The organism is Pseudomonas sp. BAY1663, assembly GCF_000582595.1.
Lineage (GTDB): Bacteria > Pseudomonadota > Gammaproteobacteria > Pseudomonadales > Pseudomonadaceae > Stutzerimonas > Stutzerimonas stutzeri_AF.
This window is the reverse complement of the sequence record NZ_AZSV01000036.1, coordinates 1-41,115: the sequence shown is the minus strand read 5'-3', so window position 1 is coordinate 41,115 and position 41,115 is coordinate 1. Positions and strand designations below refer to the sequence as shown.

Sequence of the window (41,115 nt, the reverse complement as noted above, 5' to 3'; positions counted from 1 at the left end):
ACGAAGGGCAAGGCGAAAAGCACGGCGATCAGCAGTTTGCGCATGGTTAATCTCCTTCAGTAGAACAGCGGGGCGAGCCACGGCACGGCCAATAGGCCGAGCAGCAGCACGCTGACGATCCAGAACACGAGTCGCTGTCGCACGAGCGTGCGCGGATCGGCGCAGGGTGTACCTGGCGTACAAACCTGTGGCACCAGGTAGAGCTTGCGGAATGCCAATCCCAGGAACAGTAGAGTCAACCCGATGAAGAGGGGGCGTAGTGGCTCCATCATGGTCAGAGCGCCCACCCACGTACCGCCGACACCGAGTGCCAACAGCACCAGTGGCCCGACACAGCACACCGACGCACCGATGGCGGTCAGCGAACTCGCGACCAGCGAGCCTTTCCCGGTGAGTTGCATCCCCATTCCCATCTCCTGAGCCTGATTGCCTAGGTGCTATTCTAAACTCCGTACCAAAGTACGGAATCAAGGAGAAAGTGATGGCCACAGAGCTGACCATTGGCAAGCTGGCAGACGCCGCCGGGGTGAACGTCGAGACGATCCGCTACTACCAGCGACGCGGGCTGCTGGATGAACCAGCCAAACCCTTGGGTGGCCATCGGCGCTATCCGGTGGACATGGTGAAGCGACTGCGTTTCATCAAGCGGGCTCAGGCGCTGGGTTTCACGCTCTCGGAAGTCGGTGGACTGCTGACGCTGGATGAGTCGTGCGCCTGTGCCGAAACGCGAGCACGGGCTGCACGCAAGCTCGCGTTGATCGAGCAGAAGATGGCCGACTTGGTCGTCATGCAGCAACTGTTAGGCGAACTGGTGCAGCAATGTGATGCGGGAGACGGCGGAACGATCTGCCCGATCATCGAGGCACTGATCAGAGAGTAATGCCTGGCGGGTGAGCTGGAGATCGGAAAGCCCCTTTACGGTGGGATTCAGAGCTTACGTTGGTTTTTGGTTCCATTGCTCCCCAAACCCCAACTGCCGCTTGATCACCCGAAACGGGTGCTCAACCTTGGCCCGTACCTGAGCCTTGGCTTTCTCGATCTTGCGTCTGGCTTTGTACAGCGCGCTGCTCTTGCCCAGCTTTTTGTAAGTGCTGCGCCGTGCTGCCACCTGCCAAATCACTTCGCGGCCATCATGCTCGGCACGCTTCTCGACGCCGGTATAACCCGCATCGGCGCAGACCACGTTTTCCTCGCCATGCAGCAACTTGTCGACCTGGGTGACGTCCGCCACGTTAGCCGCCGTACCTACCACGCTATGTACCAGGCCCGATTCGTCATCGACGCCGATGTGGGCCTTCATGCCAAAGTAATACTGGTTGCCCTTCTTGGTCTGGTGCATCTCTGGGTCGCGCTTGCCGTCTTTGTTCTTGGTCGAACTCGGCGCATTGATCAGCGTGGCATCGACGATGGTGCCTTGGCGCAGCGACAGGCCACGGTCACCCAGGTAGCCATTGATCACGGCCAGGATGCCAGCAGCCAGTTCGTGTTTCTCCAGCAGGCGACGGAAGTTGAGGATGGTGGTTTCGTCGGGGATACGCTCCAGGCTCAGCCCCGCGAACTGCCGCAGGATGGTGGTCTCGTACAGTGCCTCCTCCATCGCTGGATCGCTATAACCGAACCAGTTTTGCATTAGATGAACCCGCAGCATTGCCATCAACGGGTACGCCGGACGGCCACCTTCACCCTTGGGGTAATGCGGCTCGATCAGGGCAATCAACCCCTTCCACGGCACCACCCGATCCATCTCGATCAGGAACAGCTCTTTGCGGGTCTGCTTGCGCTTGCCGGCGTACTCGGCATCGGCGAAGGTCATCTGCTTCATCAGAAAACTCGGTGGGTGGCGTTCGGCTATTTTGCCAAAATCAGAAAGTCTTTTTCAGACTGTCCCTAGCATGTCTCTGGTCGATGACATAGCGGCAACGAGTGATGTCACAAGTTCACTCCGGTTGATATCGAGCTAACTGTCTAGCAACAGCGTTGAGCGCAAAGCAGGCTTATGCTTCGCTGCGATGACTGTCGGCCTGCCTGGTGTCGATACAAACACTGCCGTCTAGTTCCATTTCAAGTGTCGAGTGGCTGACTTTGAATTGCTCATGAAGTACTCGTTTTAAATCAGTCTTTACTCGTTCAATTTCGGGCAGGCTAGCCTTCTTGATGACAACGTGAGCTTCCAATGCAGTTGAATGTTCGGCAATTTCCCAGACATGTACGTGGTGAACACTCACAACGTCGTCCACTTGCTCCATGACATTGATTATATCAGTGATGGAAACTCCTTCTGGTGCGCCCTCCATTAACAAGTGAATGGTTTTAGGCAGCATGCTAAAGCCCTGCCAGAGCACGTACCCAGCAATCATCAGTGTCAGGACAGTATCCGTCCAGTACCAGCCATACAGAAGAATCAATGTTCCGGCAATAATAACCCCGACGGAGGCCAGCGCATCCGACACATTGTGCAGGAATGCCGCCTTTATATTCATGCTATTCTTAGACATTGTGTAGGTGAGCAAGGCCGTGACGACATCTACAATCAAGGCTATTCCCGCCACCACGACCACTGTCCATCCTTCAATGGGCTGTGGGGCAAAAAACCGACCTATAGCTTCGTAGATGAGGTAGAGACCAACGATAATCAGCGTGACCAAGTTAATCAAAGCCGCTATGGTTTCACTGCGTCGGTAGCCGAAGGTTTTAAAAGCATCTGGCGGTTTGCGACCGATTTTACGTGCGATGAGCGCAATAACCAGTGATGCGGCATCGCTCAAGTTATGTAGCGCGTCAGCTATGAGCGATAAACTGCCAGAAAGTATTCCTCCAACAACTTGTGCCAGAGTTAGCACAGTATTAACGCCAATGGCAGCGATTAAACGCTTATCGCCTATGGCTTCGGTGTTATGGTTATGTTCGTGAGCCATTGGTTTTTAACCGTCCTTAAATAACATAAGTCAAGGATAGGGAACCCAAAAAAAGTAATAGATAATACTAGCACCAATACCATCTGGCCTTCCAAACCACACTGACAGAAATGGGACCACTCTCAAGCGAGTTCGTGCATTATCGTCTGAAACTTGCCGATAACTGGCCGATCCCTCTCAAACGTTAAACGACGTTGCTCGCTAATGATAGATGATACGGCGTCAATCCGAGGATGACAAAATTGTAATCTTCCAATCATTCTTTTCGTAGGATAGGCCCTTGCAGATTGGTGCGCCTCGGTGCTGACATGACGAAGCAAGGCGCTCATGTCACCGCGCAATGGAAGCATTACATTTCAATAATGTAATGCTTGGCTCATGCTGCTGTTAGCTTCAATCACGCAAAATTCATTCGAACCTGCAGGGCTCAGCGAGAAAGCTCAGCAAGCCACCTTTGAATTTAGCGAGGACTGCCCTATGAATCTGTTGAAAGCTATTGTTGTTGGTTTGGTAATCTGCGGCTCCGCATTGTCTTATGCAGAAGATGGCTATGACCGCTCAATTAAATTTAATGAAAAATTCCGAGCAGATCAAAAACGAATTCACGGAACCGAATCCGCCAAACGAAAAATAGACGAATTACAGATTAAGGATACCCGCCAAGATCAGAACAATACGGAAAGCAAGAAAGAAACCAAAGCTGACTAACCGCTTCATATCTGAACGATATTCGCCTCCGGCAGCTTCCAAGCTCCTTTGGAAGCAGTTGCACTCTAAGCGCCTTCGGGGCGCTTTTTTGTTTCCATAACTTGCCCGCAACATCGCTACCAGCGAATCGCCCTTGATTTATAAAAGCCGTTTCGTTTAAGTCAGGCCGCCATCGCCTGATCTGTTGTTATTAGCCTTCGCAAGGAGCATATCGAGTGAGCTGAACAGACGCTGGTGGCCTACCCCGCATCCATGTCGGGGGTCGTCATCTCAGCGGTCTCGCGGTTCGTGCATGATTGAAGGTGTCAGCTCGGTCTTGTACAGCCTGCTGATCATTCCAGCCAGGGCGTTGTCGTAGCTATCGCCCCTTGCTGCCAACCAGGGCAGGTCAGCCGCTGCTCGCATAATCCTTCGTCAGCTCACCTTGGGTGAAAGCCATCAGGTCGAGGAGGCGTATGTAGCGCAGGTCATAGCACTTAGCGCGAGCAAGTTTCTTATTTACCGCTTAGATGCATCAGACCTGCGCCACCAAGGCTGTACTGCCCGCTGCGCCGCTAATGAACTTAGCGCTCCGATAATCAACACGCCCCGTTCTTGCTTGCTAGCAAGAACGGGGCGTTGTGTACCGCCATCCGATATCTAGCTCGTTCTGTCGGCGGCTAGCGCGATTTCTTGCTCCTCCAATTCGTCTTCGCGCCGATGAGCCATCTGGTAGAGCAACGGCAAAACTAATAGCGTTAGCACCGTTGAGGAGAGAATCCCCCCGATTACCACCGTCGCAAGGGGGCGCTGCACCTCTGCACCGGTACCCACATTCAAGGCCATTGGAACGAACCCGAGTGAAGCCACTAGGGCCGTCATCAATACCGGGCGTAGCCGGGTAAGAGCGCCCTCGCGGATCGCGGTGTCCAGAGGCAAACCTTGCTCCCGTAGGCTACGGATGAAGGAGATCATTACCAGGCCATTTAGAACTGCGACGCCTGACAGAGCAATAAAGCCAACACCTGCTGAAATGGACAATGGGATATCTCTGAGCCACAGCGCAACAATGCCTCCCGTGAGCGCAAATGGAATCCCGGTAAAGACCAACAAGCCGTCTTTGACATTGTTGAACATCATGAAAAGCAGAATGAAGACCAGGAGCAGCGCCACGGGGACGACAATCTGCAGCCGCTTCGTTGCCGATTCAAGCTGCTCAAAGGTACCGCCCCAATCGATCCAATAACCTGCCGGGATATCTACCTGAGCCTGGATTTTCTGTTCTGCCTCGGATACGAATGATCCAATGTCCCGACCACGGACGTTTGCACTGACAACAATTCGCCGTTTCCCTTCCTCTCTACTGATCTGATTCGGACCGGGGGCCAAATCCAGGGTGGCCACCTCGCCGAGGGGGATATAACTTATGGCGCTGTTTAATTCCCTTGGAAGGGCAATTGGAAGCCGCTCAATTGCGGCGAGATCGCTGCGTATCTCGTCCGGTAAACGAACTACGATATCGAAACGCCGGTCTCCTTGAAACAAGGTGCCTGCCTCTCGGCCCCCGATGGCTACTGCAACCGCTTGCTGTACGGTATCTAGACTCAGGCCGTATCGTGCGATTTGATCGCGATCGATATCGATCGTGAGCATAGGAAGACCAGTTGTTTGCTCGACCGTAACCTCTGAAGCGCCTGGTACTTGTCCTAGCACCTCGGACACTTCCGCCGCCGTGCTGTTAAGAACGTCCATGTCATCACCATAGATTTTCACGGCTACAGCGGCACGAACACCGGAAATCAATTCGTTGAAACGCAGTTGAATCGGCTGGGAAAACTCGTAGTTATTGCCCGGTAGCTCAGCGGCGGATGCTTGGACCTCGCTTAAGAGTTCATTGCGCGACTTGCCTGGATCCGGCCATTGTTCTTGAGGCTTCAGCATGACGTACCCGTCAGAGATATTTGGTGGCATGGCATCGGATGCCACCTCCGCAGTGCCTGTGCGCGCAAAAATCCGCTCGATCTCCGGAAACTCGTCCATAAGCTTTCGTTCCAGCTGCTGCTGCATCTCGACAGACTGACTAAGGCTGGTAGCCGGTACACGAAGGGCTTGGATAGCGAAGTCCCCCTCGTTGAGGCTAGGCACGAATTCACTGCCCATACGTGACCCTACGAGGCCGGAAAGTATGACTACAACTACGGCAAAGGTGAGAACCGCTGGCTTGTTGGCCATCACCGCATCGAGTGCAGGTGCGTAGGCCCGTTTAGCATTGCGGATTAGAAAGTTTTCCTTCTCCGTAACCCGCTTACCGATAAATAGCGCAACGGCTGCTGGGACGAACGTCACCGAGAGGATCATCGCCCCGAATAGCGCTGTCACTACGGTAAACGCCATGGGCGTGAACATCTTACCTTCGACCCCTGTAAGGGCGAATATCGGCAGATATACGATCATAATGATCAGCTGCCCATAGAGTAGAGGTCGACGCACTTCCTTTGCCGCAGCGAACACTTCATGAAGCCGTTCGGACAGCGTTAATGCCCGCCCGTGATGGGACTGAGCGTGAGCAAGTCGACGCACGCAGTTCTCAACAATCACCACGCACCATCGATAATGATGCCGAAATCCAATGCGCCTAAGCTCATCAGGTTGGCGCTGACCTCGTTGGCTACCATGCCGGTGAACGTAAAGAGCATCGCCAGCGGTATAACAAGTGCGGTTAGGATCGCCGCACGGATATTGCCCAAGAAGAGAAAAAGTATAACCACAACAAGAATGGCACCTTCAGTGAGGTTCTTCTTAACGGTGGATATAGCTTTGTCTACGAGCACAGTACGATCGTAGACAGTAATCGCCTTTACGCCCTCCGGAAGCGAAAGGTTTATCTCTTTCATTTTGTCATCGACAGCCCTAGAAACTACCCGGCTATTTTCACCGATAAGCATGAAAGCCGTACCTAGCACCACTTCGCGGCCATTCTCGGTGGCTGCGCCAGTGCGGAGCTCCTTTCCAACCTTGACCGTCGCAACGTCGCGGATACGCACTGGGGTACCGTCAACGTTGCTAATAAGGGTATCGCGGATGTCCTCCACAGACTGCATTTGCCCTGGCGCGCGAACAAGATACTGCTCGCCGCGCTTTTCAATATATCCGGCACCTAGATTGTTATTGTTTTGCTCAACCGCCTCGATCAAATCATGTAGTGTTAGTCCAAACGACCGCAAAGTGTCTGGGTTGGGGGCGATCTGATATTCCTTTGCATATCCTCCAATCGTATTGATCTCAGTAACACCAGGTACATTTCGGACTTGCGGTTTGATGATCCAATCTTGAATCTCACGCAAGTCAGCGGGGGTATACGGCGTACCGTCCGATTTGGTGGCACCTTCCTCAGCTTCAACCGTCCAAAAATAGATTTCGCCAAGCCCAGTGGAAATAGGTCCAAGTGTTGGAGTGACGCCATCTGGGAGCTGATCTTTGGCCCCTCCCAGGCGCTCGTTCACAAGTTGGCGGGCAAAATAGATGTCAGTGCCTTCCTCAAAAATAACTGTGATCTGAGAAAGTCCATATCGAGACAAGGATCGTGTCTGCTCGAGCTTGGGCAGCCCAGCCATTACCGTCTCGAGCGGGTAGGTAATACGCTGCTCCACTTCCAGCGGGGAATAACCTGGCGCCGCAGTGTTGATTTGCACCTGTACGTTGGTGATATCCGGGACAGCATCGATAGGCAGCTTTTGGTAGCTGTAAGCTCCTAACGCTGCCATGCCAAGCACGGCTAGCATAACCAACCAGCGATGCTCGATAGAAAAACGAATGATACGTTCGAACACGATTCTATAACTCCGTATCAGTGAGCATGCGAGGCGCTGGCTTTGCCAAGCTCGGACTTGATGATGAAGCTGTTATCCAAGGCATAGCGCGCTCCGGCCTGGAGGCCTTCCTTGATTTCGACCGCTTCACTATCGCTGCGGCCACTCACGATTGGCTGAGCAGCAAAGCCATGGTCGGTCCGTACAAACACCACCGGCTTTTCTTCCAATGTGTGGATCGCATCAGGACTTACTGCGACTGGCACGGATGCTTCGCCAGCGCCTACCTGCACTTTGACGAACAGGCCGGGGCGCCAAACCCCTTCAGGGTTGGGAAGTGTGACCCGGGCGGTAGCGGCGCGGCTTTGCTGACCAACAAGTGAGCCGACATAAGAAACGGTGCCATTGGCACTGGACTCGAATGCTGTGGCCTCGATAACGGCATTGCTGCCGACTCGTACCGCGCTGAGTGCATTGGCAGGAACGCTGATATCTGCCCAAACGGTAGAGAGATCGGAAATGATGAATATCTGGTCATCGGTATTGACTGACTCACCGAGCGTGATGTCCTTCTCAACGATCATCCCATCGAACGGCGCCCTGAGTTCGTAGCGGCTCAATGCGTCTGGCTTGCCAGCATCACTGCCAAGCGCTTGTAGCTGTGCGTTTGCATTCGCAACAGTCAGCTCTGCTTCCCGTAAAGCCTGTTGTGCCTGTAAATAATCCTGTTCCGCAGAAATACGCTCTTCCCATAGCTCCTTTTCGCGTCGATAGGTTTTTTGAGCCAATGCAAGACGTTTTTGCGCCGCGTAGAACTCGCTTCTACGTTCCGACAGGTCTGTACTCGCGATCACAGCAAGTACTTGCCCCTGTTTCACCTGTTCGCCCAAATCGACTTTGACCGCTTCAACGACACCTGAGAGACGAGGCACAACTTGCGCTGTGCGATCCTGGTTAAACGTAATTTCACCTGGCAGCTCGATTGCGCTTTGTATCTTTGCAGGCTGAGCGGTTGCCAGCGAGATGCCCGCGGCTAGGATTTGGGTCTCGGAGAGTTCAACCTCTGCTGCTTCGGCGTGCGCTGCTCCCTCAGGACCATCGTCATGCTCATCTTTCTCTGCCGCACCGACCTCGTGATCGCTATCGGCGCCTCCTTCATCATGGCCATGATCTCCTTCTGCTTCTGCTTCTGCATCCTCATCCGAATGCCCTTCATCCTCATGCTCCGATTCGTCACCATGCTCGCTATGTGCGTCGCCCGCATCGGGCACAGTTGGACTACTGCGAAGAAGCAATCCGCCAAGCATAAGTGCCACGCTTAATATGACGACGATCCAAAAAATCTGCTTCTTGTGACCAGCCAAGGAAGATGTATTCGATTTACTTTTCATATGGATTCCTTATGGCTGAGTGGCCGAGGTGATAACGGCCGACCCATCGCCGACAATTCGCGAGATTTCTGCCGCCGCCTGGTTAGCTTGTGATAGCGCAGACAGATACTGAGATCGGGCTTGGAAAAGCGTGCGTTGAGCATCCAGTACGTCAAGGAACGTGAATTTTCCAAGTTCGAACCCCTTGCTGGCAGCTTCATAAGCGCTTTGGGCACTGGGGAGCATATCGTTGCGCAACAGTTCAAACTGCTGGCGAGCAGTGCGCAGCCGCATGTGCGCTTGGGAAAGTTCGCTTTTCAGGCGTATATGGACGGCGTTGAGCTCGTCCTGCGCCTGGTAGGCCCGTTCCTGCGCTGCTCCGATGTTGCCTTGGTTTCGATCAAACAACGGCAGGGGCATCGAGATACTCACCAGTCCCAGCGTGCCGTTATATTCATCTGAGCGTTGGGCACCTACGCTAACCGTCACGTTAGAAAAGCGATTCGTCCTTTCCAGCTCCAACGCAGCCCGACGTCTTTCAGCCTCCCGACGCGCGCGGGTTAGTTGGGCGGAATCGTTCAAACGGCTGTAAAGCTCAGCTAGCTCTGGAAGAGGAGGCACTGCCTCTGCCGGCTCTTCTACTCGCTCAAAGCGTGGCTGTGGATTTCCCCAGTTGGCCGCCAGCCGAGTGCGCGCAGCTTCGAGTTCAGCTGTGGCCTGGGCAAGCTCTACTTGCACGCCAGTAGCCGCAACCTGCGCCCGGGTTTCCTCTACGGGAGAGACCATGCCGGCCCTCACACGTCGATTGGCCACGTTCACTGCTCGCTTCGCAAGATCTGAAGCAGCCTGGGCGAGTTCCAGCCGTTCTTGAGCAGTAAGCACATCGTAATATGCGCCCATCACTGCCCCCCTCAGTCGAGCTTGAGCGTCCTGTAGGTCAGCGGCCGCTACGTCCATGGCGCGTTGCGCTGCCTCAATACGAGCCGAACGTTTACCGCCCAGCTCTATTTCTTGGCTCAGCTCAAGCGTCGTCTCCGGAGCATCGCCCCGGATTCCCTCCTGGCTAGCGGACAATATTGGATTCGGACGTGCTCCGGCTTGGCTAATTAATGCGCGAGAAGCAGCCAGCTCACGTCTTGCAACAGCCAGTTCAGGGCTTGCAGAGCTAGCGAGTTCCAAGGCGCGTAGAAAGCTTATGGAATCGACAGACTCAACGGGGAATGTATTTGACACACCGACAGGTAAGGTCTGTGTGAAGGTCGGCAACTCTAAAGGCTGCGCAAAGGCAAGGTTGCACGACAATGTCGCCAACCCCAGCGGTAGAAGAACTTTTCGCACCGAAATCTCCTAAAAAAGGGAAGGTTCGGTGAGACGTAAGATACAGATAAATGGCGCTTACTGGTTACTTTGGCGTCCCACCGGTTTTGTACTGATGCGCCAATTAGGTTTCTCAGGACGCCCCGCTTCAGCCGATGCGTAGCTAGCAGAAAGAAACGGTTTCAAGCTCATTGATAATACCGAACCAGTACAGATCCCTTTCGTTATAAGCGGCTTGATATGGTCACCATGGAAAACACAATCTCTATCCAGACTGATTTTTTTTGCGGCTTTTGACGATCCATCCTCGTCCGTACCTAGAGATTCATGCGCATGTTCATGATGTCCAAGATGGTTTGATGCCGAACCATATTCATGACTGCAACTCGTGCTTACAACTGCCCATGATGATTGCAATGGGAAAAGGGCTAGCAACAACAGCAGAACTGTTTTTCTCATCCAAGGCAAAAAGATGACTTCCTGGTTTAAATATCGAATCCAATCATAGAACTACCCCGCCAAGACGCTGAATACATGCACCTCTACTGCGATAGTGATTCGCCCTGAATTTAGTAGACAAATACACGAAAGCGTTTTTATCAGCCTTGCCAAGCCGGCGAGATAGCTGATGGCTATGGGGTGGTGACTTTAAATAAGTGTGGATAACGACCTGGTGACCGCAACATTACAAATCTGTAATCGAAGGAGTGCGCGATTGGGCTTCCTCAGATTACAAAATAGTCATTTGCCGCTAATCCTGCCGTCATCTCTAGGGGAAGAACATGGCCAAGCGCTAAAAAACAAAAAGGCGAAAGGCGTCATTCGAGCACTGACCTGCCGTACATAAGGAGCATCATCATGAGCAAAAAGGCCGTTTTTTCGCTGACAGCCCTTTCACTGGCATTGGGCAGCGCCCCGGTCTTTGCCCAATCGGAAACAGCCGAGGGCTTCATCGAAGGCAGCACGCTATCGCTGATAAATCGCAACTTCTATTTCAATCGGGATTTTCGCGACGGTGAGAGTGCCGCCGGCAATGGCTACTCCGAGGAATGGGCCCACGGATTGATGGCCTTCTTCGAGTCCGGATATACCCAAGGCTCGGTAGGGATTGGCTTCGACGCTTTCGCCATGCTCGGCCTCAAGCTCGACTCCGGTTCGGGGCGCTCCGGTGTGGGCGGCAGCATCGACCTGCTTCCCCACGACAGCGCTGGCGATCCTGAGGATGACTTCACACGGGTGGGGGCGCGGTGAAAGCACGCTTGCTGGACACCGAGATCAAGGCCGGCGATGTATTTCCCACTACACCTGTCGTGCACTTCGGCGACTCTCGGCTGCTGCCGGAGTCTTTCAAGGGTGTCACCGTTGTGAACAACTCGCTGGACGACCTCACCCTTCAGGGAGGCCGCTTGCACGCGATGAGCCAGCCCAACACCAGTAACATGAACGAAGACTTCGTCACCTTCTACGGCGGGGGCGTAGACGCGCCTTGGCTCGGCTACGCAGGCGGTGACTACAGCGTGAATGAAAATATCAGTCTTAGCCTGTACACCAGCCGCCTCAAAGATGCCTGGAACCAGCATTACTTCGGTGCGTCGGCCACCTATCCGCTCTCCGATATCGTCGCGCTGCTGGCCAGCTTCAACTATTACAAGGCAACCGACGAAGGCCGTGAGTTGCTGGGCGAGTTCAACAACAACATCTGGAGCTCCAGCCTGGGTGTCGCCTTCGGCGCGCACACCGTCACGGCGTCGTATCAGCGAAACAACGGTAACAACGACTTTGACTACTTGCGCCAGGCGGACTCGATCTACCTGAACAACTCCATTCAGTACAGTGATTTCAACTCACCTAAAGAGCAGTCCTGGATGCTGCGCTACGACCTGAACATGGCGGAGTACGGCATACCCGGGCTTACTTTCATGACCCGCTACGCCCGCGGTTGGGGCGCCGATTACAGCAACGCGAACGAGGTGTACATGCGCCAAGACGATAACGGTGCGCCGCTGACGGGACAGAACCGCTGGGAACGCGACGTCGAAGCCCGCTACGTTGTACAGACTGGCTCTCTCAAGGATTTGTCTCTGCGGGTGCGCCAGGCTACCACGCGGGCGACTGCTTTCGAGTCCGACCTCGATGAGGTCCGATTCATCGCCGAGTACCCTCTCTCGATCTTGTGAAACACCATGAGCAACACCACATCTTCTTTAGTTTTGCTCCCTTGGTTTGAAGATGTGTTTCAGGCGCCCATCAGGGCGCCTTTTTTCGTTTGGTGCACCCGCTCGCGCTGCGGGTCAACCAAATGACCGGTAGATTACAAATTCGCAAGATAGCCCTCACAGGGCTTTTACCGCGTTAAAGTGCTTCCCGCTTCCCTGGCAGATCTTTTCGCCTCTGCCTTTCACGCTAGAGCCAAGCCGCTTTCGTCTTGACCTAGTTACTACATGGATTTTTTTGGTTCCGCTTACCGCGCACCTCCTTGCCGAGTTACCTGAAAACATGCGCATCCTGGTTGTCGAAGAGAGATCAAAGCTGCGGAATACTTGCAGCAGGGTCTTATCGAATGTGGTTACTTGGTCGATTGCGTAAGTGATGGCCTCGATGGGTTTCACCTGGCACTGCAGAACGACTATGACATCGTGCTGCTAGATGTGAATCTGCCAACCATGGATGGGTGGGAGGTTCTCGAACTCATCAGGCGGCGTAAGCAGACACGCGTCATCATGCTGACTGCCAATGGCCGCTTAGAGCAAAAAGTCCGCGGCTTGGAATCGGGCGCCGACGACTATCTGGTCAAGCCGTTCCAGTTCCCCGAGCTGCTTGCCCGTATCCGGACACTGTTGCGGCGAGGCGAGGCAGTCACACTTCCGAGCAACCTGCGTGTAGCCGACCTCGAACTGGACCCGGCCCGGCATAGGGCTTACCGGAGCGGTCAGCGTATCGACCTCACCAGCAAAGAATTTGCGTTATTGCATCTGCTCATGCGCCGGACTGGCGAAGTCCTCACGCGTACGGAAATAACTGCCATGGTGTGGGACATCAATTTCGACTGCGATACCAATGTGGTGGATGTTGCGATTCGTCGCCTGCGGATGAAAGTGGACGAACCCTTCGGCGATCGCCTGATACACACCATCCGGGGTGTGGGCTACGTGCTGGAGGCGCGGCCTTGAAGCCACTCAGCCTCGCATCGCGTCTCGCGCTTCAAATCACACTGACCGGCGCCGCTTTGGTCGCGCTGCTGATTGCACTGAGCTACTGGGTACTGGTGCGCCAACTGGAACTGCGCGCCCAGGAGGAAGTGACGGCCAAGCTCTCTCAGATCGATCATGGACTCCTCGAAGACACCAAAGCCCGTATGGGCCGCTCCTGGCAACACGCATTGAGCGATACCGTACTCGGCCATGACAACCTTTCGATTACGGTCATCGGCGATACAGCGAAATCACCCATTTTCAGTATCGGCCGATTCGCCAATGCGCCGCAGCAGCTGGATCTCGTGAGCAGGGACGGCGACTATCTTGGCTGGACAACGAAAGATGGCGTGCAGATGCTAACCGGGCGCAAGCAAATCCAAGTCCCGGGACTGGCTTCAATGACGCTTTTACTTTCGCAAGATCGCAGTGCCGATCAACGGCTGGTGGCTGCATTCCTGCGCTCGGCCTTAGTGACCGTGCCGATGCTACTGATATTGATCGGATTGGCTGGATGGCTAATCGCCCAAAATGGCTTGCGGCCGCTTCGCAAGTTCCGGGCCTTGGCGACTAAGGTATCTACACAGGATCTATCACCTCGAATCCGCACCGATCGGCTTCCGCAAGAGCTCCAGGCATTGGCGCACAGCCTCAACGTAATGCTTCATCGACTCGATGACGGCGTTCAGCAACTGTCACAATTCTCGGACGATGTGGCTCATGAGTTAAAAACTCCGCTGAACAACCTGATAGGCAAGGCGCAGGTGACTTTGGTGCGTGAGCGAAGCAAGGAGCATTATCGGGAGGTGATCGAGTCGTCGGTTGAAGAACTCGAACGCATGGATCGAATCGTGTCAGACATGCTGTTTCTCGCCCAGGCCAGCCACGCCAGCCCAGCACTGAAGCTCGAACAATTATCTTTAGGAAGCGAGGCGAGGCGCGTATGTGAATACTTCGAAGTCCTTGCCGAAGAAGCGGGAGTCGCTACGACAGTAACGGGCGATGCCATGATTTTGGGAAATCGACTTATGGTCCAGCGGGCCATTTCCAACCTGCTATCCAACGCGCTGCGGCATTCAAATACTGGCAGTACGGTCGAACTTAAGATCCTTGAGGAGGACGTAGACATCGTCTCGCTGGCTGTCACCAATCATGGCGCGACTATCGAATCGGATCATCTCCCACATCTGTTCGACCGCTTTTACCGCGTTAACGGCATACAACCTCACGGGGCAGGATTGGGGCTAGCGATTGTCCGCTCAGTGATGAACCTCCACAAAGGCCACGTGGCCGTCGCCAGCAAAGACGGTCGGACCACGTTTGAACTCACGTTTCCTCGGCAGGCCTGACTCAAAGTGATACCGCACGGAGACAGCCATCACTACGAAGGGGCAAAAACCACAGGGACAAACAACCATTTCGAGGGCATGCGCGTTGGCCGGGTAACCAGGCCCGCAAGCCCCAACGCCGTTCATTTAATGCATGCGTCCTCGCTAATTCCGGCGAGAATGCCGCAAGCCTCAACTTCCCGCCCATCGTTGCAATTAGCCCGCAGTGAAACGAGTTGTCGTTCGAGTGATTGCAGAGCGGTTTCAATACTTGTGCTTTGGCAACAAGCGTCACAGGTAACGTCTGAAGTCGTTTCCGTTGGCTGCATTGCAACGTGCCGCATGATCATCACCTCCGAGGGGAGGAAAGTTTACAGCTGCCATCGAGCCCACATTTGAGACTAATTGAAGGTGGGCGAACATGCGCAAGCATGTGAGAGCAACACAAAGCCTAGAAATCAAACATTTATGGTTTGAATGTCTTAATTTTCCGTGATCTCGTTATGATTCCATAAAAATTCCCGTCATGGAAATGTTCTGATAAATCAATCAGTTAGGATGGATGTGAGTGAATTTTCCCGTTATCTCGGCATGGCCCCGAATACGGAGCAGCTCCCAGCTTACGGCGCACCTTGTCGAGTTCAGAAAGTTCACTTTGCTACTCTGGTCAGCCCGTCGAATGGGTTGATGGGTGTGAGTTGAGCGGAGCAAGAAAGCATGAGCTACAGGGTTGATCTTGGCTTAGGAGGCGAGAGCATTGGGTGATAAGTGCGCTCTACCGTCCGACTTAACCTCGGGAATGCGCTACAAGACGTTTCTGACAAGGGTGATGGCTTTACTAGCCGGAGGCGCCATGCCGCTTGCCTTTGCCCCTGTGGGCTGGGCATGGATTGCGGTGATGGCTCTTGCCGCATTATTTGTCCTGGTCGCGCAATCTTCAAGGCGTCAGGCGCTATGGTCGGCCTACATATTTGGCCTTGGTTACTTCGGCGTAGGTGTCTCCTGGGTCTACATCAGCATCAGCCAGTACGGCAATGGCCCCGTGGTGGCAGTGTTAGCCACAACGGCCTTTGTCTCGCTGCTAGCTCTCTTCCCATGGGGCGTCGCGTATCTCGTACGCCGCCTGCACCCTGAGATCGATGCGACGGCGCTCTGGCTAGGGCTACCAGCGGCATGGGTGTTGAGTGAATGGATGCGCACCTGGTTCTTAACCGGCTTTCCTTGGCTTTTTATCGGCTACAGCCAGACCGACACCACACTTGCCACTATCGCTCCTGTCTTTGGTGTGCTTGGCGTGAGTTTTCTGGTGGCCTTGCTCGCTGGCGGGCTTGCGTGGGTTATCTTGGGCTTAAGCCTGCACCGTGCGACGGTAGCCGGTGCCGTGTTAATCGCTACTCTCGCCAGCTTGCAGATTCTGGATCGTGAGTGGACGCAGCCAGCCGCTGGCCCTATCAATATTGCCCTCTTGCAGGGAAACATCACGCAAGACAAAAAATGGGACCCGGATTCCCGGGAAATCACGCTTGACCGCTATCAGACGCTTACGAAGCAGCATTGAACCGCCCCGGCTTTCCCGGAGGCTCCAACTCTTGAGAGGATGGAGCCATGAAGACGACGACGAAGTACTCCCCGGAAGTCCGCGAGCGAGCGGTTCGACTGGTATTGGAACATCAAGGCAACCACGAGTCGGAATGGGCAGCGATTTGCTCGATTTCTGCCAAGATCGGTTGTACCGCCGAAACACTGCGCCGTTGGGTACGCCAGGCCGAGCGCGATACTGGCAAACGTGAAGGCCAGACCAGCAGCGAACGCGAGCGGATCAAGGCGCTGGAACGTGAGGTGCGTGAGTTGCGCCAGGCCAACGAGATCCTGCGCAAGGCGTCCGCGTATTTTGCCCAGGCGGAGCTCGACCGCCGCTTCAAGCCATGAAGGCGTTCGTCGACGAGCATCGTGCGGTTTATGGAGTCGAGCCGATCTGCCGGGTACTGCCGATCGCTCCATCGACCTACTACGCCCATGCACATTGCCAGGCCGCTCCCGAGCGGCGCTCTCCGCGAACACGGCGTGACGAGGTACTGAGCGGGCATATCCAGCGGGTCTGGGAGGAGAACTTCCAGGTCTACGGCGTGCGCAAGGTCTGGCGGCAACTCAAGCGCGAAGGCGTAGTGGTGGCTCGCTGCACGGTGGAGCGACTGATGCGGCGACTGGGTCTACAAGGTGTCGTACGCGGCAAACCGGTCAAGACTACGATCAGCGACAAGGCCACCCCGTGCCCGCTGGACAAGGTCAATCGCCAGTTCCGCGCCGAGCGGCCAAACGCGCTCTGGGTGTCGGACTTCACCTACGTCAGCACGTGGCAGGGCTTCGTCTACGTGGCCTTTGTCATCGACGTATTCGCCCGGCGTATCGTCGGCTGGCGCGTGTCCAGCTCAGCCCGCACAGACTTTGTTCTCGATGCGTTGGAACAGGCGTTGTATGCCCGCCGACCGGTCGGCCAGGGCAGCCTGATCCATCACAGCGACCGTGGCGTGCAGTACGTCTCGATCCGCTATACCGAGCGCCTAGCTGAAGCTGGGGTCGAGCCCTCGGTGGGCAGCGTGGGCGACTCCTATGACAATGCCTTGGCCGAGACCATCAATGGCCTGTACAAGCCCGAGGTGATCCATCGTCGTTCCTGGCAGAATCGGGAGGCAGTGGAGCTGGCGACGCTGGAGTGGGTGGACTGGTTCAACCACCGACGGCTACTGGAGCCCATCGGGAACATGCCGCCGGCAGAGGCCGAAGCGATCTACTATCAGCAACTTACCGAGTCGGCCCAAGCGGCATGACTCACACCAAAGAGCCTCCGGAATTCCCAGGGCGGTTCAAAAACGAATCGTCTGAGTGTCCACTCCTGTCCGCTGTGCAAGTTGACCGATGCGCATGGTCTGTCCCTTGGTAAAAAAGCCAGTATATCCAGGCTTGACCCTATAGCCACTACATGGTTTTTAATCGGTAGAATCAAGTCCTATAGGAGAGGCGAGTCATGACTTCTTGTGATAAATCCTGTGGCTGTGGCCCTGAGCCGGTAAGCACTGAAGCGGCAGCCGCGCCTTCGAATGAAGGGACTTGGGTCAGCAGTTTTTCTGTGCCCAAGATGGATTGCCCGTCAGAAGAGCGAATGATTCGGCTCGCGCTCAATGGCTTTTCTGAACTCAATTCGCTGTCCTTTGATCTGAGCAGCAGACAGGTACGCGCTTTCCATGACGGTCCGGTTGACCAGATCGCAACCAAGCTGGAATCACTTGGTTTGGGGGCAACATTGCTCGGTACTCAACCGGCCAGCCAGGAAGCAGCTTCGGCCAATAGCGCCAGTGAAGAGCTGACTGCTTCCAAGGAGGCTGGCTCGCTCAAAATCCTGCTCGGTATCAATGCCACGATGTTTGTCATCGAGTTGGGCGTAGGCTTGATTGCTCAGTCGACGGGTCTGATCGCCGACTCGCTGGACATGTTTGCTGATGCTGCCGTCTATGGTCTGGCTCTCTTTGCGGTCGGTCGGGCTGCGCAGCTGCAGGTTCGCGCTGCGCACCTGGCGGGTTTTATCCAGATCGTGTTGGCTCTGGGGGTACTCGTGGAGGTGGTTAGGCGCTTCATCTATGGCAGCGAACCTGAGTCGATGCTGATGATGGGGATTGGCTTAGTTGCACTCGTCGCGAACGTCAGCTGTCTCTTATTGATCTACGGCCATCGTGAAGGCGGTGCACACATGAAAGCGAGTTGGATTTTTTCGGCCAACGATGTGATCGCGAATATTGGTGTTATCGCCGCTGGAGCTCTGGTTGCGTGGACAGGCTCTTCCTATCCAGATTTGGTGATTGGTACGGTAGTTGGCCTCATCGTACTCAACGGTGCGCGCCGAATCCTGGCATTGAAAGCCTGACCAACCGGATCGACAGCACCCCCATTTTCCAAACAGAGACGCGTAGCTTGTGAGTGACGTTGAGACGGCTGAGATAGAACAGCTGATGGCTGGATTGGACGGCAAAATTGCCGAAGGGCATGCCGCTCGTTAAGGGCCTGATACTTGGGCGTTTTGCTGGTGGCCTCGGACAGCAGCCCACTGGCGCCCTTGCATGGCGAACTGATGAATACGGCGTCGGGGCGCAGATTCTGCGCGGCGCGGCGTATGTCCTCGGCAGTCGCCTCGGTCCAGCCAGCAGGCGGTTGCTGGCCATGGAAACGGGTGTATTGCTCGCGGGTAAAGAGGTCTAACAGGGTGCCGGGAACGCCAGCTAGTCGCTCGAAGTCACGGAGCCCAGCTGGGTCTACGTCTACACCTCCAAGACACTCCCATTGGGCCTCTACATTCCCGACAACGGGGCGCGCTCTATTGAACCCTCGAGCCCCACCCCCAAGGCCGCAGCAGAAATGGAAATGGTACAGGGTGCGTTTCAGGTGAGCAGAGCTGGAATCGCGGGAGCTGTCGTACATGCTAGATCCTCTAACGGATATGTTTGCATGCGCGACATTGAACTACAGTTCAACTTATGGCAACACAATAATTGAACTGTGGTTCAATTACTTGACGGACGGTAACCCGCGGACTGCATCATCCCAAATCTGATCACGCTCGGGATCGTTACCCACTTTGCTGATCCAAGCTACTGAGTAGCTCCACCGCTCAGCGAGCAGCCTGCCTGTCCAACCTTTGCTCTTATAAGCAGCCTTGAACTCGGCAGGAGTCATGCGTGCCGGCCTATCGGCCTCGCCGTCAGACATAATTTTTCCAGTCATAGTGATCTCTATCTGGCCGCGGCGCTGCCAAGCTATCGGCAGCAGGCCAACATTGAACTGTGATTCAACAAGGGGCAAGAGGTTTTATTGTACTTGGCGTCAACTCAAAGCTGGGGATAGGCAACCAGCCTATCGGCTGGATACTGGGTCATGAACTCACTGCTGATTTCAGCGGGAGCTGTCAGCCAGTCCTGGTACAGCGCCTGAGGGAGCACCACCACCATGCGCTTCTCATGCCCCGGGCGATGGAAGTTGCGCATCAGCGCATGGTCATCGGCATTCACCGTCAGCATTGAGAACGACAGCTCCCTATCACCTGCAGCAGTTTTCCTCTCCTCCCATAGGCCCGCTATCCCTAGCAGCCGCCCATCGGCACGGGAAATTCGAGTAGGAATAGCCTTGCCTGTTCGCCAGTCGGGCTCATAGATCGCCACCGCAGGGATGATGCAGTGCTGTGCCTTCTTCCATGCCTCCCTGAATGACCGCTTGACCGAGGCCGTCTCAGAACGGGCGTTGTAGGTGGACCGTGCCAGCTTTTTGTCGGCCCAGAAGGGCAGGAGCCCAAACACTCCCACCTCAGCTTCAAATGGCAACACGGCGTCATCGTACGGGTCGACATTGCGAGGCTTGCGCAGGAACGGCCCGGCATAACCTGGCCACAATTCGAGCTTCTCCTGAGCGTCGAACTCGACACCAAACTCTTCTTGGAGACGCTCTGGGGTAGGGGCTTCGTAACGACTGCACATAACACACCTCTCATTCGTCACTGTGCTGCTCGGTGTTGCGGCCCGCAACGCCTTGGCGAGTGGGATCTATGATTAGGACTATCTCTCGCGGCACCCCGCTTACTGAGTACATCCTTATACTGAACGCCTGCCTCCGACGATGGTGAATGCATGTCGATAGATCAGCCCCTCCCTTTCTGGCGCAGAGCAGGATGTAGTGGTCTACTGATTCCGGACACCCATTTAGGGCGAGAATGCTCGCCATAGAGAGGTGTCTGATGACCAAGCAACGTCGTTCCTTTACGCCCGAGTTCAAACGAGAGGCCGCCTGCCTGGTGCTCGATCAGGCTACAGCCATATCGAAGCAGCTCGTTCACTGGGAGTGGTTGAGTCGGCCCTGCGCCGATGGGTAAAACAGCTTCAAGAGGAGCGCGTGGGCGTTACCCCGAAGAGCAAAGCACTGACGCCCGAACAGCAGAAAATCCAGGAGCTGGAAGCCAGGATCGACCGACTGGAACGGGAGAAAGCGATCCTAAAAAAGGCTACCGCTCTCTTGATGTCGGACGAGTTCAATCGTACGCGCTGATAGACCAGTTAAGTGAGCGGGAGTCGGTGGAAGTGGTCTGTTCAGCCTTCGGCGTGGTGCGGTCTTGCTACTACGCCCATCGGCTTCGACGCTGCCGTGTTGATGCATGCCGCGTTGCACTGCGCAGTCAGGTTAACCAGCTGTTCAACCAGAGTCGAGGCTCGGCTGGCAGTCGCAGCATTCTGGGTATGCTGCGTGAGGATGGCGTCAGCATTGGCCGTTTTCGTGTGCGTCGGTTGATGCGTGAGTTGGGCTTGGTCAGCAAGCAGCCAGGCTCACACGCATACAAGCAGGCTACGGTTGAGCGACCAGATATCCCGAACCGGCTGAACCGCGAGTTCACCACTGAGCGCCCCAATCAGGTGTGGTGCGGCGACATCACCTACATCTGGGCACAAGGTCGCTGGCATTACTTAGCGGCGGTGTTGGATCTGCATACGAGACGAGTAGTCGGCTGGGCGATTTCTGCCAAGCCGGATGCTGAGTTGGTGATCAAGGCGCTGGACATGGCCTACGAACAGCGTGGCAAACCGCAGCAGGTACTGTTTCATTCCGATCAGGGCAGCCAATACGCTAGCCGCCTGTTTCGGCAACGGTTGTGGCGATATCGGATGGAACAGAGCATGAGCCGCCGGGGCAACTGCTGGGATAACTCGCCGATGGAGCGATTGTTCCGCAGTTTGAAATCGGAGTGGATTCCACAGACCGGTTACCTGACAGCTCAGGAGGCCCAACGGGACATCAGTCATTACCTGATGCACCGCTACAACTGGATCAGGCCGCATCAATTCAACGATGGGCTACCGCCTGCGGTGGCCGAAGAAAAACTTAACCCACTGTCCGGGATGGGTTGACCACTACAGGAACATTTCTATGGGACTCAGTGCGTGAGGACTGTGGGTATCCTGCAACGCTCATGAAGCTGATTAAGAGCCCAGTCAAACTTAATTCGCCCATCCAGGAAACAGCAAAAGGTATTGGCGCAGGAGCGGTTGTTAGGTGGCACGACTTCGGATCTCTTATTTATGAGCGCGGGATATATCGCGACAAGCTGAATGGATGGACCCACTGCCGCACCTATGGTCGGTATGGCTCGACTAGCATCGAATGCGCCCCACTATTGCGCGTTGGCAGCGAGATGCAGATCCAACGGTGGCGGTGCGATATCCAACAGGTAGATGGCTTCTCCGCGTCGAAATCCGAACTCAAGGAGTTCGCCACCATGGATGACATGGTGGTAAGGAACTCACCCGAGATGATCGACGAGATATCTCCGGCGAAGCTGGCGAAGAATCTGGCCTGGGATGAAATTCGGATCATCAGCCACGTCGATCACGATTATTTCGCCACTTGGGCTTGGGACGGACGCGTCTTTCTGATGAACTCCGGCGGTTCGCATCACTTCGCAGCTGCCAAGTACATCGCGGCGCGGCTTGAACAGCCGGTTGAGCTGACCGGAACCTATAAGATCTACGGGTTATGTGAGCAGGCTATAACAGAACTCAGGCGTGAATACGGCATGTTCGTGTTGTCGCATGAGCCTGATGCTTGGTTGGGGTTCAACGAAGCTATGGCTCGCTTCAAGTCAACGTATTATTGGAAGACATTGCCCCGCCCGCACAACCACCAGCGTTGCGCAATTTTTTTACCGCTAAAGGAGAAGCGCTCTGCCATGGTTGCGAGGATTCTCAAGGAAAACAATTTCCAGGACCTAGGCGCTTACTTGGCTGGCCTAGCTGCCCAGTCACAAGCGGTCATCAACAAAGTCAATCCGCCATAATTAGGGTAGTCCAGACCTCAGCGCAACTATCCAATGATAGCTAGTGATCATCCTGACTCTCACAAAGTTTGAGATTGGGATTATCCAGCATCTCAGTTGTGAATACGTCGCCGGGTTTTTTGAGCATATAACCCTTCAGTGTTTTCGTTTTACGAGGTCCAAAGACTTCGCACGTCCAGATGTTATGTCCGTTGCTCTTCTTAACGTGAAGCTTCAGCTTTTCGAACGACTTTTGGACCTGCAGCCATGGCTGTCCTTCGCCAGCCCTCGCTGAGAAGAGGGTCGGATGCTCTTGGGCATACCTTCTGAATATTTCAGGAGTCACCAGAAAAGCCGTGCCGTTGACGGTGTGAACCTTGGCTTTTGCATCATTGATAATGATCTTGTGGGTTCCTACACCCACTTTTAGCCAGTGCATGAAAAGGTGACCTAGCGTGTCGCCGATCGGGCCAGCGATGGTAGCGGTCGCGGCAGTGTCTGACTGAGCTTCGACCTCGGACGCCGCCGGCATCGCCGGGGCGGGTACCGAATTGGTCGGCGCGTCACGCATATCCATCAGATCCAGAAGGTAGTCCGTATCATCTACCTCATCGGGTTGCGGTCCATGGTCACTTGCGGGTTCGTCCCCTTGAGGCTCTGCCGCAACGGCATCGCCGCCCCCGGCAGTAAGGCTGGGCTTTTCCTCCTGCGCTTCGGAAGCTGCGGCAGGGGCTGCTTCTTCGTTGAGGACTTGCACCGAGCCGCCAAAAGGCTCCGGGCGGTCTTCGCCAGCTGCCCATATGAGTGAAGGTGAAACTCTCAAGAACGTGAATGCGTTCTTCCATCCCGTAGGGCTCAGGATTTCGGCATCCCAAATAGCTTTGCCAGCAGGATTCGCAACAATCAGGCCGTTATCCTGAAAGACATTGAAGAGAGTGGAGTTGCGGTCCGGAACACCCTCAATCCCTTGGCTGAGGAGGTGAGCACGCAGCCGATCCGAAACGGTCTTGCTGACCAGCCAGATCGCATCGGCCGTGATCCAGCCATCGGAAGCGTCTGGCTGATTCAACTTGAGCTCGTTCTTCACCAGGTAGCGCAGCCCATCGAGGAGCTGACGCTGAAGAGTGTTACGCGGTGCTGCCACAGCTCTGTCTGGATTGCCGCCAAGCTCATGGGCGACCGACGCCTGGTCAGACCTTACAACGATGTCCCCAAGAACCCCAGCGTGCTCAAACTGGCCAGCCAGTACGTACAGCAAAGCACCCCAGAGCTCTGGATTGGATGAGATCCATCCGATACCATTCAATCAATGTACCCATAGAACGCATACGCGGAATTCGTGTGTGCGTTGATTCGTGAGCGGCAGAGAGAGGGCATTCATTGGTGAAGCAGCGCTGCGGGGTTTAAGAGTGCTCAGCGAGCCTGCTCGAAGAGCCGGCGCCGTGCTGAAGCACGTGAACCGAAACGCCGCTCTGGCCCGGTAGCTGCCAGTCGTCACCGGCGGCAATCGGCCAGTTGCGGACGGTCATAAATCGCTATAGCTCTACACGACTCGTTGAGGCTCCATTCTGTACTCATTCGCTGCGAGTTTCATTCTGAAGACGGGTATCCCTTTTTTTTGGGCGATGTTTGCAAGCCGCTTAATATTAGTGGCCTTCGTCATAGCCCCTATATAAATACCTGTCGGTTTTGGAACAGGCAGGTTATAGGGTTTCTCTTCCGTCGAGCCTGGAATTATTAGGCGCCACTCCTCCTCATAGGCCCAATCCTTCGCCTTGCTCATTGCCGCTAATATTGGGTACAGACCGTTCAGGCCAATACTGCTGCCAACCTCATCGTCGAACAGGAAGGACATATCCAACATTTCGCCAGTGTAAATAACAGGCCAAAGAAATCGGTAAACGGGATCAGTTATAGGGAGCAACTTAAATTCGTACTCCATAGCGAAGCCGGTATGATCTTTCGCGTAATGCGACCACATCAGAGTGGAGTCAATCCTCGACGAAAGCGAGCATAGCTTGTAGCCATCTCTAGTCAGAGAAATCAATGATGTCTGTAACTCCGTTCGGAATCGGCCATTTCTCTCGTCAATATAGTTGGCAATACGCTCACGAAGCACGTCATCAATCTGCCTAGCTCAGCCGATGCGATAGCTCCATCAATCATGTCCCTGCCTGTCTTTGATCGAAATGGATCAACTGTCAGGGCGCTGTCGTACGGGTCGTTAAATCGACTGGCGGTGGTCAAGTGAAGGGTGTTATTCACCAAATTATCTAAAGCGTATTTAGTGATCGTTCGATATTTGTACAACTTCTTCGGAATGAAGCGGCGCTTAAATATGTTGGCCGCTTGAACATCCACATTGGCCGGATCCCGGTCAAAGAGCATTTCCTTGAGGTAGTCTTTCCACTCTTCAGACATGTAGCCGATCCTTCCAGGGTTTCGGAAAGCCTACGTGCCTCAGCCGCAATCGCCAAGCTGCCGCTTCAGCCTCCATGCCTCATTGAGGTAAAGCGCTGCTCAACCGCAGGAAAGTGAACATGTCACTGACTGCTGATGGCCGAAAGCTACCGCCCAGCAAGCGACCGCTTCGGTCAAGCAGGTGTCCGATTCAGCCTTCCAAAGGAGCTGCACTGATATTGCAACCAGGTAGTCGCTTGGCATTACTACATGCGCTCACTGATCCGCTATAGCGCCTACCTCACCCCCACATCTTCGATCGCACCAGGAACAGCTTCGCAGTTCAAGCACGGTCTCGCGGGAACCAGAACCATGCGCTGAGCGTCTGATCATGGGTCACTTGATAGAGTCTCTGGCAATGGATAGCCGTCCCTCACACCTCAATTCATTACCTGTCCCATTGGGTCCGCATAATCAATGCAATGGCCTCCTGCATGCTCTGCGATTATGGCTAAAGTATTTTAGATGTCTGTACAGCAAGGTTTTCACACGAATCAGGCGTAGCTGGGAAATGCAGAGCTACGATCTGACGCTAAGTGATTGAACCATCGATTATTTCATCTCATAAAGAACGTTCTTTATTTCTCAAGAGCCCTGAAAGTGAAGATATTAGTCACCGGTTGCAACGGTCAGGTAGGACGCAATCTAGTCGAACAAGGCACCGAGTATGGGTGGAGCATTATCGGCATGTCTAAAGCCGAGCTTGATGTTGGCAACGGCCAGTCTGTCTTGGAGAAGATCGAGCTACTGAAGCCAGACCTTATCGTCAATGCCGCCGCGTTTACCGGCGTCGACGCTGCTGAGACGAGTGTGGAAGCTGCCTATCGAGTTAACCGAGACGGTGCAGGAAACTTGGCGCGACACGCTGACAGCCACGGTATTCCAATTTTCCATCTTTCCACCGACTACGTTTTCGACGGGAAGCACAGCCGCCCTTATGTGGAGCACGACAAAACAGCCCCCCTCAGCGTCTATGGTGCGAGTAAACGTGATGGAGAGGCTCAGGTGCAGCAGGTGGAGAAGCACCTGATCTTAAGGACCAGCTGGGTCTATGGGGCATATGGAAGCAACTTCCTGAACACGATGCTGCGTCTGACAGGCGAAAAGGAGCTGCGTATCGTCGATGACCAGGTAGGGTGCCCAACCAGTAGCGAGCGTATCGCTTCGGTCCTGCTTGAACTCGCTCAGCGTTATCAATCAGACGGAAAGCTGCCATGGGGGCTCTATCACTTCAGCGGTCAGTCACATTGCTCCTGGTTCGAGTTTGCTCAAGCCATATTCGATCATGTATCCAGAGCAGGAATTATTGGACGCTCTCCGCGATTGACGCCTATCACAACAGAAGAATATCCAACGCCAGCCAAGCGCCCTGCCTGGTCCGTGCTGGACTGTCGCCTTTTTGAGAGCACATTTGGGATATCGCCGACGCTTGGCGTGCCGATCTTCAGGCGACTCTCCAATCGTTAAAAGCGGATTCTGATCGGCTGCACATCTCATCGGTTCGCTGTTAACGGCAATCGCTATCGAGAGGCACGGGCGCCAAGCATCACCTGCCGTAAGCCGCTGTCGATGTTGAGCAGCGGCTCGTCGACGGCGCCGCCGTCCTTGCGTTACAACCTCCGCGAATACTAGGGCGCGACTCGACTCTTCTTCGTACTTTATACGCGCGGCCTGAGCCGCTCCCTTCGTCGGAATTTGACCGGCGCTGAACGGTCGCCCGAACACGCCAGTAACTCGTTCGCGCTCAAATTTTCCGAGCCTTGAAAAATGCCGGGAACGTTCCCGACCGACGGAAATGGGCTGCAGGCCACGCCCGTCGCGGGCTTTTTTTCACCTGCGACAATAAAGCGCTCAGTGGTTCAACAAACACTGAAACTTTTTTTTACACCGTCACGTCCGAGCCATAGGAGCTCAGGGGAAGCCGGCCAAGGTGGCCGAAACCCGAGCGAGCAGCCACTGATGGACCGAGGATGTCGCAACGCCGACTAGGATGGATCGTCGGTCGCGTGACGCCAGGACTGAATGGATGACTCGCCCCGCCAAACGGCGGCCTGAGCAGCAATGCACGAACGCTGAGCAGGGAATAGGGAAGATGCTTTTCAATTCGGTGGAATTCATCGCCGGCTTTCTTCCGGTGGTGCTGATTGGATTCTTCGTGCTGACCGGATCGGGCCGACAGCGGCTCGCGGTGATCTGGCTGACCGTCGTCTCGTTGGTGTTCTACGGCTGGTGGAACCCGGTCTACGTACCGCTGCTGGTCGGCAGCATGCTGGTCAACTATCTGCTCGGTGGCTACCTGCGCCGGCACCCCTCACGTCTGGTGCTCGGGCTGGCGGTCGCAGCCAACGTGTTGCTGCTGGTCTACTACAAATACACCGGCTTCCTGCTCGGCACGCTGGATGCGGCGCTGGATCTAGGTTGGCGGGTGGAAGACATCATCCTGCCGCTGGCGATCTCCTTCTTCACCTTCCAGCAGATCGCCTACCTGGTCGATGCTCATGACGGCGTGGTGGAAGAACACGACCTCGCCAACTACTGCCTGTTCATCAGTTTCTTTCCGCAGCTGATCGCCGGACCGATCACCCACCACGGTGAAATGCTTGCGCAGTTCAACGACCGCGACAGCTTCCGCGCGCGCATCGACAACCTGTCGCTGGGCGCCACGGTGTTCCTGCTCGGTCTGTTCAAGAAGGTGGTGATCGCCGACACCCTCGCGCTGAAAGCCACGCCGGTCTTCAGCCTGGCCGCCGACGGCACCATCCCGGCGTTCTACGATGCCTGGACCGGCGCGCTGACCTACACGCTGCAGATCTATTTCGACTTCTCCGGCTACAGCGACATGGCCATCGGGCTGGCGCTGCTATTCGGCATCAGCCTACCGGCCAACTTCAACAGCCCGTTCAAGGCGCGCAACGTCATCGACTACTGGTCGCGCTGGCACATGACACTGACGCGTTTTCTCACCGCCTACATCTACAACCCCATCGTGCTGCGCGTGACCCGCGCGCGCATGGCGGCCGGCAAGCCGCAGCCGCGGCGGGGCAAGATGACCGCCGGCACTTTCTTTGCGCTGGTCGCCTACCCCACCGTCTTCACCATGTTCATCTCCGGAATCTGGCACGGCGCCGGCTGGCACTTCGTCGCCTTCGGCCTGCTGCACGGTTTCTACCTGGTGGTCGCCCACGGCTGGCGTGCCTGGAAGGCGCGTCAGGGCTGGAAGCTGGACAGCGACATCTGGTGGCACAAGGCTGCGGCCGTCGCGCTGACCTTTGGCTGCGTGGTCGTGGCGATGGTGTTCTTCCGCGCCAGCGACGTGCCGACCGCCATGGCGGTCCTCGCCGGCATGCTCGGCCTGAGCCCGACCAGCACGGCGATGGATCGCTCCGACTTCGTCTATATCGCCGCGTTGCTGGTCTTCGTCTGGGGCATGCCCAACGTGCAGCAGTGGATGGGCCATTTCCGCACCGCGCTCAACTTCCAGCCCCAGCCGCACTGGACCGAACGGCTGCTGCCGGTCAGCGCCTGGCGGCCGACGGCGATCCACGGCATGGCAGTAGGCGTGCTCGGTTTCTTCGCCCTGGCGATCGCCTTCTCCATGGCACCGACGGAGTTCCTCTACTTCCAGTTCTGACCACGACAAGGAGTCTCAGGTATGCAACAGCTCTCCTGGCTGCCGACACACCCGGACCTATCCGGTGCCATCGGCCAAGCCAAACGCATCGAAGATCCGCTGCAGCGGCTGCATGAAGCCGTCAAGCTGGCCGCTCATCAACGGGATTTCACCCTGACCGCACGACTGGACAAGCTGGCTGCCGCCGGCATCGAGCAGCACGCCGCGGCGGCACGCCTGACTCCACTGCGGGTGGCACTGCTGTCCTCACATACGGTCGATCACCTGCTGCCGGCCATCCGCGTGGCTGGGCTGCAGCGGCGCCTGGCGCTGTCGCTGCATGTTGCGCCCTACGGCATGTATCGCCAGGCGCTGCTGGCCGATGACCCGGCGCTGAACGCCTTCGCCCCGCAACTGGTGCTGCTGGCGCTGGACGCCCATGACGCGCCGCTGCAACTGCCCCTGCAGGCAAGCCAGGCGGAGGTGGATGCCGCCGTGGCGGAGCGCGTCGAGGAGCTGCGCTTGCTCTGGCGCAGCGCCCGCGAGCGATATGCCGCGCAGGTGGTGCAGCAAACCCTGGTGCCAGCGGCGCCGCCATTGTTCGGTTCTTACGAAGCACTGGTGCCGGCTTCGCCGCGGGCAGTCATTGAACGGTTGAATGGCGCCATCCGAGCCGCTGCCCGAGAGGAAGGCGTGCTGCTGCTCGATCTGGCCTGGCAGTCGGCTGCCTATGGCGACGGCCTGGCCGAGCCGGTGCGCTGGCACCAGGCCAAGCAGCTGATCAGCCCGACCCTGGCACCGCTATATGGCGAGCACTTTGCGCGTATCGCAGCGGCCACTGCCGGGCTGTCGCGCAAATGCCTGGTGCTGGATCTGGACAACACCCTATGGGGCGGTGTGATCGGTGATGACGGCATCGACGGTATCCAGCTCGGCCAGGGCAGCCCCAGCGGCGAGGCGTTTCTCGCCTTTCAGCGTTATGCCGCGCAATTGGCGCGCCGCGGGGTGATCCTTGCGGTGTGCAGCAAGAACGACCTGCACGTTGCCGAAGCAGCCTTTGAACATACCGAGATGGCCCTCAAGCGCAGCGATATCGCGGCCTTCGTCGCCAACTGGGAAGACAAGGCCGGCAACCTGCGGCGCATCGCGAGCATGCTCGACATCGGTCTGGATAGCTTGGTGTTCGTCGACGACAACCCCGCCGAGCGCGACATCGTGCGCCGCGAGCTGCCGGAAGTCGCCGTACCGGAACTGCCCGAGGATGTCGCCGACTACCCCGCGCGCATCGCCGCGGCGGGCTATTTCGAGGCCGTATCCTTTACCTCGGACGACGCCGAACGTGGCCGCAGCTATGCGCTGAATGCCGAACGCAAGGCCGCGCTGAACCAGGCCACGGACATGGAAGGCTACCTGCGCGGGCTGCAGATGGTGCTGCGCGTCAGCCGCATCGGCACCGCCGAGCTGGCCCGCGCCACCCAGCTGATCAACAAGACCAATCAGTTCAACCTCACCACCTGCCGCTATACCGAAGCCGAAGTCGAGCGCATGGCCAGCGATCCGCAAACCATCGCGTTGGCCCTGCGGCTGGAGGACAAGTTCGGCGATAACGGCCTGATCAGCGTGGTGCTGGCGCGACCGGATACAGCCATCGAGGCTGACGAACTGCTGATCGACAGCTGGCTGATGAGCTGCCGCGTGCTGGGGCGTGAAGTCGAGATGGCCGTGCTGGAGGTGCTGGCCGATGCGGCAGCAGCTGCCGGCTGGGTCGCACTGGTCGGCGAATACCGTCCCACCGAACGCAACGGCATGGTTGCCGAACACTATCCGCGGTTGGGCTTCGAGCAGCGCCCCGCCCCTGCCAACGCCCCTACCGATGCAAGTTTCTGGCGCTACGAACTGGCCTCGCGCACTCCCATCAACCATCACATCCAGGTGCAAGCATGAACGAAAAGGAAATTCTCCAGGCGCTGACCCAGGTCTTCCACGACGTGTTCGATGATGACGACATCGTCCTCACACCCGAAACCACCGCCGACGACATCGATGGCTGGGACAGCCAGACCCATGTGCTGCTGATCGTGGCCGCCGAGCAGCGCTTCGGCATCAAGTTCCGCACCGCCGAACTGGAATCGCTGAAGAACGTGGGCCACTTCGCCCAGTTGATCCAGACCAAACTCGGAGGGCGTTGAGTCATGGCCAGATCCGTCGATACATGCCCGGACGGCGTGGCCGCCGGGGCCGAAGCAGGCCAGCGGCGGATACGTGCCGGCTATCTGCTGGGAATGTTCGCCGGGCTGTTCGGGATGCTCGGCGGCTTTGCCGTCCTGCTCGCCTGGCTCAATCACACCGACAACCTGCCGCCACCGGCCTTCTCCAACAGCCTGTGTGTGGACGAAAAGCTGCATTTTCTGCGGCACAACCCCGTCGCCGATCCAAACCTGCTGATCGTCGGTTCTTCGGTCGCCTGGCGCCATGTCGATGGTGACGTGCTGATCGAGCAGACCCCGGGCTTGCGTCCGCTCAACGGTGCGTTCTGTGGCCTGCACGCCAATCAGTCGACCTATGTCGCCAACTGGCTGCTGGACCGCGAACCGAGCGTCCGCCAGGTGGTGATGATCGTCGATCCGCTGGACTTCGCCGGCTGCTGGAAAGTGCCGGATGCGGTGTTCGACCGCACTCACGCCGACCAGTACGTCTATCAGCAGGCCTCGCGCTGGGGCTACTACATGCGCTACTTCTCGCCGCGTTCGCTGCTGCGCAATGCGCAGACGGTCAAGGCGCAACGGGCCAACGAGATCGAATGGGACCCGCTGGTATTCACCCGCCATGGCGACGGGCCGCTGGAGCCGCAGGGTGATCGCGGCCTGTTCTACGACAAACCGGACGCGCTGGATGACAGCTGCTTTGTCGCCCTGGGCGAACTGTCGAAACGCCTGAAGAACGAGCAACGCCAGCTGCTGGTGGTTTCCACGCCCCTGCACCCGCAGTGGAAAGCCAAGATCGATGCCGACGGCAGCTTCCTCACCCGTTTCGACGCCAAGCTGAACGCCGCCATCGCCGGGCATGACGGGGCTCAGTATTGGAACGCCGATCGCGAATGGGTCGCTCCACCAGCGGCCTTCGTAGATGCCATCCACCTGCGCTGGTCAGCCGTGCAGGGCTTTTCCGTGGCGCTGGCCGAGCAACTGCGAGCGTGGGATCAGGCCAGACTCCAGAATTCCGTGCTCGCCGGCAACGATGCCTACGGCGAGCCATGATTCTCGGTAATGCTGGATAAGCGAGACCCTATACATGAGGTTCGGCCTTGCCCACCGAGTCGCATCATCATGCGCTCTATGGTATGGTCTGCCGCCTTATTCAGCTCTGACTGTTGAAAATCACTGACAGAATGAACGTTTTGACAATCTCTATCTGGCTGCCTACGCCGCCATAGCGCAACGCCCCCTCCCTTGAATCAGCCTACTGATAGCTGATTCGTCTTGCTGCGCCTGCAGCAATCCGACCATTCGAAAGAATCGTCACTCGATACCTACAACTCGACTCGACACACTCGGCACGCCACTGCGGCACGGTGCCGTTGCGTCCATTGCCTTGGATTTACTGATGCTGCAAACAATCAAGCAAAACTGGCTGACCAATATACGTGGCGACATTCTCGCCGGCCTCGTCGTGGCACTGGCTCTGATCCCGGAGGCCATCGCCTTTTCGATCATCGCCGGAGTTGATCCTAAGGTTGGCCTCTACGCCTCTTTCTGCATCGCTGTGGTTATCGCTTTCGTAGGGGGCGCCCGGGTATGATTTCGGCCGCCACAGGCGCTATGGCCCTGCTGATGGTCACACTGGTGAAGAACCACGGCCTCGAATATCTCCTTGCTGCCACCTTGCTGTGTGGCGTGCTGCAGATCTTTGCTGGCTACCTGAAACTCGGCTCGCTGATGCGATTCGTCTCACGCTCAGTGGTTACAGGCTTCGTCAATGCTCTGGCAATCCTGATCTTCATGGCGCAGCTGCCCGAACTGACGAACGTCACCTGGCACGTCTATGCAATGACAGCCGCAGGCCTAGGGATCATCTATCTCTTTCCGTATCTCCCGAAGATTGGAAAGCTCATCCCATCGCCCCTGGTATGCATCATCGTGCTGACGGCTGTTGCCATTGCAGTTGGATTGGATATTCGGACTGTAGGTGATATGGGGCAATTGCCCGATACGCTGCCAGTCTTTCTCTGGCCAGACGTGCCGCTGACGTTCGAGACGCTGGTAATCATCTTCGTACTCGGCAGCCCTGGCCGTCGTTGGACTACTAGAGTCGATGATGACCGCGACCATTGTGGACGACTTGACCGACACACCCAGCAATAAGAACCGTGAGTGCAAGGGTCAAGGTGTGGCTAACATCGCGTCCGGTCTGATCGGCGGTATGGCTGGTTGCGCGATGATTGGTCAGTCCATCATCAATGTTAAGTCCGGTGGACGTACTCGCCTTTCCTCCTTGGCTGCGGGCGTTTTCCTTTTGCTGATGGTGGTCTTCCTCGGTGATTGGCTGAAGCAAATTCCAATGGCCGCGCTCGTGGCAGTGATGATCATGGTCTCGATCGGTACCTTCAGCTGGGACTCGTTACGCAATCTGAAGAAACACCCATTGTCGACCAACATTGTCATGGTCGTAACCGTGGTGGTCGTGGTCGCAACCCACAACCTGGCCTACGGCGTACTCGCCGGCGTATTGCTAGCGCGATGTTCTTCGCCAACAAGGTTGGCCATTACATGGATATCGCTTCGTCTTTGGACGAGGCAGGTGAACATCGAAGCTATACCGTCATCGGGCAGGTGTTCTTCAGCTCCGCTGACAAGTTCATCGCTGCATTCGATTTCAAGGAAGCAGTAGACAAGGTAACCATTGATCTGAGCCGTGCTCACTTCTGGGATATCACCGCAGTTGCCGCGCTGGACAAGGTAGTCATCAAGTTCCGCCGTGAGGGGACCGAGGTTGAGGTGCTGGGACTCAACGAAGCGAGCGCCACTATCGTTGACCGCTTTGGCGTGCACGATAAGCCGGACGCCATTGATCAACTAATGGGCCACTAAAAGGAGAACAACAATGACCAATGTAATCGCCTGCATCGACGGTTCCGCTTCGGCTCCAGCGGTTTGCGACTATGCAGCCTGGGCCAGTCGGAGTTTGCAAGCTCCGCTGACCTTTCTGCACGTATTAGATCAACAACAATATCCGGTTGCAGCGAACCTGAGCGGCAATATCGGACTCGGCAGCCGCGAGCATCTCCTCGATGAACTTGCCTCTCTGGATGAACAGCGCAGCAAATTGGCGCTTGAACAAGGGCGAATCATGCTAGCGAACGCCAAAGAGCGCGCGATTGGAAACGGTGTTACCTCACCGGAATCCAAGCAGCGCCACGGCGAGTTGTTGGAAAGCCTCCAGGCATTGGAAGACGAGATACGGTTGCTGGTCATCGGCCGTCAGGGCGAATCCAGCGGTAGTCTGAGTCAGCACGTCGGAAGCCAGCTGGAAAGCGTGATTCGAATCATGCATCGGCCAGTTCTCGTTACTCCGACAGCATTCAAGGAGCCCAAAAGCGCGTTGGTGGCCTTCGATGGCAGCGCTACCACGCGAAAAGGCGTGGAGATGCTGGCGTCCAGCCTCTGTTCAGGGGGCTGCCAGTCCACATTGTTATGGTCGGATCGGAAAACGAAGAATCGGTATCGCAGCTTGGCTGGGCACAAAAAGCCCTGCTCGACTCAGGGTTCACCGTTCATACCGCGATCCGTAGCGGTGAAGTTGAGCCCACCCTGCATGCCTATCAGAACGAGCATGCCATCGACCTACTTGTGATGGGCGCCTACGGTCATTCCCGTATTCGCCAGTTCCTGGTCGGTAGCACCACAACAAGTATGTTGCGTTCCACCACAAGTCCGCTGCTCCTGCTGCGCTGATTGGTTATGGATAAACCGCTGGATCTCGCCTATTTCAAAGCGCTGCTGGATCGAAAGGCGGCCGAGCTGGAGCGCCTGTTGGAAGGTGCCGAAGCACGGTCGCAATCGGTGGAGCTTGATCAGAGCAAAGTAGGTCGTATTTCGAGAATGGATGCACTCCAACAGCAAGCGATGAACGATGCCATCCGCAGCCGCACGAAGCAGGAACGGGTGCGGCTGCAACTGGCGCTAAAACGCTGGCATGAGGGTGAGTATGGCTGGTGCGCTCAGTGCGGTGAGCCTATTGCTCCGGGCCGCCTGGAGTTCGACCCGGCTGCATCCCTATGTATTAGTTGTGCCAGTCTCGGTGAGTCAGGTTGAAATCTCCGATTCGTCACTCCCATTAATTGAGAATTTGAATGTCGATAGGCAAGAAAAAAGGATCCACTAAAACGCGAAGAACCCACGTCTGGCTGTGGGTGGTGCTGTTCCTAGTAATTTTCGCCATATTTCAAATCCGTACCAAGCATCTTGATGACCGGTTGTATTTTTGGGTAAAGACCTACTGGCACACCGACGACTGGAATGAGAGCTCAGTATGGCTGCCGGCTTATCAGGTCGAGCTGGATGCTAAGCCGGTTCCTGGTGTAGAGAACAACCTTTCCGGACTGACCTTCGACCCTGACCAGAATCTGTTGTGGGCAGTTACCAACGGACCTAATGAACTGCTGACTCTAAGTCGCGAAGGCGATTTGCTGAGACGCTACAGCCTGGACGGGTTCCATGATGTAGAGGCGGTGTCCTACGTTGGTAACGGCCAGCTGGCAATCGCTGAGGAGCGTCGTCAGAGTCTGGTCATCGTGGATGTGCCCTTGGAAGATAATGGCGAGCTTTCTTCAAATCGCTCGATAAGCCGCGAGAAGTATCCAGCTCTCACCTTGGCGCTGGGCAACCAGGACAACAAAAGTCTTGAGGGGCTTGCGTACGATCTGAAACGAGACCGTTTATTTCTCACGCGGGAGCGTGACCCCCGCCAGCTGCTGGAGGTGAGCGGACTACGTGCAAGTCTTGAAGGCGGCCTTTCCCTTCATGTGCGCGACATGTCGGACTTGGTAAATAGCAAGATTTTCGCGACTGACTTATCTTCGGTCGTGTTCGATCAACGAAGCGGTCATCTACTCCTACTCAGCGACGAGTCGAAGCTGCTGATTGAAATGACGGATGTGGGGAAAGTCGTGAGTTTTCGCTCCTTGGCCACCGGTTTTGCTGGGTTGCAGAAAGGTATTCCCCAGGCAGAGGGTGTAACGACCGACACGGACGGCTATTTATACATCGTCAGCGAACCAAATCTGTTTTACCGATTCACACGGGCGCAAGATTGACTTATAGGAGTAACTCCTCATCGCTGGGCGTTTCTCAACGCTCTTACAAGCTGACAGATTCTATGATTTACAATGGAAGGCAAATCTACCGTTTGGTGGGATTTGATCTGACCTTCGCTTTGGCCGATATCATCCATTGCAAAAACTCGTATCAGCCACTCGCCTAGTTGCACCGCACCACCCACAACTGATCCAGCTTGGTCGTGAAACTTTGGCTCATCATCTCCCGTCGCGTGCTCCAGTCCGGCGCGGTGGTTACGCGGCCGGGCCGGAGGGTGTTGCGGCCCCACTTGGCGTTGATTGCATCGAGCACGCCCATAACCCGCTCCGACGCAGCGGACTGGGTTTGAGCGAATAGATCGTCGGTGTACTCGCCACGCTGGCACAGATCCATTAGCAGGACCTCGGCCTTGCTGAACGAAAAGCCCTCGCGATAGATGTGCTCCAAACCGGCGATCGCCGCCCGGGTGATGTATCGGGTGTCGTCGGTGGGATACGGCAGCTCACACACCACGCCTTTTGCGAACTTGGGCTCGTCGGGATTGAACATGCCGGTACGGATGCTGATTCGGACACGCTTGCACAGTGACTGCTGTGCCCTCAGCTTCTCGCTGGCCCGGGCGGCGTACGCCGCCACTGCCTCCTTGATCGGCTCCAGCTCGCGCAAGCGCTTGCCGAACATCCGCGAGCAGCAGATTTCTTGTTTGGGTGACGCGACCCCGGACTGATTCTCCAGCTTGCCTTTGACCTGGAGCAGCTTCGAACCCATTAAGCTGGCCTGTATCGCTCCGCAAGGTCTCGCCACACCACTACGTGGACCATGCCGAACTCTTATGTCTGGGAGAATTTCCAGGTGGCAGCCAATGGAAATGGTGGATTACCCAGCCGCCAGGCGCTGCCCGCTTTTTGGCGTAGATTCGACTTATCACTAGCGTCCGCTATTGGCCGATAGCTGCCGCTCTCGAATCGCAGCTATCAATCCAATGCTGCTGGTCGCATCAGGCAAACCGGCCCTGAGCGACCCAAAGGAGGCCCACGCCTGAACCGTTTACGATTGCCTGCCCTAGCTAGCAGTGCACTACGTCCACAGGGCAGCCAAGCATCGCTTTCGTGCCGGTTCGTTGGGTCACTCCAGTCTTTCTGATGATTCAATGTTTTCGCTTGGCGGGCCCATTGCAGCTGCACCACAGGATCAGGGGCGTATCAAAGTTGTGCTGCGCTACGCAGCGGGGCTTGAACAGGAAATTTCCATTTCAATTCCCTATTTCGCGCCTTGGCCGTTCCCGATACTGGCCCCGCACGCTAATCCCTGCGGGCATCATCAAAAAAGGAGATGGCCATGAGCCAGAAAAGCGACCAAGACAACCACGCTAACCAGCTGAACCCGAACAATGACGCCTACTGGGAGTCCCGAGGGTACGATGATCGCCCTGAGGATTGGGATGATCGAATCTGAGCAATCGGAATTGAAGGCGCCTGAGTGGCGCCTTCAATTTTCAATAGGCTTGCCCATAAGATCGCGCGCGGTTCGATACTCCGTCGCATACACGTCCATCACCGAAGTCACCAGCTCCCTCGGCCATCCAGCGCGCTGCAAATCTCGAATGATGACCGACATTGTCTCCGCGAAGCGAAGCATGCAGGCCCCCTCCCAATAAGCAGGTATGACGTCAGCTGGGAGGTCATTCCTTTCCTTGATGTGAAAATCAAAACATACCGTCACGAGGTCATGGAGCATTTGAAAGGAAGGTCGTCCTCCTTTGTGCTGAACCCAATTCCGAAGCAAGCGGATTCGTGATTCAGCCTCCATGCCGTCATGTGCAGCCCAAAGCTTTCCGAGGTGGGTGACAGGCCCTGGTCTTTTCTTTGTTGAGCCTGCAAGGGCTGCTAATTTCTCAAGTGCAGTCTGCATTGGGTTTGACCATGACTGAGTGATTGGGCACCAGTTCGGTATTGCCCAGGCTGCACAAATGACATTCTGCGTGCCCTCCTGTACCTCGACCTCCCAGCTGGCCACCTGCGACTCTGCGGTAAGCCACGCGGCCAGCCTGAGCAGCGCCGCTAGGGCGTCAGCTGCCATCAGTTGAGCGAGAGGTTTGCTGTGAGCAAGCTCGTCATCGGCCAGCATCGCAAGCTGGTCTGAAAATGATTGGCGGCTTACTGGACATCCCAGCTGAGCGACCACCTCAGACGAGTCGTACGCTTTGAGCCGGTCGCGCACATTAGGCAAAGAGCGAATCACTTGCCCACTGAGATCTGAGAGTGCGTAAAGCTTGTCCTTCCAATAATTCAGAACTGCGGGGTTCGAGCACCCCAATTCCAGGATGCCAAGCCAGCTTGTGATGGTAGGAACGCTAAAACCCATTTCAATCTGAGCTTTAGTGAGCTCAGCTGACTGTCGAGGAAAAGGGAGAGCCCGGATGAACTTTTCTTGTGCTCTGATCGAGCATTTCTCTGCCTCTTTCGATAGGTGCTTGAGCGCTGTTTTGCTCGTCGGGAGGCCCTTGCGTAACCCTCTGGTCGCCTCCCACATAGAGCGGAGATTAACGTCTAACAAAGCGTACACTTTGTCTACAGAAGGCAGTAGTAAGGCTTCACGGATGCATACCTGCTTGTCACCAAATGTTGATAGGTATGCTGATATCTCGTTCTGGTCGAGCAGGTTGCTGCTTTCTTGTGTCCCAACGTTCGAATCCATTCGTTTGAACCTCCTAAGCGCTCAATTGGCGCGAAGCTTAGCCTTCTTGATCGAGGCGAGCGTTCCGTGCTGATAGCAGTAAGTGTTAACCCAGCATGTCCTGGATCATACTGAATGCAGCAAGAGGAGCGAGCAACCATGTCTGACCTAATCAAGCAGGCCTGCGAGCACTGGCGTTACGTAGCCCCGTTGCTGAGCAAGCCAACGAACGAGGACGACTATGATGCCCTGGTCGAGGCCTTGGATGAGTTGCTGGGCTTGGTGGGCGAGGATGAGGATCACCCTTTGGCTGGACTCGCATCGCGTGTCGGGGACATGATTGAAGCCTACGACGAGCATCGTCGACCGTTGCCGAAAGCAGGCGGGGTAGAAGTGCTGCGTTACCTGATGAGGGAGCATGGCCTGCGTCAGGGAGACCTACCAGAGGTCGCTACCCAGTCAGTCATTTCCGAGGTGCTTGCAGGTAAGCGCCAATTGAATGTGCACCACATCCGGGCGCTTTCGGATCGTTTTCGTGTTTCTGCAGACGTCTTTTTGTAAGACCCTGATAGGGAAAGGGCCGCTAATGCGACCCTCCCATGTAACCTGACCGGTTATTGCAGCCAGCTTTCGACCTTCTCGGAACCGTACTGCTCTTTCCAAGCCTTTAGCACCTTGTGGTTGCCTCCTTTGGTCTCGACAACCTCGCCAGTTTCCGGATTCTTGTAGCGTTTCAGCGTGCGCTCACGACGTGGGCCTTTTACAGGCGCCTCAGCAAATTTTCCGGCCTTTGGATCGAGCACGGCGATCACGTTACGCAAGGAGTAGCCATAGTCAGCCAAGAGATTGCGCAGCTTGGTTTCAAATTCAATTTCTTTTTGCAGTTTTTCGTCGTTTTTGAGCGCTTCGAGACGAGCTGTTTGCTCGGCGATTTGGGCTTCGAGGGCTTTATATTCTGCGATGATCGACATGGTCAGTCCTACTTTTTGGAGATCAGTTTTTACTGCATTCGCAGGCGCTAAGCAATGCGCGCAGGTTTCTCTAGCGCGGTTCCCTTTTGGCTTGAGAGTAGTCCTTCCCATCAACAGGTGGGAAGAAACCAAATCTTCCCATATTCCGATTCTTCGAGAAATGGTAATAGGTCACGCTAGGGATCAGGGATACGTCAGGCTCTTGGTTATCGAAGATGATTATCTGCCGATCTTTGTAGTTTTCGGCAACATCGCTATAGAACGAATACACCATGTCTCCGGCAATCTTGTCAGCCTCGCTTTGCTCTTCGCCACGGTCTTGGTCGGCCTGTTTGTACGTGGTAAGAGGCGAGTCAAGTACTACAAAACCAGGGTGTCGACCCAGTGGGGCAAGTTGTTGCATGAGGCCAATGACAAACGACGAAAAGCCGATGGCGCGATAACCCTTACCGAAGTGAGGTCTTCTCTTGCCAGCGATCACCAAGTCTCGTTTCTTCGTGTCGAACTCAGTTGACTTGTGGTTAGGAAAGTCCCAGCGCGCCAAGACATTTTCTACGGCTGCGGACAGCTGTTTGAGTTCGCTCTCGAAGTCTGGAATTGCGTAATCATCTTGCTTCTCATCGAGCTTTCCTTTGAGTAGATCCAGCTCATGGGCAAGCTCGTCGAAGGAGCTGGCTTTATGTCGGAGTGCCAGGATTTTTCGCTTCAGCTCGTTGCAGTTATCTCTAATACCATTCACTGAGTCCAGCACATCAGTAAAGGACATTGAAAGTTTCTGTTCAATATTGAAAAGAATATCCTTCAGGCTGTTGATTGAGATTTGTTCAGCAGAAATCGTATTGCCTAGGTCTGCGAGCGCAACTGACAGCTCATTCAGGTGGAAGTAAATTTTTGCACTTTCGGCCTCTACAGCAGGCAGGATGTCTGTAGGAGAGTTCTCTAAGTGGTCATGGAGGACTTTGCTGCCACAGGTTGGACATAGAACTTCCTCGTATAGCTCAAGCAGGCCAGAGGCCTCGCTTATGCCCAGAAGGCGCTCCGCATCTGAGCGATATTTACCTTGCAGTGCGACAAGTCTATCCATCAATCCTTGGTTTTCCGCAAGAGATTCAACTGCCGCCGAGAGATTGATCGATATTGATTGCTTGAAGTTTAACAGATGGTCACTTTCAGAGATCAGAGCGTTCAGCTCCCGCTCCCTTAGTTCGAGGAGAGTTTCTTGTGCTTCCAGATTCTCTTCAAGTTCGTCGATCTCGGTCTCCAGTAGCACCTTTCCTGCAGGGTAAAGTCGCTCCAGCAAGTACTCTACGGTGGAGATCTTCTGTTTCAGGGTGGATTTGGATGCCAAGTCTTTCTTGATCGACGCAACCTCGGAGTCATCTACCCCGGTTAGTAAAGTGCGCAGCAGCGATAGTTCTGTTGTGGCTTCTTTATTCTGCCCCGTTCCGAGGGGCGAGTATTCAGCCACAATCCTGGTTTCATCGATAACGAACACTTTCTCTAGGTTTCGCAGAGAAAGCGAGGTGGTGGTTAACTTTTCCTTTCCTTGGAGAAGCTTCTTGTCACTTAAGGAAATCTTGTCCAAGAAGTAGTTCGATAAATTGTTGAGGTTGCCAAATTGATGC

Annotated in this window: 25 protein-coding genes, 11 pseudogenes and 1 other annotated feature; of the genes and pseudogenes, 20 read left to right on the top strand and 16 right to left on the bottom strand. The window is 55.8% G+C overall.

Annotated features, from left to right (window positions below):
* Positions 1-56: 56 nt before the first annotated feature.
* On the bottom strand, positions 57-407 hold the full coding sequence (locus BAY1663_RS12150; RefSeq protein ID WP_003089115.1) for a mercuric transporter MerT family protein: 351 nt from the start codon (positions 405-407) through the stop codon (positions 57-59).
* Positions 408-481: 74 nt separating this feature from the next.
* Between BAY1663_RS12150 and merR the strand changes: the two genes are divergently transcribed.
* A complete protein-coding gene (merR, locus tag BAY1663_RS12145; RefSeq protein ID WP_003089120.1) occupies positions 482-880 on the top strand; it encodes an Hg(II)-responsive transcriptional regulator in 399 nt (132 codons plus the stop codon).
* Between the two features lie 84 nt (positions 881-964).
* Here merR and BAY1663_RS12140 read toward each other — a convergent pair.
* Both BAY1663_RS12140 and BAY1663_RS12135 read right to left on the bottom strand, forming a co-directional pair.
* Positions 965-1,822 (bottom strand): annotated as a pseudogene (locus BAY1663_RS12140) (IS5-like element ISPst7 family transposase); the annotation flags it as partial.
* Between the two features lie 172 nt (positions 1,823-1,994).
* A complete protein-coding gene (locus BAY1663_RS12135; protein ID WP_037041098.1) occupies positions 1,995-2,915 on the bottom strand; it encodes a cation diffusion facilitator family transporter in 921 nt (306 codons plus the stop codon).
* A gap of 378 nt (positions 2,916-3,293) precedes the next feature.
* On the opposite strand from BAY1663_RS12135, the gene BAY1663_RS23815 reads away from it, so the two are divergent.
* On the top strand, positions 3,294-3,623 hold the full coding sequence (locus tag BAY1663_RS23815) for a hypothetical protein (protein ID WP_128576267.1): 330 nt from the start codon (positions 3,294-3,296) through the stop codon (positions 3,621-3,623).
* Positions 3,624-4,262: 639 nt separating this feature from the next.
* On the opposite strand, the pseudogene BAY1663_RS12130 reads toward BAY1663_RS23815, so the two are convergent.
* From BAY1663_RS12130 to BAY1663_RS23810, 3 genes and pseudogenes are all read right to left on the bottom strand, one after another.
* A pseudogene (locus BAY1663_RS12130) lies at positions 4,263-7,432 on the bottom strand (CusA/CzcA family heavy metal efflux RND transporter).
* A 17-nt stretch (positions 7,433-7,449) separates the two neighbouring features.
* Positions 7,450-8,802 carry an efflux RND transporter periplasmic adaptor subunit gene (locus BAY1663_RS12125; RefSeq protein ID WP_037041095.1) on the bottom strand — a complete coding sequence of 451 codons (1,353 nt, stop codon included), beginning with the start codon at positions 8,800-8,802 and terminating at the stop codon, positions 7,450-7,452.
* A gap of 9 nt (positions 8,803-8,811) precedes the next feature.
* A complete protein-coding gene (locus BAY1663_RS23810) occupies positions 8,812-10,119 on the bottom strand; it encodes a TolC family protein (protein WP_038663111.1) in 1,308 nt (435 codons plus the stop codon).
* 837 nt (positions 10,120-10,956) lie between these two features.
* Between BAY1663_RS23810 and BAY1663_RS12115 the strand changes: the two are divergent.
* The 3 genes and pseudogenes from BAY1663_RS12115 (at position 10,957) to BAY1663_RS12105 (ending at position 14,638) form a co-directional block, all read left to right on the top strand.
* A pseudogene (locus BAY1663_RS12115) lies at positions 10,957-12,275 on the top strand (OprD family porin).
* A gap of 319 nt (positions 12,276-12,594) precedes the next feature.
* Positions 12,595-13,268 (top strand): annotated as a pseudogene (locus BAY1663_RS12110) (heavy metal response regulator transcription factor).
* Complete coding sequence (locus BAY1663_RS12105) at positions 13,265-14,638, top strand: heavy metal sensor histidine kinase (RefSeq protein WP_017246078.1); 1,374 nt, start codon at positions 13,265-13,267, stop codon at positions 14,636-14,638. Before BAY1663_RS12110 ends, BAY1663_RS12105 begins: the two are co-directional and overlap by 4 nt.
* Before the next feature lie 122 nt (positions 14,639-14,760).
* Here BAY1663_RS12105 and BAY1663_RS23805 read toward each other — a convergent pair.
* Positions 14,761-14,880: pseudogene (locus tag BAY1663_RS23805) on the bottom strand (Cd(II)/Pb(II)-responsive transcriptional regulator); the annotation flags it as partial.
* A 590-nt stretch (positions 14,881-15,470) separates the two neighbouring features.
* Between BAY1663_RS23805 and BAY1663_RS12100 the strand changes: the two are divergent.
* From BAY1663_RS12100 to BAY1663_RS12085, 3 genes are all read left to right on the top strand, one after another.
* The gene (locus BAY1663_RS12100) at positions 15,471-16,175 is read left to right on the top strand and encodes a hypothetical protein (RefSeq protein WP_256206714.1); all 705 of its coding nucleotides are present in this window, start codon (positions 15,471-15,473) and stop codon (positions 16,173-16,175) included.
* Between the two features lie 47 nt (positions 16,176-16,222).
* Positions 16,223-17,445, top strand: a protein-coding gene (locus BAY1663_RS12090; RefSeq protein ID WP_128576265.1) for an IS3 family transposase whose coding sequence is annotated in 2 segments (ribosomal slippage) — positions 16,223-16,508 and positions 16,508-17,445 — 1,224 coding nt in all. Because the reading frame shifts where the segments join, the coding sequence is not laid out codon by codon here.
* Positions 16,501-16,617 (top strand) — a sequence feature (AL1L pseudoknot). (Overlaps the previous gene by 117 nt.)
* 197 nt (positions 17,446-17,642) lie before the next feature.
* Complete coding sequence (locus tag BAY1663_RS12085) at positions 17,643-18,536, top strand: cation transporter (RefSeq protein WP_026006648.1); 894 nt, start codon at positions 17,643-17,645, stop codon at positions 18,534-18,536.
* Between the two features lie 125 nt (positions 18,537-18,661).
* Here the strand turns inward: BAY1663_RS12085 and BAY1663_RS25240 are convergent.
* Positions 18,662-19,087: pseudogene (locus tag BAY1663_RS25240) on the bottom strand (DNA cytosine methyltransferase); the annotation flags it as partial.
* Between the two features lie 407 nt (positions 19,088-19,494).
* Positions 19,495-20,136 (bottom strand): SOS response-associated peptidase, encoded by a 642-nt coding sequence (locus BAY1663_RS12070; protein WP_017246258.1) that lies wholly within the window; start codon positions 20,134-20,136, stop codon positions 19,495-19,497.
* A 257-nt stretch (positions 20,137-20,393) separates the two neighbouring features.
* Between BAY1663_RS12070 and BAY1663_RS12060 the strand changes: the two are divergent.
* Positions 20,394-21,555: pseudogene (locus BAY1663_RS12060) on the top strand (IS3 family transposase).
* Between the two features lie 62 nt (positions 21,556-21,617).
* Positions 21,618-22,481, top strand: coding sequence for a DUF6685 family protein (locus BAY1663_RS12055; protein WP_256206713.1), 864 nt, complete (start codon positions 21,618-21,620; stop codon positions 22,479-22,481).
* 40 nt (positions 22,482-22,521) lie between these two features.
* Here the strand turns inward: BAY1663_RS12055 and BAY1663_RS12050 are convergent, their stop codons facing one another.
* From BAY1663_RS12050 to BAY1663_RS23025, 3 genes are all read right to left on the bottom strand, one after another.
* Positions 22,522-23,766, bottom strand: a complete 1,245-nt coding sequence (locus BAY1663_RS12050; RefSeq protein WP_079328581.1) for a helicase/relaxase domain-containing protein — start codon at positions 23,764-23,766, stop codon at positions 22,522-22,524.
* Positions 23,767-24,003: 237 nt separating this feature from the next.
* Positions 24,004-24,441 (bottom strand): DUF2971 domain-containing protein, encoded by a 438-nt coding sequence (locus BAY1663_RS12045; RefSeq protein ID WP_051497134.1) that lies wholly within the window; start codon positions 24,439-24,441, stop codon positions 24,004-24,006.
* Positions 24,442-24,503: 62 nt separating this feature from the next.
* Positions 24,504-24,881 (bottom strand): hypothetical protein, encoded by a 378-nt coding sequence (locus BAY1663_RS23025; protein WP_051497133.1) that lies wholly within the window; start codon positions 24,879-24,881, stop codon positions 24,504-24,506.
* 639 nt (positions 24,882-25,520) lie between these two features.
* On the opposite strand from BAY1663_RS23025, the pseudogene rfbD reads away from it, so the two are divergent.
* From rfbD to BAY1663_RS12005, 9 genes and pseudogenes are all read left to right on the top strand, one after another.
* Positions 25,521-26,431: pseudogene (gene rfbD, locus BAY1663_RS12040) on the top strand (dTDP-4-dehydrorhamnose reductase).
* Positions 26,432-27,012: 581 nt separating this feature from the next.
* Positions 27,013-28,551: an MBOAT family protein gene (locus BAY1663_RS12035; RefSeq protein WP_037041077.1), complete on the top strand. Its 1,539-nt coding sequence runs from the start codon at positions 27,013-27,015 to the stop codon at positions 28,549-28,551.
* Positions 28,552-28,572: 21 nt separating this feature from the next.
* Positions 28,573-30,474 carry an HAD-IIIC family phosphatase gene (locus tag BAY1663_RS12030; protein WP_037041074.1) on the top strand — a complete coding sequence of 634 codons (1,902 nt, stop codon included), beginning with the start codon at positions 28,573-28,575 and terminating at the stop codon, positions 30,472-30,474.
* Positions 30,471-30,719, top strand: a complete 249-nt coding sequence (locus tag BAY1663_RS12025) for an acyl carrier protein (RefSeq protein WP_015277638.1) — start codon at positions 30,471-30,473, stop codon at positions 30,717-30,719. Before BAY1663_RS12030 ends, BAY1663_RS12025 begins: the two co-directional genes overlap by 4 nt.
* Positions 30,720-30,722: 3 nt before the next feature.
* Complete coding sequence (locus tag BAY1663_RS12020; RefSeq protein WP_037041060.1) at positions 30,723-31,787, top strand: hypothetical protein; 1,065 nt, start codon at positions 30,723-30,725, stop codon at positions 31,785-31,787.
* A 346-nt stretch (positions 31,788-32,133) separates the two neighbouring features.
* Positions 32,134-33,617 (top strand): annotated as a pseudogene (locus tag BAY1663_RS12015) (SulP family inorganic anion transporter).
* A gap of 13 nt (positions 33,618-33,630) precedes the next feature.
* Positions 33,631-34,481, top strand: a pseudogene (locus BAY1663_RS23795) (universal stress protein).
* Positions 34,482-34,487: 6 nt separating this feature from the next.
* Positions 34,488-34,841, top strand: coding sequence for a TraR/DksA family transcriptional regulator (locus BAY1663_RS12010; protein WP_014597086.1), 354 nt, complete (start codon positions 34,488-34,490; stop codon positions 34,839-34,841).
* Between the two features lie 38 nt (positions 34,842-34,879).
* On the top strand, positions 34,880-35,842 hold the full coding sequence (locus BAY1663_RS12005; RefSeq protein ID WP_037041051.1) for an SdiA-regulated domain-containing protein: 963 nt from the start codon (positions 34,880-34,882) through the stop codon (positions 35,840-35,842).
* 163 nt (positions 35,843-36,005) lie between these two features.
* Here the strand turns inward: BAY1663_RS12005 and BAY1663_RS12000 are convergent.
* A pseudogene (locus BAY1663_RS12000) lies at positions 36,006-36,560 on the bottom strand (DUF4113 domain-containing protein); the annotation flags it as partial.
* A gap of 771 nt (positions 36,561-37,331) precedes the next feature.
* Positions 37,332-38,540 carry a hypothetical protein gene (locus tag BAY1663_RS23790; protein ID WP_128576263.1) on the bottom strand — a complete coding sequence of 403 codons (1,209 nt, stop codon included), beginning with the start codon at positions 38,538-38,540 and terminating at the stop codon, positions 37,332-37,334.
* A 138-nt stretch (positions 38,541-38,678) separates the two neighbouring features.
* Here BAY1663_RS23790 and BAY1663_RS11990 point away from each other — a divergent pair, with 138 nt between their 5' ends.
* Positions 38,679-39,080, top strand: coding sequence for a type II toxin-antitoxin system HigA family antitoxin (locus BAY1663_RS11990; protein WP_037041100.1), 402 nt, complete (start codon positions 38,679-38,681; stop codon positions 39,078-39,080).
* A 53-nt stretch (positions 39,081-39,133) separates the two neighbouring features.
* Here BAY1663_RS11990 and BAY1663_RS23785 read toward each other — a convergent pair whose 3' ends face one another.
* Both BAY1663_RS23785 and BAY1663_RS11980 read right to left on the bottom strand, forming a co-directional pair.
* Entirely contained in the window at positions 39,134-39,490 is a 357-nt protein-coding gene (locus tag BAY1663_RS23785; protein ID WP_128576261.1) for a histone-like nucleoid-structuring protein, MvaT/MvaU family, read from the bottom strand.
* Between the two features lie 70 nt (positions 39,491-39,560).
* The coding region (locus tag BAY1663_RS11980; RefSeq protein ID WP_051497132.1) for a hypothetical protein at positions 39,561-41,115 on the bottom strand (1,555 nt) is incomplete at its 5' end.

What these genes read in the sequence shown, in the direction of transcription:
- BAY1663_RS12150 (WP_003089115.1), bottom strand. Translation starts at nt 407, where the DNA reads ATGGGGATGCAACTCACCGGGAAAGGCTCGCTGGTCGCGAGTTCGCTG.
- merR (WP_003089120.1), top strand. Translation starts at nt 482, where the DNA reads ATGGCCACAGAGCTGACCATTGGCAAGCTGGCAGACGCCGCCGGGGTG.
- BAY1663_RS12135 (WP_037041098.1), bottom strand. Translation starts at nt 2,915, where the DNA reads ATGGCTCACGAACATAACCATAACACCGAAGCCATAGGCGATAAGCGT.
- BAY1663_RS23815 (WP_128576267.1), top strand. Translation starts at nt 3,294, where the DNA reads ATGCTGCTGTTAGCTTCAATCACGCAAAATTCATTCGAACCTGCAGGG.
- BAY1663_RS12125 (WP_037041095.1), bottom strand. Translation starts at nt 8,802, where the DNA reads ATGAAAAGTAAATCGAATACATCTTCCTTGGCTGGTCACAAGAAGCAG.
- BAY1663_RS12100 (WP_256206714.1), top strand. Translation starts at nt 15,471, where the DNA reads ATGCCGCTTGCCTTTGCCCCTGTGGGCTGGGCATGGATTGCGGTGATG.
- BAY1663_RS12085 (WP_026006648.1), top strand. Translation starts at nt 17,643, where the DNA reads ATGACTTCTTGTGATAAATCCTGTGGCTGTGGCCCTGAGCCGGTAAGC.
- BAY1663_RS12070 (WP_017246258.1), bottom strand. Translation starts at nt 20,136, where the DNA reads ATGTGCAGTCGTTACGAAGCCCCTACCCCAGAGCGTCTCCAAGAAGAG.
- BAY1663_RS12055 (WP_256206713.1), top strand. Translation starts at nt 21,618, where the DNA reads ATGAAGCTGATTAAGAGCCCAGTCAAACTTAATTCGCCCATCCAGGAA.
- BAY1663_RS12045 (WP_051497134.1), bottom strand. Translation starts at nt 24,441, where the DNA reads ATGTGGTCGCATTACGCGAAAGATCATACCGGCTTCGCTATGGAGTAC.
- BAY1663_RS23025 (WP_051497133.1), bottom strand. Translation starts at nt 24,881, where the DNA reads ATGTCTGAAGAGTGGAAAGACTACCTCAAGGAAATGCTCTTTGACCGG.
- BAY1663_RS12035 (WP_037041077.1), top strand. Translation starts at nt 27,013, where the DNA reads ATGCTTTTCAATTCGGTGGAATTCATCGCCGGCTTTCTTCCGGTGGTG.
- BAY1663_RS12030 (WP_037041074.1), top strand. Translation starts at nt 28,573, where the DNA reads ATGCAACAGCTCTCCTGGCTGCCGACACACCCGGACCTATCCGGTGCC.
- BAY1663_RS12025 (WP_015277638.1), top strand. Translation starts at nt 30,471, where the DNA reads ATGAACGAAAAGGAAATTCTCCAGGCGCTGACCCAGGTCTTCCACGAC.
- BAY1663_RS12020 (WP_037041060.1), top strand. Translation starts at nt 30,723, where the DNA reads ATGGCCAGATCCGTCGATACATGCCCGGACGGCGTGGCCGCCGGGGCC.
- BAY1663_RS12010 (WP_014597086.1), top strand. Translation starts at nt 34,488, where the DNA reads ATGGATAAACCGCTGGATCTCGCCTATTTCAAAGCGCTGCTGGATCGA.
- BAY1663_RS12005 (WP_037041051.1), top strand. Translation starts at nt 34,880, where the DNA reads ATGTCGATAGGCAAGAAAAAAGGATCCACTAAAACGCGAAGAACCCAC.
- BAY1663_RS23790 (WP_128576263.1), bottom strand. Translation starts at nt 38,540, where the DNA reads ATGGATTCGAACGTTGGGACACAAGAAAGCAGCAACCTGCTCGACCAG.
- BAY1663_RS11990 (WP_037041100.1), top strand. Translation starts at nt 38,679, where the DNA reads ATGTCTGACCTAATCAAGCAGGCCTGCGAGCACTGGCGTTACGTAGCC.
- BAY1663_RS23785 (WP_128576261.1), bottom strand. Translation starts at nt 39,490, where the DNA reads ATGTCGATCATCGCAGAATATAAAGCCCTCGAAGCCCAAATCGCCGAG.